Annotated in this window: 48 protein-coding genes and 3 pseudogenes (1 of these 51 running past the window's edge); 23 read left to right on the top strand and 28 right to left on the bottom strand. The window is 70.0% G+C overall.

What is annotated here, in order from left to right:
• Positions 1-74 carry the 5' end (the start) of a phosphatase PAP2 family protein gene (locus ACZ4V1_RS30380; protein ID WP_468342413.1) on the bottom strand. The gene continues 526 nt to the left of window position 1, outside the view, so only the first 74 of its 600 coding nucleotides appear in the window; it begins with the start codon at positions 72-74; the stop codon falls past the left edge of the window.
• 158 nt (positions 75-232) lie between these two features.
• On the opposite strand from ACZ4V1_RS30380, the gene ACZ4V1_RS30375 reads away from it, so the two are divergent.
• From ACZ4V1_RS30375 to ACZ4V1_RS30345, 7 genes are all read left to right on the top strand, one after another.
• Complete coding sequence (locus tag ACZ4V1_RS30375; RefSeq protein WP_468342410.1) at positions 233-841, top strand: ATP-binding cassette domain-containing protein; 609 nt, start codon at positions 233-235, stop codon at positions 839-841.
• The gene (locus tag ACZ4V1_RS30370) at positions 838-1,668 is read left to right on the top strand and encodes a hypothetical protein (RefSeq protein ID WP_468342407.1); all 831 of its coding nucleotides are present in this window, start codon (positions 838-840) and stop codon (positions 1,666-1,668) included. Before ACZ4V1_RS30375 ends, ACZ4V1_RS30370 begins: the two co-directional genes overlap by 4 nt.
• Before the next feature lie 219 nt (positions 1,669-1,887).
• Positions 1,888-2,997, top strand: a complete 1,110-nt coding sequence (locus ACZ4V1_RS30365; protein WP_468342404.1) for an SDR family NAD(P)-dependent oxidoreductase — start codon at positions 1,888-1,890, stop codon at positions 2,995-2,997.
• Positions 2,994-3,512 (top strand): nitroreductase/quinone reductase family protein, encoded by a 519-nt coding sequence (locus tag ACZ4V1_RS30360; RefSeq protein ID WP_468342401.1) that lies wholly within the window; start codon positions 2,994-2,996, stop codon positions 3,510-3,512. The genes ACZ4V1_RS30365 and ACZ4V1_RS30360 overlap by 4 nt, the downstream gene beginning before the upstream one ends.
• Positions 3,513-3,750: 238 nt before the next feature.
• Complete coding sequence (locus ACZ4V1_RS30355) at positions 3,751-4,611, top strand: RICIN domain-containing protein (RefSeq protein ID WP_468342398.1); 861 nt, start codon at positions 3,751-3,753, stop codon at positions 4,609-4,611.
• Positions 4,612-4,789: 178 nt separating this feature from the next.
• Positions 4,790-5,200, top strand: a complete 411-nt coding sequence (locus tag ACZ4V1_RS30350; protein ID WP_468342395.1) for a MerR family transcriptional regulator — start codon at positions 4,790-4,792, stop codon at positions 5,198-5,200.
• Between the two features lie 66 nt (positions 5,201-5,266).
• Positions 5,267-6,475 (top strand): MFS transporter, encoded by a 1,209-nt coding sequence (locus tag ACZ4V1_RS30345; protein ID WP_468342393.1) that lies wholly within the window; start codon positions 5,267-5,269, stop codon positions 6,473-6,475.
• Positions 6,476-6,897: 422 nt separating this feature from the next.
• Here the strand turns inward: ACZ4V1_RS30345 and ACZ4V1_RS30340 are convergent, their stop codons facing one another.
• Positions 6,898-7,263, bottom strand: a complete 366-nt coding sequence (locus tag ACZ4V1_RS30340) for a cupin domain-containing protein (RefSeq protein WP_468342391.1) — start codon at positions 7,261-7,263, stop codon at positions 6,898-6,900.
• A 377-nt stretch (positions 7,264-7,640) separates the two neighbouring features.
• On the opposite strand from ACZ4V1_RS30340, the gene ACZ4V1_RS30335 reads away from it, so the two are divergent.
• The gene (locus ACZ4V1_RS30335; RefSeq protein WP_468342389.1) at positions 7,641-10,085 is read left to right on the top strand and encodes a SpoIIE family protein phosphatase; all 2,445 of its coding nucleotides are present in this window, start codon (positions 7,641-7,643) and stop codon (positions 10,083-10,085) included.
• A 739-nt stretch (positions 10,086-10,824) separates the two neighbouring features.
• Here the strand turns inward: ACZ4V1_RS30335 and ACZ4V1_RS30330 are convergent.
• From ACZ4V1_RS30330 to ACZ4V1_RS30315, 4 genes are all read right to left on the bottom strand, one after another.
• A complete protein-coding gene (locus ACZ4V1_RS30330; protein WP_468342386.1) occupies positions 10,825-12,072 on the bottom strand; it encodes a cation:proton antiporter in 1,248 nt (415 codons plus the stop codon).
• Between the two features lie 425 nt (positions 12,073-12,497).
• Positions 12,498-13,433: a ketopantoate reductase family protein gene (locus ACZ4V1_RS30325; protein ID WP_468342384.1), complete on the bottom strand. Its 936-nt coding sequence runs from the start codon at positions 13,431-13,433 to the stop codon at positions 12,498-12,500.
• 317 nt (positions 13,434-13,750) lie between these two features.
• Positions 13,751-14,314 (bottom strand): dihydrofolate reductase family protein, encoded by a 564-nt coding sequence (locus tag ACZ4V1_RS30320; protein ID WP_468342381.1) that lies wholly within the window; start codon positions 14,312-14,314, stop codon positions 13,751-13,753.
• A gap of 672 nt (positions 14,315-14,986) precedes the next feature.
• On the bottom strand, positions 14,987-15,763 hold the full coding sequence (locus ACZ4V1_RS30315) for a helix-turn-helix domain-containing protein (RefSeq protein ID WP_468342378.1): 777 nt from the start codon (positions 15,761-15,763) through the stop codon (positions 14,987-14,989).
• Between the two features lie 145 nt (positions 15,764-15,908).
• Here ACZ4V1_RS30315 and ACZ4V1_RS30310 point away from each other — a divergent pair, with 145 nt between their 5' ends.
• Together ACZ4V1_RS30310 and ACZ4V1_RS30305 are read left to right on the top strand one after the other, a co-directional pair.
• Complete coding sequence (locus ACZ4V1_RS30310; RefSeq protein WP_468342375.1) at positions 15,909-17,420, top strand: alpha/beta hydrolase; 1,512 nt, start codon at positions 15,909-15,911, stop codon at positions 17,418-17,420.
• Between the two features lie 199 nt (positions 17,421-17,619).
• A pseudogene (locus ACZ4V1_RS30305) lies at positions 17,620-17,771 on the top strand (AraC family transcriptional regulator); the annotation flags it as partial.
• Positions 17,772-17,798: 27 nt separating this feature from the next.
• Here ACZ4V1_RS30305 and ACZ4V1_RS30300 read toward each other — a convergent pair.
• Entirely contained in the window at positions 17,799-19,538 is a 1,740-nt protein-coding gene (locus ACZ4V1_RS30300) for a SpoIIE family protein phosphatase (RefSeq protein ID WP_468342372.1), read from the bottom strand.
• A 471-nt stretch (positions 19,539-20,009) separates the two neighbouring features.
• Between ACZ4V1_RS30300 and ACZ4V1_RS30295 the strand changes: the two genes are divergently transcribed.
• Complete coding sequence (locus ACZ4V1_RS30295) at positions 20,010-20,432, top strand: ATP-binding protein (RefSeq protein WP_468342369.1); 423 nt, start codon at positions 20,010-20,012, stop codon at positions 20,430-20,432.
• A 205-nt stretch (positions 20,433-20,637) separates the two neighbouring features.
• Complete coding sequence (locus tag ACZ4V1_RS30290) at positions 20,638-21,171, top strand: MarR family transcriptional regulator (protein WP_468342366.1); 534 nt, start codon at positions 20,638-20,640, stop codon at positions 21,169-21,171.
• 398 nt (positions 21,172-21,569) lie between these two features.
• Here the strand turns inward: ACZ4V1_RS30290 and ACZ4V1_RS30285 are convergent, their stop codons facing one another.
• Positions 21,570-23,378 (bottom strand): flavin-containing monooxygenase, encoded by a 1,809-nt coding sequence (locus ACZ4V1_RS30285; RefSeq protein WP_468342363.1) that lies wholly within the window; start codon positions 23,376-23,378, stop codon positions 21,570-21,572.
• 174 nt (positions 23,379-23,552) lie between these two features.
• Here ACZ4V1_RS30285 and ACZ4V1_RS30280 point away from each other — a divergent pair, with 174 nt between their 5' ends.
• A complete protein-coding gene (locus ACZ4V1_RS30280; protein WP_468342360.1) occupies positions 23,553-24,578 on the top strand; it encodes an SMP-30/gluconolactonase/LRE family protein in 1,026 nt (341 codons plus the stop codon).
• 9 nt (positions 24,579-24,587) lie between these two features.
• Here the strand turns inward: ACZ4V1_RS30280 and ACZ4V1_RS30275 are convergent, their stop codons facing one another.
• The 3 genes from ACZ4V1_RS30275 to ACZ4V1_RS30265 all read right to left on the bottom strand — a co-directional run bounded on the left by ACZ4V1_RS30275 (position 24,588) and on the right by ACZ4V1_RS30265 (position 27,793).
• Complete coding sequence (locus tag ACZ4V1_RS30275; protein WP_468342357.1) at positions 24,588-25,181, bottom strand: TetR/AcrR family transcriptional regulator; 594 nt, start codon at positions 25,179-25,181, stop codon at positions 24,588-24,590.
• Positions 25,182-25,400: 219 nt separating this feature from the next.
• Entirely contained in the window at positions 25,401-26,624 is a 1,224-nt protein-coding gene (locus ACZ4V1_RS30270) for a serine hydrolase domain-containing protein (protein WP_468342354.1), read from the bottom strand.
• A gap of 707 nt (positions 26,625-27,331) precedes the next feature.
• Positions 27,332-27,793, bottom strand: coding sequence for an SRPBCC family protein (locus ACZ4V1_RS30265; RefSeq protein ID WP_468342351.1), 462 nt, complete (start codon positions 27,791-27,793; stop codon positions 27,332-27,334).
• Positions 27,794-29,111: 1,318 nt separating this feature from the next.
• On the opposite strand from ACZ4V1_RS30265, the gene ACZ4V1_RS30260 reads away from it, so the two are divergent.
• On the top strand, positions 29,112-30,497 hold the full coding sequence (locus ACZ4V1_RS30260) for a cellulase family glycosylhydrolase (RefSeq protein ID WP_468342349.1): 1,386 nt from the start codon (positions 29,112-29,114) through the stop codon (positions 30,495-30,497).
• A 104-nt stretch (positions 30,498-30,601) separates the two neighbouring features.
• Positions 30,602-30,799, top strand: a pseudogene (locus ACZ4V1_RS30255) (hypothetical protein); the annotation flags it as partial.
• A 112-nt stretch (positions 30,800-30,911) separates the two neighbouring features.
• Here ACZ4V1_RS30255 and ACZ4V1_RS30250 read toward each other — a convergent pair.
• Positions 30,912-31,826 (bottom strand): alpha/beta hydrolase, encoded by a 915-nt coding sequence (locus ACZ4V1_RS30250; RefSeq protein ID WP_468342346.1) that lies wholly within the window; start codon positions 31,824-31,826, stop codon positions 30,912-30,914.
• 106 nt (positions 31,827-31,932) lie between these two features.
• Here ACZ4V1_RS30250 and ACZ4V1_RS30245 point away from each other — a divergent pair, with 106 nt between their 5' ends.
• The 3 genes from ACZ4V1_RS30245 (at position 31,933) to ACZ4V1_RS30235 (ending at position 33,183) form a co-directional block, all read left to right on the top strand.
• On the top strand, positions 31,933-32,367 hold the full coding sequence (locus ACZ4V1_RS30245) for a MarR family winged helix-turn-helix transcriptional regulator (protein WP_468342343.1): 435 nt from the start codon (positions 31,933-31,935) through the stop codon (positions 32,365-32,367).
• 186 nt (positions 32,368-32,553) lie between these two features.
• On the top strand, positions 32,554-32,937 hold the full coding sequence (locus ACZ4V1_RS30240) for a hypothetical protein (RefSeq protein WP_468342340.1): 384 nt from the start codon (positions 32,554-32,556) through the stop codon (positions 32,935-32,937).
• 102 nt (positions 32,938-33,039) lie between these two features.
• A complete protein-coding gene (locus ACZ4V1_RS30235) occupies positions 33,040-33,183 on the top strand; it encodes a hypothetical protein (RefSeq protein WP_468342337.1) in 144 nt (47 codons plus the stop codon).
• Between the two features lie 114 nt (positions 33,184-33,297).
• On the opposite strand, the gene ACZ4V1_RS30230 is transcribed toward ACZ4V1_RS30235, so the two are convergent.
• The gene (locus ACZ4V1_RS30230) at positions 33,298-33,747 is read right to left on the bottom strand and encodes an SRPBCC family protein (protein WP_468342334.1); all 450 of its coding nucleotides are present in this window, start codon (positions 33,745-33,747) and stop codon (positions 33,298-33,300) included.
• Positions 33,748-33,860: 113 nt separating this feature from the next.
• Positions 33,861-34,826, bottom strand: coding sequence for an alpha/beta fold hydrolase (locus ACZ4V1_RS30225; RefSeq protein WP_468342331.1), 966 nt, complete (start codon positions 34,824-34,826; stop codon positions 33,861-33,863).
• Between the two features lie 472 nt (positions 34,827-35,298).
• Between ACZ4V1_RS30225 and ACZ4V1_RS30220 the strand changes: the two genes are divergently transcribed.
• A complete protein-coding gene (locus ACZ4V1_RS30220) occupies positions 35,299-35,766 on the top strand; it encodes a hypothetical protein (protein WP_468342328.1) in 468 nt (155 codons plus the stop codon).
• A 364-nt stretch (positions 35,767-36,130) separates the two neighbouring features.
• Here ACZ4V1_RS30220 and ACZ4V1_RS30215 read toward each other — a convergent pair whose 3' ends face one another.
• From ACZ4V1_RS30215 to ACZ4V1_RS30195, 5 genes are all read right to left on the bottom strand, one after another.
• Positions 36,131-37,984 (bottom strand): hypothetical protein, encoded by a 1,854-nt coding sequence (locus tag ACZ4V1_RS30215; protein WP_468342325.1) that lies wholly within the window; start codon positions 37,982-37,984, stop codon positions 36,131-36,133.
• Between the two features lie 4 nt (positions 37,985-37,988).
• Positions 37,989-38,870 carry a carbohydrate ABC transporter permease gene (locus tag ACZ4V1_RS30210; protein WP_468342322.1) on the bottom strand — a complete coding sequence of 294 codons (882 nt, stop codon included), beginning with the start codon at positions 38,868-38,870 and terminating at the stop codon, positions 37,989-37,991.
• 19 nt (positions 38,871-38,889) lie between these two features.
• Positions 38,890-39,867, bottom strand: coding sequence for a carbohydrate ABC transporter permease (locus ACZ4V1_RS30205; protein WP_468342319.1), 978 nt, complete (start codon positions 39,865-39,867; stop codon positions 38,890-38,892).
• Between the two features lie 56 nt (positions 39,868-39,923).
• Positions 39,924-41,255, bottom strand: coding sequence for an ABC transporter substrate-binding protein (locus ACZ4V1_RS30200; protein WP_468342316.1), 1,332 nt, complete (start codon positions 41,253-41,255; stop codon positions 39,924-39,926).
• 275 nt (positions 41,256-41,530) lie between these two features.
• Positions 41,531-42,643, bottom strand: a complete 1,113-nt coding sequence (locus tag ACZ4V1_RS30195) for an ROK family transcriptional regulator (protein ID WP_468342312.1) — start codon at positions 42,641-42,643, stop codon at positions 41,531-41,533.
• A gap of 670 nt (positions 42,644-43,313) precedes the next feature.
• On the opposite strand from ACZ4V1_RS30195, the gene ACZ4V1_RS30190 reads away from it, so the two are divergent.
• Positions 43,314-46,364, top strand: a complete 3,051-nt coding sequence (locus ACZ4V1_RS30190; protein WP_468342309.1) for an alpha-mannosidase — start codon at positions 43,314-43,316, stop codon at positions 46,362-46,364.
• A 245-nt stretch (positions 46,365-46,609) separates the two neighbouring features.
• Positions 46,610-48,145, top strand: a complete 1,536-nt coding sequence (locus ACZ4V1_RS30185) for a fused MFS/spermidine synthase (RefSeq protein WP_468342306.1) — start codon at positions 46,610-46,612, stop codon at positions 48,143-48,145.
• Between the two features lie 106 nt (positions 48,146-48,251).
• Here ACZ4V1_RS30185 and ACZ4V1_RS30180 read toward each other — a convergent pair whose 3' ends face one another.
• A complete protein-coding gene (locus ACZ4V1_RS30180) occupies positions 48,252-48,680 on the bottom strand; it encodes a VOC family protein (protein ID WP_468342303.1) in 429 nt (142 codons plus the stop codon).
• Positions 48,681-48,943: 263 nt separating this feature from the next.
• Between ACZ4V1_RS30180 and ACZ4V1_RS30175 the strand changes: the two genes are divergently transcribed.
• Complete coding sequence (locus ACZ4V1_RS30175; RefSeq protein ID WP_468342300.1) at positions 48,944-49,999, top strand: LacI family DNA-binding transcriptional regulator; 1,056 nt, start codon at positions 48,944-48,946, stop codon at positions 49,997-49,999.
• Here ACZ4V1_RS30175 and ACZ4V1_RS30170 read toward each other — a convergent pair.
• The 5 genes from ACZ4V1_RS30170 to ACZ4V1_RS30150 all read right to left on the bottom strand — a co-directional run bounded on the left by ACZ4V1_RS30170 (position 49,983) and on the right by ACZ4V1_RS30150 (position 55,195).
• Positions 49,983-50,693: a TSUP family transporter gene (locus ACZ4V1_RS30170; RefSeq protein WP_468342297.1), complete on the bottom strand. Its 711-nt coding sequence runs from the start codon at positions 50,691-50,693 to the stop codon at positions 49,983-49,985. The genes ACZ4V1_RS30175 and ACZ4V1_RS30170 overlap by 17 nt on opposite strands.
• Positions 50,690-52,105: an amidohydrolase family protein gene (locus tag ACZ4V1_RS30165; protein WP_468342294.1), complete on the bottom strand. Its 1,416-nt coding sequence runs from the start codon at positions 52,103-52,105 to the stop codon at positions 50,690-50,692. Before ACZ4V1_RS30165 ends, ACZ4V1_RS30170 begins: the two co-directional genes overlap by 4 nt.
• Entirely contained in the window at positions 52,102-53,394 is a 1,293-nt protein-coding gene (locus tag ACZ4V1_RS30160) for a uracil-xanthine permease family protein (protein WP_468342465.1), read from the bottom strand. Before ACZ4V1_RS30160 ends, ACZ4V1_RS30165 begins: the two co-directional genes overlap by 4 nt.
• 537 nt (positions 53,395-53,931) lie before the next feature.
• Positions 53,932-54,555, bottom strand: coding sequence for a DUF998 domain-containing protein (locus ACZ4V1_RS30155; protein ID WP_468342291.1), 624 nt, complete (start codon positions 54,553-54,555; stop codon positions 53,932-53,934).
• A gap of 115 nt (positions 54,556-54,670) precedes the next feature.
• Complete coding sequence (locus ACZ4V1_RS30150; RefSeq protein ID WP_468342288.1) at positions 54,671-55,195, bottom strand: hypothetical protein; 525 nt, start codon at positions 55,193-55,195, stop codon at positions 54,671-54,673.
• 398 nt (positions 55,196-55,593) lie between these two features.
• Between ACZ4V1_RS30150 and ACZ4V1_RS30145 the strand changes: the two genes are divergently transcribed.
• Entirely contained in the window at positions 55,594-56,031 is a 438-nt protein-coding gene (locus tag ACZ4V1_RS30145; protein ID WP_468342285.1) for a thioredoxin domain-containing protein, read from the top strand.
• Between the two features lie 71 nt (positions 56,032-56,102).
• On the opposite strand, the pseudogene ACZ4V1_RS30140 reads toward ACZ4V1_RS30145, so the two are convergent.
• From ACZ4V1_RS30140 to ACZ4V1_RS30130, 3 genes and pseudogenes are all read right to left on the bottom strand, one after another.
• Positions 56,103-56,507: pseudogene (locus ACZ4V1_RS30140) on the bottom strand (ATP-binding cassette domain-containing protein); the annotation flags it as partial.
• A 190-nt stretch (positions 56,508-56,697) separates the two neighbouring features.
• Positions 56,698-57,339, bottom strand: coding sequence for a LutC/YkgG family protein (locus ACZ4V1_RS30135; RefSeq protein ID WP_468342283.1), 642 nt, complete (start codon positions 57,337-57,339; stop codon positions 56,698-56,700).
• Positions 57,336-57,671, bottom strand: a 336-nt coding sequence (locus ACZ4V1_RS30130; RefSeq protein WP_468342280.1) for a lactate utilisation protein LutB domain-containing protein, incomplete at its 5' end; no start/stop codon positions are given. The genes ACZ4V1_RS30135 and ACZ4V1_RS30130, both read right to left, overlap by 4 nt.

The following is a 57,671-nucleotide window of genomic DNA, read 5'->3' as shown; positions in this document are numbered from 1 at the left end:
ACGGGAGGAGCGAAGTACAGGCTCAGCTGCCGCGCCAGGTTCGTCTGGCAGGTACCCGTGGTGATCATCGCCATGACAGGTGAACGAGACGGCCACGCCGAAGTGCACGTCGTGAAGGGGCCGAACGTCTGCCTGGCGAACTGTACGTTTCCGTGTGCCTTCCTCTCTCGTTGACCCGAGGAGACGTTGTTCGTGCACCGGCGGCGAGAGACAGAGCGAGATGGCACCAGACATGCGGCTGCACATGGCGGCCGTACACAAGGCGTACGGCAGACGGGCGGTGCTGCGCGGTGCTGATCTCGCTGTGTCGGCCGGCGTACTCGCCGGCGTGGTGGGAGAGAACGGTTCGGGCAAGAGCACGCTGATGCGTATCGCGGTGGGGCAGCTCGTGCCGGACCGGGGCACCGTGCGGCGTTTCAGCGCGCTGGGGTACTGCCCGCAGCAGGCGGTGGTCAACGACACGCTCACGGTTGCCCAGCATCTGCGGTTGTTCCAGGTTGCCTACCGGCTGCCGCGGTTGGACGCGGCCTGGGAACTGGTGGACCTTCTCGGTTTCACCGCGGAGCGGGGTACTCGGGCGGGCGAGCTCAGTGGCGGTACCCGGCAGAAACTCAATCTGACCTTGGCGCTGATGCACGACCCGCCGCTGCTGGTGCTCGATGAGCCCTACCAGGGGTTCGACTGGGACACGCACCAGCGCTTCTGGCAGCTGGCAGACCGGCTGCGCAGCCGCGGGCGTTCGGTGGTGGTGGTGTCACACCTGCTGCACGACCAGCATCACTTCGACTCCGTCCACCATCTGCGCGACGGCCGCCTGTACCGGGCGGGAGCACCACGATGAGACATCAGTGGACCGCCTTCACGGTGGCTCTCGGATTCACGCTGACCGGTCACCTGCGCAACCGCCTCGCGATGATCATGATTGCCTTCTTCATCCCGACATGGATCTACCTGGTCCGCGCGACGGCCCTGGACGACGACATCACGTTCAGCAGCGCACTGGGCGTCGAGGTCACCGCGTCGATGAACCGCACCATCCAGGTCTCCAGTGCTCTGCACGCCGTGACGGTGATCGCCGGTTTCATGATGTTCATGGCCACGTTCAGCGCCCGGGACATCGACATGCGCCTGGTCCTGGCCGGCTATCCCCGGCTGCAGTTGCTGGCCGCCAGGATCGTCGCCCTGCTCCTCGTCACGGTCCTGCTCGCCTGTTACACCACCGGGCTGCTGTGGCTGTCCTGGCCGCTGACCCAGCCCGGGGCGGTCGCCACCGCCGTAGCGGCCGCGATCCTCGCCTACGGAGGACTGGGCGTCATGGCCGGATACCTGCTACGGGGCGAGCTGGAGGGGTTCTTCGTCGTGGTGATGGCCACGCTGATCGATGTCGGGATGCAAAGCCCGGTCTCCAACCCTGCCGGGGACCAGGCGTGGCTGAGCGCCTTGCCGCTGTACGGGCCCGCACAGGCAGCCCTGGCCGCCTCGTTCACGCACGCAGGCGCCGTCTCCTGCGCGGTCCGGGCCCTTCCCTGGTTCGCGGCGACCAGCCTCTTCGCCCTGCTCATCTTCTGCGTACGCACCCGTCATTACGGCCAGTCCATCACCACGTCGTCCCCGGCCACCCTGCACCTGGGAACCGGCTCAAGGGCCAAGCGGAACGGCACCGGTTGACCGTGCGGGCCGCCACCTCCTGCGCCTGCCCCTGCCTCCGCGTTCCACTGCATCTCCCCTCGCCGGGCGGCGTCACAGGCGTGTCGGCGTCACCGCTCTCCAGCCGCCATCGCCATCGCGCTCTCGGACGGCAGACGCCAGGCAGGTGCGGCCGGCGGCACGGTTGTCCGGTCGCCCGGCCCGCACCCGTACAGAGGCAGGACCTGCGGTACGCGGGCGGTGCCGTGCCCGGTGGGCGGGAGCCGTTCCTTGCCCGGGCAGCCGGTCGTTACACCACGTGTGGAGAACGGCGAAGAGAGGCGCACCCGCCTGACCGGAGGCGATGGTGCCGGTATTCCTGGCCCGTGGCGGCGCTGGCGGAGCCGGCAAGGCTCGTGGACACCCGCGGAGGCCGGCGATCTCTCCGGACAGGCGGCAGTGGTGACGGGCTCCTCCTGCGGCATCGGCGCGGCAGCGGCCGAACACCTGGCCCGGCACAGAGCGCACGTAATCATCCTGTGCCCGTCCTCCTCCCAAGGCCGCGCGTCCGCTGACGCTTTACGCCGGCGCGTCACCGCGGCACGGGTGAACAGCGTCATGTGTGACCTGGCTCGGCTCGATCAGGTACGCGAGGCCGCCGAACAGATCACGCACCTCGTGGGAGGGCGGCTGGACCTGCTGGTCAACAACGCCGGCGTGGCCGCATTGCCGTACACCCGTTCCCCGGCCGGGTTCGAGATGCACTTCGCCGTGAACCACCTCGGTCACTTCGCTCTGACCGGCCACCTGCTGCCCGCTCTGCTGGGCGCGTCGCAGCCCCGCGTGGTGAACGTGTCTTCCGTCCTGCACTGGCTGGGCCGGTGCAGGGTCGACCGTCCGCACCGGCCCCGGCGCTACCACCGCTGGCGGGCCTATTTCGACTCCAAAGCGGCGAACCTGCTGTTCACTCACGGGCTCGCGGCGTGGGCGCAAGCCTGTGAGCTGCCGCTACGGGCGGTTGCCGCCCATCCTGGCCTGGCCGACACCACCTTGGGCTCCCGCGCTCTGCACACCGACGGCCGTCACCTTGAGGCCCGGCTGCTGGAGTGGTGGCAAAGACAATGGCACTCTCCGTCCCAGGCGGCCTGGCCACTCCTGAGAGCCGCAACCGACCCCCATGCCGTCGGCGGAGACTTCTTCGGTCCAGGCGGTCGCTGGGAATGGTCCGGCACTCCGGTACGTGTACGGGCCGCGCAGCGTGCCCATGACGACCGTGCCGCCGAGCAGTTGTGGCGTCTGTCCCAACGACTGACCGGTCACCCGTTCCCGGCTTCACCGAGGTGGCCCGATCAGAGGGGGGCACACTCGTGACGGCACCGTGGCCGATCGCAGAGCGGTTCGCCAGAGGCCGGCAGCGGTTCCTGCGCAAGGTCGGTAACAGCCGGATCCTGCGCCGCTGGGGCCCACATCTGCTGCCCCGCCTGGACCGGCGATTCCACCGGTGGACCACGGGCTGCTGGATGCCCAGCCGACTGCTGGCTCCCGTCCTCGTCCTCCACACCACCCGCCGTGACGGCACTGCCTGCGCCACGCCGCTCCTGGCCGGCCGGACCGCCGCCGACACCTTCATCGTCATGGCGACCAACTTCGGTCGGCCCCGGCACCCCTCCTGGTCCCATCACCTACTGCGTGAACCGCACGCCACGATCGACTGGCGAGGCACTTCTCTGTCGGTACGGGCGCGTCTGCTGACTCCCCAAGAACAGCAAGCGGTCCGAGACCGCATCATCGCCTGGATGCCCTGCTTCGACGACTACGCCCACCACAGCCGACGCGATATCCGGGTCTTCACCCTCACCGTTGTCGGACGGCTTCCGGTGACCTGAGCGGCACCTTTGGCGTATGGCCGGGGTGTTGAGGGCCGAGCGGGCACGGACGGAGACGTTCACCGGGCTGCGGGGCGATCAGGACGCGTCGCGCGTGTCGTGCCTGTTCACCTCGGCGCTGCGCGGCTGATCCGAAGAGATGACGGAACTCTTACGCGGGCGCCGCCACAACTGACACACGGGTGTCCATGGTGTGCACTTCTCGACGGCCGAATATTTGATCTTCGATGGAGTGAACTTGAGAGGGATACGTTCCGCGGTCACCGCGGCTCTGGGCCTGGCCGCCTTCCTTGGCGTTCCGGCAGCCGCGTCGGCGGCCACGACGACCGATGTGCCCGAGACGTTGCGGATCTCCGACGGCCCCTACGCGGGCTTCCAGCTCTGTGGCCGTCAGCCGCAGCCGACGTTCAGCACGGCGAACACGTTCGGACCACTGTTCGCCGCCTCGGTCAAGGGCCTGGACCCCCAGCCCGACCTGGGCGGGACGCTGGAACTCGCGCGCCTGGGCGAACAGCCGTTCCGGACAATCCCGGTCAGTACGGGGCCGCTCGGCCACGGATGGGACGTCCAGCTCCCCACCAGCACCTTCACCCCGGGTGACTACCAGTGGCGGATCCGCGCCGAGGGCCCCGACGGCCCGTCCGCCTGGTCCGCATGGTGCACGTTCACCGTGACCGGCCCGGCGGCCACGCCCACCCGATTCACCTACAGCCCCGATGGCGGCGCACACTGCTTGGACGTGAGCGGCGCCGCCAAGGAGAACGCCACGCCGGTGCAGTTGTGGGACTGCAACGGCTCCCTGGGCCAGATCTGGGAGACCACGCCCGAGGGCACCTTGGTGAACCCGAACTCCGGCAAGTGCTTGGACGTGGCCGACGGGGGGACCGCCAACGGCACCAAGGTGCAGATCTACACGTGCAACGGCACCGGCGCCCAGCAGTGGCGCTACGACCAGCCCACCCCGGTCGCCTTCACCAACCCCCAGTCCGGCAAGTGCCTGGACGTGCCCTACGCGGACTTCGCCAACGGGGTCCGGGTCCAGATCCACGAGTGCAACGGCACCGGCGCCCAGGCCTGGAAGCAGTTCACCCCCGCCTGACCTGACGGTCGCCGCCGTCCCCCGCACCCGCGTCCGGGCCAGGGGACGGCGGCCGGTACTCCGAGACCCGCGACTGACCTGCGGCACAGCCTGGCCATGGCGGCCGAACGCCTGCGAACGGCCACCCTCCGAGTTGCGGGGCCCACGTACCGTGGGCCTGACGTTACGAGGAGGGATCATGCAGATCGGGGAGCTGTCCGAGCGCACTGGCGCAAGCCGCCGCTCGATTCGCTATTACGAGCAGCAAGGCCTGCTGGAAGCGGCACGGACGAGCAAGGGCTGGCGGGAGTACGACACGCGAGCGGTCAATCGGGTCCTGAACGTTCGGGAACTGCTCGGAGCCGGGCTCACGGCGGAGGACATCCGCGTGGTGGCGCCCTGCCTGGACATGAAGACCGAGGAATTCCTGGCCTGCAACAGCGGCCCCGACGAAGTCCTCACCATGTACGAGCAGCGCCTGGCCATCGTGGAGGCCAAGGCAGCAGAACTCCAGCGGCACCGGACCGAACTCGTGGAGCGCATCGCCCGCCTGCGGGCCGAAGCGGCCGACACGGAAGGCTTCGCGCGGCTGCTGCGCTCCAGCGCTTGACCTTGACACCGGTGTCACTACCTAGCGTGCGACGGACGTACCGCGTTCCACGGAGGTAGGAGACCGATGAAAAGAGCTGCTCTGCCGGGCTGGTTGTGCATCCTGTTCCTGACCCTGCTTGCCACGGCCACCGACGAATTCGTCATCGCCGGCGTGCTGCCCGCCGTCGCCGACGACCTGGAGGTGAGCGTTGCCGCCGCCGGGCAACTGGTGACCGTGTTCGCCGTGGTCTATGCCGTCGGCGCACCCACGTTGTCCTTGGTCTGCGAACGCTTCGCGAAGCGGACGGTGCTGGTCGTCGGTCTCTTGCTGTTCGTCCTGGCCAACGCGGCGGCAGCACTCGCCCCCGGCTACTGGTTCCTGATGGGTGCGCGTGTCGCGGCTGCCTTGTGTGCGGCGGCGGTGGCCTCGGCGGCGTTCGCCACGGCAGCGGCCGGCGCCCCAGATGGGGCGCAGGGCCGGTACCTGGGGGTCGTGACGGCCGGGATGACCGCCGCGCTGTTCAGTGGAGTGCCGTTGGGTTCGTGGCTGGGCGGGGCCTTCGGGTGGCGCGCGACGTTCTGGACGATCGCCGCGGTCGGGGCAGTCGCGGCTGGAGGCCTGCTGGCCACCGCGCCGCCCGTGCCCGGTGGCGCGGTGGCTCCGCTGCGGGAACGCCTGGCGCCACTTCGCAATCGTGCTGTACTCCGCCTGGTGGCCGTGACGTTCCTGGCGGCGAGCGGCGGCCTGATGTTCTACACCTACCTCGGGCCGTACACGTCCGAGGTCGCCGGCGGCTCCTACGGCCTGCTGTCGTTCGTGCTGTTCCTCGTCGGTGCCGCCGGCCTCGCCGGAGCCCTGTCGTCGGGGCGAGCAGCAGATGCCTGGGGCTCGCAGCGAAGCCTGCGTCGAGTCCTCGCGGGCCACGCCCTCTCGCTCGCGCTGGCCGCCGGGCTGGTCTTGAGCGGCATCGGCGATCGATACGTGCTGGCTGCGGTGATTGCCTGTTGGGCCTTCTTCGCCTGGGCCCTTACCCCACCGGTGCAGGGCAGCATCTTGACTGCCGCCGGTCCTTCTGCCGGGATGACGGCGCTGTCGCTGAACATCTCCGCGCTCTACCTCGGCACGGGCGTCGCCGCCGCTGCGGGCGGGGCGGTCGTGGGGACACTCGGCGTGGTCTACGTTCCCTTGGCTGCCGCCGCGCTGATGGCACTCGCTTTCCTCTTGTCCCCCTCATCGCCACACACGCACGGTGTGACGGGAAAGCCGGTCGGCTCACGGGCAACGAGCGCCTGAAGCCACGGGCCATGACAGAGTAGGCCGAAGTTCGGTCAGGGTCAGGGGCAGGGACAGGGACAGGGTCAGGGACAGGGGCGAACAGCTCCGCGAGCCGGGCCCGGCTGCGGCCAGGGACCCGGAAATCCAGGTGTACGACTCTCCCGTCGAGGTACAGGCGGAAGCCCGTCACGGATCATTCCGTCTGCTCGGTCGGGGCCGCCGACGACCCGCGCGCAGAGCGGGTGGCGGTGGTCAGCGTGTCCACCACATGAGGCAGCAACATCTTTCGACAGTGAGATCACCAACTGCCGCCGAAACGCACTCGACCGCCGTCGCCAACGTGAACGATGCCAGGCGGCCTTCTTACCTGCTCCACTCGCTCGGGTATCCGGCACCGGCATGGAGCACGCCATCGGCGGGCTCATCCGCCTCGGCCGGGCTCAGCTCATCTGGACCTTGATGTGCTCGACGACGTCGTGAAACTCCTTTGTCGGCGAGAAATCCACATACTCGCAGTCCTCCAGCGCCTCAGGTGCGTGGCCGGGGGGCCAGTAGAAAGCCTGCCCCTCCTGGTAAATCTCATCTCCGTGCCGCGTCCGCATCCTCAGGCTGCCCTTGAGTAGATATCCCCAGTGCGGGCACTGGCACAGGTCGTCGGGGAGCCCTTTGCAGACCGGCCCCATGTCGGCGCCCTTGGGGAGGTGGGCGAAGGCCGCGGTCATGTTTCCGCCGACGTCCCTCATGCGCAGCTCCACACCGCCGCCTTCGATCACTACCGGGGTCTCACCGCGCGTCGTTGCGGTCATCGCGAACCACTCCTCTCTTCCTCCGCCCCCTTCCATCCTGCGCCCCTTCCATCCTGCCGACCAGGTGACCGGCAAGCTCGGTCGAGTCCGGGTTCGGACCGCAAGACGTCACCGCGACAGAGGGCGGCGCCCGTCACTTACGGTAACCGCCGGCAACGGGGCCCATCGGGCGGCGGCGACGAGCCGCCTCAAACCTCGCCCCTGTCCGACCGGCCCGGGCACGGAAGCCGATCCCGCGTCGCCGCGCTGTCGCACGGGCCGCGGTGAGCCGTTTGCGCCGGTTGCGACGCCGGATGCCGTGGGGCGGGGGCACTGCGGTTGTGCCTTCCCAGGGGACGGCGGATTCTGTAGGGGATGAACGGGGCTGGTGTGGCGCCATGACTGCATGGAACACGGACCGAAGTGCGGACTTCCGTGGCCCTCTCGACGTCACCAGGGCAGCCACGGTGGTCGTCGACGCCCGAGGCACGGTCATCGGCTGGAACCCCGCGGCGGAGCGGCTGCTCGGTTACCAGCCTCAGGAGATCGTCGGCCGGCCCCTCACCACGCTCCTGCCATCCGGCCCGACGTCTCCGCCTTCCCCTCACGCCCACCCCGTCCGAGGAAACGAGATCCGTGCCGCGCGGCACCGGGACGGGTTCGAGGTGGTCGTCGCCACGGCGGTGTGCCCCCTACCGGGCGCCGGCACGGCGGGGCACGTCATCGTCGCGACGGAACTGCAGCATCTTCGGCTGTGGGACTCCCGGCTGGCACTGTTGAACGGACTGGCGACCCAGTCACCTGTCGGCCTGGCCATCTACGACACTGAGCTGCGCCTGACCTGGTGCAACACGGCCTATGAACGAGAGATCGGACAGCCGTTCGCCGAGTTCCGCGGCCTTCACCCCGACCAGATGTACAGCGAGGGAAGGTTCGTGACCAAGGGGCATCCGCCCACGCTCGACGGCGTCATGCGTCACGTGCTGGATACCGGGGAACCCTTTCTGGACCTGCATTTCCTGGGTCGGCCGCCCAGCGATCCGGAGACGGATCACCTCTGGTCCTGCGCCTATTACCGGCTCCAGGACGCCGACGGCCACGTTTTCGGAGTGTGCGAGGACGCGTTCGACATCTCCGAACGTTACAGGGCGCAGCAGCGGCTGGCCCTGCTGGTCGAGGCCGGCCGCAGGATCGGTACCACCCTCGATGTGATGGTCACGGCCGAGAAGATCACCGAGATCGGGGTGCCGGCCCTCGCCACCACGGTCACGGTCGACCTCGCGCGGGTGGTATTGGAAGGCGAGGTGCCGGCCACCAGTAGTTCGGCGGCCATGCCTCTGGTCCGGGTCGCCCGCTGCTCGAGCGAGGGGGCCGACGCCGAGAAACCGGGACAGCGGGCTTCGCACTCGTCCGTCGCGGACCACCCGCCCGTGGAATACCCGCCCGGTTCTCCGCAGGACCGCAGCCTCTCCTCGAGCGGACTCGTGCTCGACGACACCACCCTGGTCGTGCCGCTCCGGGTGGGGAGCGGCATGCTGGGACTCGTCACCTTCGTCCGCGGCGCCGCTTCCGCCAACTTCGACAGCGGCGAAGTGGCACTGGCCGACGAACTGGTGGCCCGTGCGGCTGTGTCCATCGACAACGCCCGCCGGTTCACACGTGAGCGCACCGCCGCCCTGGCCCTGCAGCGCCAGTTGCTGCCACAGCAGCTGCCCGAGGGGTCGGCGGTCGACCTTGCCTACCGCTACCTGCCCACGGACGACGTGACGGGGGTCGGTGGCGACTGGTTCGACGTCATCCCCCTGTCCGGAACGCGGGTCGGGCTCGTGGTCGGCGACGTGGTCGGCCACGGTCTGCAGGCAGCCGCCACCATGGGGCGACTGCGTACGACCGTCCGCGCGTTCGCCCAAATGGACATGGACCCCGTCGAACTTCTGTCGCGGCTGGACGATCTGGTGGCGCAGTCGGCGGAGGAACAGTGGGGCGAGATGGGCACGCCGGACGGTGCCCACGCCGATGTGACCACGGGAGCGACCTGTCTCTACGCGGTCTACGACCCGGTGTCGCGGCGCTGCGTCATGGCCAGGGCCGGGCACCTGCCCCCGGCGATCGTCGATCCGGACGGCCGGGTGTCCTTCGCTGATCTGCCGGCCGGCCCGCCCCTGGGACTCGGCGGCCTGCCTTTCGAGTCCATGGAGATCGAGCTGCCGGTGGGCAGCCTGCTGGCCCTCTTCACCGACGGTCTGGTCGAGGCCCGCGACCGTGACATCGATCACGGACTCGACACCCTGGGACGAGTACTCAGCGACCGGCACGCATCGCTCGAAGAACTGTGCGACCGCACCCTGGCGGAACTCCTGCCGGGCGGTTCGACGACGGACGACACCGCGCTGCTGCTCGTCCGTACCCGCGAACTCGACACTTCGCAGGTCGTCGAATGGGACTTGCCCGCCGAACCCGTCACCGCCGGCCGCGTCCGGGACCTGACCACCCGGCAGCTGCGCGACTGGGACCTCGGAGAGCTGTCCTTCACTACCGAGCTCGTCGTCAGCGAGTTGGTGACCAATGCCGTCAGATACGCCGAGGGGCCGATCCAGGTACGCCTCATCCGTGACCGCACGCTCCTGTGCGAGGTCGCCGACACGGGTCACACGTCGCCGCACCTGCGCCACAGCGGCGAGGAGGACGAGGGCGGACGCGGCCTGTTCATCGTCGCGCAGCTCGTACAGAGGTGGGGGACCCGCTACTCCCGCTTCGGCAAGACCATCTGGACCGAGCAGCCCTTTCCCACGACGACGGGGCAAGACGGTCCGCCGGACCCGGAGACTCGTTCTCGGGCATGAGGCGGGATGCGGGAGGCGGCGATGCGGGCGGGGGTGCGGGGGTACGGGATGCGGGGATCACCGACGAGGTGAGGGCGATGAGCGCGCGCCCCGTCGGCCACGGCCCGTGTGGTGCCCCGGCCTGGGTGAGCAACCCGGCGGTGGTGCAGGTGGCCGCCGCCAAGACGCCGTCATCGGCCACGTCAGCGGCTCCCACCCAAGGGCGCAGAGATCACGCAAGCGCCGCACACCCGGCGGGGGCTCGGCGCACCGCACCGTGCCGCCCGCCCGCCACGCGTAACCCGGCTGCCAGGGCAACCGGACCCGTCCCGCCACGACCTCACTCACGTACCGCTCCCGTCGGCTCCACGCACCCTCTCCGCCCATCCACGGACGCGGTTCGTCCAGTCCCCAGCAGAAGTGGTACGTCCAGTCGAAGGGCCGTTGGTCGTCCGCCCCGCGCCCGTAGTAGTAGACCTGCCGGGGGAAGGTGCTCGACAGGCGCGGCACACCGGCCGCTTCGCAGGCGTCCGCGACTGCCGGCAAGACCTCCGTACCGGCCAGTGTCAGGATGATCGCCGCGCTCTCGTCCCGGACGAGTTCCTCCACCGCCTGCCGGGCGCCTTCCGCGCACGAGCGGCTGTCCCTGCTCACCAGCCGGATCCCGTACCCGGCGGGGCCGACGCGGCCAGCTTGGGCTCCAGCAGGGTCATCGCGAAGTTCAGCGCGGCCCACGGTGCGACGCTCGCGGCGGTCCGAGTCACGCACGACGGTCATAGGCCTCCGTCTGATCCGTCTCCCCCGACGGTTCCGCACTCCGCGGCTCGGGGATACCGGCCAGGTCCTCCACGTCGAAGACTCTCGCGATCGGCACGTCAGTGCTGCTGTGAGCGATGATCGAGAAGGCGATACATACGGCGATGAGCGTGTACGCCTGTTCGCCCTGCGGGATACCGGCCTGCAGCACCAGCAATCCGTACACCACCGAGGCAAAGCCCTTCGGGCCGAACCAGGCCGCCACCAGCCTCTCCCGGCGGTCGAACCGCGTGCCGATCAGTGAGATCAGCATCGACGCCGGCCGGATCAGCGCGATCGCCAAGAACACCGCCACGTACCCACCGAAGGACAGGTCACCGAAGAGCTGCGGCGTCAGCAGCGCGCCGAACACCAGCAGCGCCGCGAACTTCGCCAGTTCCGCCAGCGCCTCACCCAGCGGCTCGAATGCCGTCTTGGCCTCGGGTGACACTGCGGTGAGCACGGCGCCCGCGGAGAAGGCGGCGAGGTAGGGGTTGGCATGCGTGAGGTGGCAGGCGGCATACAGGATGATCCCGGTGGCCAGCGGCAGCAGCGGCTGCAGCTTCGGCTCGGCGCCCAGCAGTCGGAACCGTACGAGGCCGTTCACCAGCAGCGGCAGGACCGCACCGAAGGCCAGCCCCAGCCCGAGCTCGAGGGCGATCTTCCCGAACGACGCCTCGGCATCGCCGCTCGTGGGGCCGGCGGCGGCGATCAGGATCAGCACCACCGGGAGGGCCAGCCCGTCGTTGATGCCGCTCTCCACGTTCAGCAGTTGCCGCAGCTTCGCGGGAACTTCCTTGCGGCCCACGATCGCGGAGGCGAACACCGGATCGGTGGGGGCGAGTACGGCGCCGACGAGGAAGGACGTCGTCCAGTCAAGGCCGACAAGGTAATGAGTGATGAGCGCCATTCCGACGAACGCGAGCGGCATGCCCAGTCCCAGCGCGCGGGCGGGGTTCTTCCAGTTCTCCTTCAACTTCGGGAAGGAGACGTGCATGCCGTCGGTGAACAGGACCGCGAACAGCGCCAAGTCGGCGGTGACCGCCACGATGTCGCTGTCCGGGGTGATGTGGATCAACCCGAGGAACCCGTCACTGACGAGCGCACCACCGACGAGGAAGAGGAAGGAGGTGGACAGCACGGTCCGGGCCGCGAGCCCGGAAAGGAGGACCGCCACGAGAAGAGCGGCACCAAAGACCGCGACGAGCACCACGAAAACCAACCCCGATCGCCGAAGGCAACTGTCCCCTGACCGCCGACCAGACTTCCCGGCACACCGGCGCCGACTTTACACGTCACTTACGGATCCCTGACAGGCGCTGAGGGCGTTCGGCCGCACGCAGCGTACCCAGAGCGGACTTGCGGAGCCGGCGCCTCCCTGGAAGCGGCCGAAGCCCCGACACCCGGCGACGAGACGGCGGGCCCGCAGCGGGCACCGCAGACCGTCCGCCGACGAACTGTCGCGGTCCTCGATCGTCAGCGCAAGCGGCAGCGGCAGGCCGCGGACGATGCCCGCCTGCTGCTCGGCGAGGACGGCGTCTGACCCGGCTCGGCCGGATCGCGTTGTGGGACAGCCGGTACGCGGTTGCTGCGTCGACCTGCGGCCAACTCGTGCCCAGCGATGGAACCCTGACAGGGTCAGCTCGACTGGCGCTCCTCGTAGACCGCCAGGTGGGTGCGGGCCAGTGCCAGCAGCGGCATCGGCACACCGTTACGCGCCCCGCGGTCCACCATGTCGCCGATGATGTGTTCGGCTTCCACCGGGAGTCCGGCGGACAGGTCGCGGAACATCGAGGCTGTCAGCGTGGAGCCGACGGCGCGGAGGCGCTTGTGCGCGCGCTCCTTGGCCTCAGTGCCGACCGGGTGCCCGGCCGCCGCTGTGGCGGCCTCGACTTCGGCGAGCACTCCCTCGATGAACCCGGGCCCTCCGGGAGCGGCCATGATCTCGCCGACCGAGCCGCGCATCAGGGTCGTCGCGGCCGCGAGGGAGGCGAGCAGGTACCACTTCTCCCACATCTCCTGCACGATGGCGGGAGAACGCCGGACGTGGAAACCGGCGCCGTCCAGCGCTGCCTGCACGGCGGCGGACCGCTGCTCGGCACGTTCGGTACGCGGCCCGAAGGTGATCCGGTGGAAATCCTCCAGCTGCACGATGCGGCCGTCAGGGTCCAGGGTGGAGGCGATCAGGCAGAGGCCGCCAAGCACGGCGTCCGGGCCGAACGCGGTGTCGAGGACGTCCAGGTGGGCCATGCCGTTGAGGACGGGCAGCACCAGGGTGTCCGGTCCGACTGCCGGTGCGACGTCGGTGACCGCCTGCCGCAACCCGTACGACTTCACGGACAGCAGCACCAACCCGAAGGGCTCGTGCGAGTCCTGCGCCAGTTCCTGTGGTGTGACGAGACCGGGTTCCGGGATGTGGACGTCGCCGTGCGGTCCGGTCAGTCGGAGGCCCCGCGTGCGCAGTTTGGCCGCCCGTGCCGGCCGGACCAGAAAGGTCACGTCCCGTCCGGCGGCCGCCAGCAGGCCTCCGAAGTGGCCCCCGGTCGCTCCGGCTCCCACGACCAGTATGCGCATCGATCCTCCTCGTTCTCCGTGGCCCGCGTCCGGTCCTGCTCGTACCGGCACAGCGCGTGTCAGTAGATCACGGGAGCGGGGCGGGGAGTGATACAGGCCCCGAGCCACCCGGCCGGTGGGGGCGGTGCGGCTCCGGCACGGTGCGGGTCCACCGCACGCCGTTTCGCGGCCGCCGCGATCGGTCGAACGAAGCGTCGCAAGGTTGAAGTCCTGGCAGATCTTCCCCCTGCCGGTCACTTGATTCGCTCGAATCGGTTGAGACAAATTCGGGGAGACCTTTGGTTCGTTTCGGTTTCCTTGTCCGTCGCCTGCGGCTGCTAGCGGGCCACGCGGTGCCGGAGGTAGACGACCCCCGAGCCGAAGGGGCGGGTCTCTACGAGTTCGAGGTCCACCCGGCGCTCGCGTCGGGGAAAGAACGGAATGCCGCCGCCGACCAGCACCGGATAGACCATGGCCCGGTACTCGTCGATCAGGCCCGACGCGGCCGCCTCGGCGGCGAGAGTGGCGCCGCCGATCGCGATGTCGCCCTCCCCCGGCTCGGCTCGCAACCGCTCGATCTCCTCCGCCAGACCGCCGGAGGCCAGGCGTGCGTTGCCCCGCACCGCCGACAGCGTGGTCGAGAACACCACCTTCGGGAGCGGATTCCACAGCGCGGCCCACTCGAGCATCGAGTCGTCGAGCGACGGATCCTGATCGGCGGTCTCCCAGTACAGCATCGTCTCGTACAGCCGTCGTCCCAGCAGGTGGACGCCGACCTCTCGGATCTCGTCGATCCAGAAGCGAAAGACCTCCTCGTCCGGTGCCGACCAGTCGAAGCCGCCGTCCGGCCCGACGATGTAGCCGTCGAGTGAAACGCTCATCGAATAGGTCACGCTGCGCATCAGAGTCCTCCCTGGTGAAAGGTTCGACCGTAGGACCGCGCAACAGCGCGAAACTCATCGCCGTTCGGGATCCCCTGTGCCGAGCCACCTCACGACATCGTGCGATGAGAAGACCTCACTGGCTCGCTGACACGTCCAGGGGGTCTCCGTGGAGGCCAGGTGGCGAAGGCCGCGGTCGCGCCAGAGCCGACCGTGGTGGGGTCCCCGGCGGCGGTGTGCCGTACGTCTCGGGGCCGGTAGGGGCGAAGCCCAGGCCGGCGGTGGCTTCGGCCTGGTCGGGCGTCGTGACCTCCGGCGCGTAGGGACGGTCGAGGTACGGACGGGTCTGCGTGGAGAGCAGGACGCGGCCACCACCGTCCAGGACGGGGGCGAGGTCGTGGTCGGTGACGGGGAAGAACCGCCTTGCGTACGTCGCCGCGCAGCGCCGACTCCGGGCAGCGGTGCCGCGTGACCGGAGTACGCGGTGACGACCCTGGCGCGGCTCGGTACGACGAGCCGTGCGCCGTGTGGTTGGCGAGCCGGAGTCGGCCTCCCACGGGACGCGCAGCAGGCTGGGCGCCGGGTGGGACCGGTGGTCCACGACGGCAGTGCCGTGGGCGTGGGCGTGGGCGCTGCACGGTGCGGCATGCGCGGACGGCGCAGGTCCGGCGTACCCGGTCCGCGGGGCTGCCCTTACCCTCGCGTGTCGTTGCCTTCGCCCTCTGGGGCGGCGTCGTCCCCGAAGAGGATGGCGTGGACGCGTTGCAGCACGTCGAGGTGGGCGCGGTTGTAGAACTCGACCAGCGCGTGCCCGACGACCGACTCCGCGACTGCTGTGTCTCGGTGCGAGGACGACCCTAGGTCGGCTAGACCCGGGTGGTCCCTCTGCTGCTGGCGGACCTCGGGCACCATTCGTTCCGCCAGCCGCTGCCGCACTTCGTCGGGAGCGTCCTCGTCGAGCGCTGCGAATTCCGCGTCGAGGTCCCCGCGAGGTCCCGAGAGCTGTTCCCGGAGGGCGGCCATCGCCATGGGTGTGAGGATGCTGGAGTAGGCCAGCAGCAGGGACCGCTGGGTCTCGGGCAGGTCATCGGCGAGCGTCCTGAAGTCCGGGGGCATGTCGAGCGCAGCCCGGTTCTCCATGATGGCCGCCAGTTCCCGCCGCATCCGCTGCCGGCGTTCGATGTCCGCCGCGAGTTCGGCGTCCAGGTCCCCGAGGATCTGCCGTGCCCTTTCGTCGCCGCTCTCGACCGAGGGGACGTCCGCGAGGGCCACACCGAGGTCGGTCAGTCTGCGGATGCGCAACAGGCGGACCAGATGGCCGGCGCCGTACCGTTTGTAGCCGTTGGGCGCTCGTTCCGGTTCTTCCAGCAGGCCGATCTCGTGGTAGTGCCGGATGGTCTTGGTCGTCGTGCCCGCGAGTTCCGCCAGCTGACGCGTACTCCACGCCACCAGGAGCCCTTTCTCCAGCATCGTTCCCCACGTCCATTCAAAACCCTGCCCCCAGGGCACGGTCAACCACCGGCCGGTTCCGCATCGGCCGTTGTTGACCATGCCCCGAGGGCAGGGAGTGGGGTGGTGGTGACCACGGCCGCCAACCGGTATTCGGAGACTGGACATGAAACGACGAGGCAGTGCCGGCCAGAGCCTGGCCCTCTTGGCGGTCCTCGGCCTGGGCGGCTCGCTGGCTTCGGTGCCCGCCGCCGCCGAGGAGCCGAAGACGCCGCGGATGGAGTGGGGCCGGTGTCCCGACGACGTCGCGACCGAAGCCGCTCCGACCGAACTGCAGTGCGCCACCGTGCCGGTGCCGCTGGACTACGCCGACCCGGAGGGCGAGCAGATCGGCCTCACCGTGTCCCGGCTGGCCGCCGCCGACCCGGACAAGAGGCGCGGTGTCCTCATGCTCAACCCGGGCGGTCCCGGCGGATCCGGGCTGGCGCTGTCCGCGCTGCTGGTTGCCCAGGGCCTGCCCAGCAGCGTCACCGACCGCTACGACCTGATCGGCATGGACACTCGCGGGATCGGTCATTCCACACCGGTCAGCTGCGGCTTCACGCAGGACAGCCCCTACTACGCCAATATCCCGCCCTACGCGGTCGACGACGCCGCGGTCACCGCGCAGGCCAAGGTCGCCGAGCAGGTGGCCGAGCAGTGCGCGGACAACGACAGTGACGGCCTGCTGCGCCACCTCACCACCGTGAACACCGCACGCGACCTCGACCGGATCCGGGCGGCGCTCGGCGAGGAGAAGACCAGCTACCTGGGCTACTCCTACGGCACGGCACTCGGCGCCGCCTACGCGTCGATGTTCCCCGAGCGCACCGACCGGATCGTGCTCGACAGCAACATCGGCGACACCCACCTCGACCGGGACGGGATGCGCCGCTACGCCCTCGGCATGGAACAGGCCCTGCCGGACTTCGCGAAGTGGGCCGCCCGCCGACACGACAGTTACGGCCTGGGCCGCACAGCCCGACAGGTCCGCGCGTCCTACCTCAGCATCGCCGCCACACTCGACAAGGCGCCGGTCGCGGGGATCGACGGCAGCCTCTTCCGGCTCCTGACGTTCAGCCACCTGTTCAAGCAGACGCAGTACTCCAAGCTGGCACAGACCTGGCAGGCGCTGCTGGAAGGCGACGAGGCGGCGGCCCGCGGTCTGGCCGCCGCCCAGGAGCGAACGGCGGACGGGACCCTGTCGCCGGCCGACAACGCCCTGACCGTGTTCCTCTCCGTCACCTGCAACGACGTCGAATGGCCCGAGGACGTCGGCACCTACCGGCGGGGCGTCGCCGAGGACCGCGAACGGTACCCGCTGTACGGCGCAGCCACCGCCAACATCACACCGTGCGCCTTCTGGCCGTACGCCCCCGCCGAACCGCCGGTGGAAGTCGACGCCAATGGCCCGCGCAACGTGCTGCTCCTGCAGAACCGGAGAGACGCGTCGACCCCGCACCGGGGCGGGAAGATGCTGCGCGAGAAGTTCGGTGACCGGGCCCGGCTGGTCAGCGTCGACGACAGCGGGCACGGCGTCTACGTCCTGGGCGACAACTCCTGCGCCTTGAACATCACCACGCGCTACCTCGTCGAGGGAGAGATGCCCGCGAAGGACGCGTTCTGCCGCGCGGACTGACCACCCAGCGGCGCTCACGCCGCCCGCAGCCCGTCCGCCGCCGGCGTCCGCAGGGCGTGCCGGGCGGGCAGCTCGATCGTGAGATGCGACGTCAACACCGGCAGCCAACGGCAGCCAACGGCAGCCAACGGCAAACAGAGTCCGGCCGAGAAGCGTCGACGACAGGTCCCAGCTCTCCTCACCTCGTTGCGCCATGGCCCTGACCTCGGCCGATGTCGCCGCCGGCATCGACCTTTGCCTGCACCTGGTGCGACGCGACCTGGGCTCACGGACGGGGAATCAGGTGGCACGCGCCTGGGCTCCGCTCTCCACCGCGACGGCGGGCGGGCGCAGTACATCAAGCGACCGCTCGTCCTCGACCCGCTCCGCACCGACGTGTCACCCGGAGGCGTTTCGCGGCAGGGGTTCTTTCGGGGTGCGCAGCGTGAGGAGGGCGACGTCGTCCAGTCCGGGCGGCTGGACACGGTGCAGGAGTTGGTCGGTGAAGGACGGCAGAGGCCGATGGGCGAGGGCCGCGGCGTGCTGCTGCAGCCGGTTCAGGCCGTCGTCGAGAGTGCGGCCGGGTGCCTCGATGAGGCCGTCGGTGTACAGCAGGAGCGTGCAGCCGGGCGGCAGTCGAACCGTGGCGTCGGGACGGCGTGTGCTGGCTCCGGTGCCGAGCAGGAGACTGTGTCCGTCGGTGAGGTATTCGGTCAAGCCGTCGCGGGTGACGAGCAGGGGCGGGGGGTGTCCCGCGTTGGTCCAGGTCAGTTGCCAGCTCCCGTTGTCCGTCTGAGTGACTCGGCCGCAGACGAGAGTGGCCATCGTGACGTCGGTGATCGGCATGATCGCCTCGTCGAGGCGCTCCACGATGCGGCTGGGGGGTGACTGCTGGGACCATGCGTACGCTCGAAGCATGTTCCGCAGCTGGGCCATACCGGCCGTGGCCTCCAGGTCGTGGCCGACCACGTCTCCGATGGCCAACGCGGTCGCGCCGTCGGCCAGGCTGAAGGCGTCGTACCAGTCCCCGCCGACCTGTGAGGCGTCGGGAGCGGGCAGATAGCGCACGGCCAGCTCCAGCCCGGGCACGCGGGGCATCTGTGGCAGCAGATGACTCTGCATGGTCTCGGCGACCGCGCGCTGGCGCTGGTAGAGGCGTGCGTTGTCCAGCGCCAGGCTGGCGCGGCGGGCGATGTCCTCGATCAGGGGCAGGTCGGCGACGGTGAAGTTTCCCGGCCTCTCCGACCGGCCGAGGGTGAGAGCTCCCAGTACCTCTCGGGTGCCGCGGAGGGGAACGATCGCGGCGGAACGGATGCCGGTGGCGTCGAACAGGCGACGCTGCTCCACGGCGATGCCGGAATCAGGGGTGCGCCTGTAGGTGTCCGGCTCAGCCAGAGCGGAGGCGACCCCGCGCAGGGCCCGGGACAGAGGCATCGGTGATTGCTCGGGCACGGGCGGCATCGGTCCCTGCAGTTCTTCGTGGGGTACGAGGCGGCCTCCTTCCGCGTGGACCACGGCGGTTCGCCACACTTCGTCGTGTTCGGTGATCAGGTCGATGACGGCCCAGTCCGCGAGTCGGGGCAGGACCAGGGTCACCAGTCGGCGCAGTGCCTCGTCGACGTTGAGGGTGGAGGTCAGCCGGGTCGTGGTCTCGGCCAGCAGGGCGAGGCGTTCGAGTTCACTCAGCGGTTCCGCGGGCTGTTCCGGGTGCGGCTCGGTGGAGTGCGACTGCTCGCGCGGGTAGAAGATCACCAGCGTGCCGGTGTCGCGGTCGTCCAGAGCATAGGGCGCGATGAGCCAGGAGATGGGCAGGACGGAGCCGTCCGCGCGGGCGAAGTAGTCTTCCTCACCCTGTGCCGGGTACCCGGCATGGAACGCCTGGCGCATGGCGCACTGGGTGACGTGCAGCGGCTGGCCCTGAGGGCCGCGGTGCAGCAGCTCATGGGCGTCCTCTCCGACCAGGTCTTCGGCCCGGCGGCCGAGCAGCTGCTCGGCGCGGCTGTTGGCGGACACGATGTGGCCCTGCTCGTCGACGAGGTACGCTCCGGCCCCGATGGCTTCCAGGGCTCGGTTGCTCCCCGCTGGTGCCACAGCCCAGGGCCGCCGGCGCCCGGCCACCTCGTCATGCGCCCCTGCCATCGCCCAGCCTCCTCCTAGTCGTGGGCCGCTCGGCCACTGCTGCCCGCAGGTGAATTCCTCTGTGGTGCCTGAGGGTCCTGATCTTCCCTATGCCCATTACGGGCCGGGAACTCTCACGTCGTCCGGACGCTCGGTCACCGGCCGCCGCTATCCGGGTCCAGCCGTCCGCTGACCGATGAGGGTCCGGCCGGTCACCCGGCCTGCGCTGCCTGCCAACGGACCGACGTGCGCCGTCGTCTCCGCAGGCTGACACGGCATGTCCTGCCCGTCGCGGATGCTGACGGCTGCATCAGATCGGCGTACGCGGTGCGTCCGCAGTCTGGCTTCACCCCCGAAAGCCCGTTCGGCTCCCGCGGTTTCCTTCGGAACCGAAGCCGCAGGCGAAGGTGGCCGGCCACGAACGCCCGGGCGTCCATCCCCACGCCCGGGGTACCCGTTGACGACAGAGTGTCATCGAGCTGGGGAACAGCAATGGATGAATCGTCGCTACGGGCGGTGGGCTGGGCACGTTCACTACCCTTGCAGAGCAGTCCGAAGGCAGCGCGCGATTGGGCCCTCGCGCATCTCCGGACACTCGACTGGACCGACAACGCGTCTCAGACAGTGGACGACGTGCTGCTCACGGTCTCGGAGCTGGTCACGAACGCCCACGTTCACGCGCGTACCTCCGCCCAGTTGGTAATGACCTGGGACGGCCACTGCCTGCACGTCGCGGTGCACGACGCCTCCAGTGAACTGCCCGTAAGGCGCCCGCCGAGCGGCCAACGGCTGGGAGGGCGGGGCATGTTCCTCGTGGACGCGTTGACCGACGACTGGGAGGCACGTGCATGCCCGAACGGTAAGACGGTCATTGCCTGCTTCCGTCCTCCCATCGCGAACGGGAGCGCCGGCTGATCCAGGGGCACCGGCCCGTCCGGCCGGTTCAGAGCAACTTCGTAGTCAGGCCGCCGCGCGAGCGGCCGATGGCATGGTCGTCCGGCGCTGCCGCCAAGCCCTCTAGGTCACCCCCTTGTCCTCGACCGCACTTGAGGTCCTACGGTCACCGCATGACCTGCGCGGAGTGCAGGATCCTCGCAGAAGGGCCATGAGAGGGCATGACATGACGACCCAGCAGATGTCCGACGCCGAACTGGCCGGACAGCCCGCCGCGTATTGGACCGGTGTCGCCTACGAGGCGCTCATCGCGTACACCCGGGCCCAGCAGGTCGAGAAGGGTTACACCCAGCCCCAGTTCTGGCTGTTGCGCAACCTGTCGGCGAACGACATCTCGCCCGACGGCCAGGGAATGACCCTGCCTGAACTGCGGGAGGCCATGGCCTCCTACATCCGGCCTGAGGACGATCTCGCCGCGGAGGCCGACGTGCTCCTGGAGCGCGAGTGGCTGACCCGGGACACCGAGAACCGGCTGTGGCTCACCGAGGAGGGGGAACAAGCCCGCGTCGACCTCGCGCGGAACACTCCGGCGATCCGCGCCACCCTCCACGAGGGCATCGACGATGCGGACTACGTCACCACGGTGAAGGTGCTCCAGCGGCTGATCCGCAATGCGGGCGGGACGGGCGCCCAGCGGGCGGGGCTCCCGTCGCACCGTCAGCGCGTATCCCGGAGTTCGTCGGCGGCCTCCGTGAGGTAACCGGTCAGGGTGCTGCGATCGTCGTGACGGATCTCCAGGCTCATCAGCGGTGAACGGGACCCGAGTCTCTTCCCGAACTCCCGGGTGACTCAACAGGTCGTCGGCGCCCAGGACCTGGCGTACGCCGGGCAGCACCTCGCCCTCGGGCGCCGGCGGCCCGGCAGGCCGATCCGATCCCAAGCCTCGATCACATCGTTGCTCATCCGTTCAAGGTACTGGCAGCCGGAGACGCGGAGTCTCGCACGGCAGCTGCACTGCGCCGGCACGTGAACGGCGAAGAGGCCAAGTCCATCACCGGGCCCCTCCTGTGTCCCCGCCCGAGCCCGGGCTGAGGAACCCGCCAAGGTCGGCTCAGCGCGAAAGCCGTCGATCCTGCGTGACCTCATTGCGAAGAGGGCCTAAGGCTGTGAAGCGGTTCGGGCCTGGAGGACGTCGTCCACGGACTGCCGGCGCCAGTGCTTCAGGAGATCGTGGAAGGCCACGGCACCATGAGGGTAGGCGTTCGGAGCGTTCGGCCGGCCGCGTCCCTCACCGTTGTAGTAGCCGGGGGTGCATTCGGCATGGAACCACGCGTGGTCGGGGGCGCCCTCGGTCATGGCCGCGAGCCAGGCGTCCTCCGCCTCGCGAGTCGGTTCGATGACGGCGTTCTTGGCCTCGGCGGCCGCGACGAGCGCTGCGGCGTGCTCGGCGTGCTCGTCGAGCACGTGTGTGTAGTTGACACTGCTGGCGCTCTGCGTGGCTCCCATCTGGATCAGGTTCGGGAAGCCGTTGCTGGTCAAACCGTGCAGAGATCGCGGTCCTCGCTGCCGCAACGCGTCCATCAACCGGACACCGCCCCGGCCGCGGACGGGCAGTTTGCCGGAGTGGACGCCGGAGACCCCGACCGAGAACCCGGTGGCGAAGACCAGACAGTCGAGCTCGTATTCGGTGCCGCCGACCACGACACCGTGTTCCGTCATCCGCTCGATGCCGTGCGTGTCCGCGGTGTCGACCAGGGTGACGTTGTCGCGGTTGAACGCCGGCAAGTACGTGTCGGAGAACGTGGGGCGCTTGCAGGCGTACCGGTACCAGGGCTTGAGCTTCTCCGCCGTGTCCGCGTCGGCGACGATCTGCTCGACGCGAGCGCGGACCTCGTTCATCTTGACGGCGTCCGCGACCTCGTAGGCCGCTTCGAAGGCCTGTCGGTCCGCCGGACGGCGGAAGCTCGGCAGGAGCTTCTCCAAGAGGCCGGCGGACGAGGTCCACCGGTCTGCCACGAGGTCCTCTTCGACGGACTCGCCGGAGACGATGCGCAGGAAGTTGTCGCGACGCTCGCGTGCCCAGCCTTCGCGGTCGGCGCCGACCTCGCCTGCGGTGGTGCGGCGGTTGGCGCGCACGTCCACGGTGGAGGGGGTGCGCTGGAAGACGTAGAGGTGTGCCGCGTCCTCGGCCAGCTTCGGGACGACCTGGACGCCGGTGGCGCCGGTGCCGACGACCCCCACGCGCTTGTCGACGAGGCCGGTGAGACCGCCGTCCGGGGTGCCGCCGGTGTAGGCGTAGTCCCAGCGCGAGGTGTGGAAGGTGTGGCCCTTGAAGTTCTCGATACCGGGGATGCCGGGGAGCTTGAGTTCGGACAGGGTACCGGTCGCCGTGACGACGTACGTGGCCCGGAACTCGTCCCCCCGGTCGGTCGTGACGATCCACGCCTGCGAGGTCTCGTCCCAGGTCAAGGAGGTGACCGAGGTGGAGAACAGGGCGTCCGCGTAGAGGTCGAACTTCTCCGCGATCCGTACCGCGTGCCGGCGGATCTCCTCCCCCGGAGCGTACTTCCACTCCGGCACGTACCCGGTCTCGTCGAGCATCGGCAGGTACACGTGCGACTCGATGTCGCAGTGGATGCCGGGGTACCGGTTCCAGTACCAGGTCCCTCCGAAGTCACCGCCCTTCTCCAGGACGCGGACCCGTCCGATGCCCTGCCGGCGCAATCGCGCGCCTGCCAGGATGCCGCCGAATCCGCCACCGACGACGGCAACGTCCACCCGGTCCCGCAGGGGCTCCCGATCGCCTGTCTCCCGCGCGTACGGATCGTCGGCGTAGTAGCCGAACTCGGCGTCGGCGGCGAGATACTGCCGAGTGCCGTCGGGGCGCACGCGCCGCTCCCGTTCGAGGCGATAGCGCCGCCTCAGCTCGGCCAGTTCCTCGCAGGACAACGTTGCCGGGTTCGTCATGTGGGGGACCTCGATCTCTCCGGTGCACTGCCGGGAAGCCGCGCCGCCTGCCAAGTGGCGGCGCGGTCAACGGACTTGCCTGGGCTTGTACTACCGTAGCAAGTACCGGACAGTGTTGTCCGGTTGAGGCGGAGCACGAGCTTCCGCACACCTCGGACAGGAAGAGTGACCCCCATGCGACGACTCCCGATCCGATCCCTCACCGGGCTCGCCGCGATCGGCCTGCTGGCCCTGACGGGATGCGGTGCGGACCCGGGCGGGGCCGGCGTGGACACCGCGGCCGCCACCGGCGCGGACAGGACCCTCCACGCCCGGAAGGTCATGCGGCTGACGAAGACGCATCCCGAGACCGGCATGACCCTGCTGGAAGGCCCGACCTTCGACGCGGACGGCAAGCTGCTCGTCGTCGACGTGACCGCCCCGGCCGGCCGGCCCAAGGTGCTGCGTGTCGACGTGAAGGAGAAGACGTCGCGCCAGGTGCACACCGACGACCGCGGCACCTACACCTCAGCCCAGTTCAGCCCCTATGACGGGCGCATCTACCTGACCGACTTCTCCCACGGCGAGATCGTCAGCCTGGCCCCCGACGGCGGTGACCCGCGGACCTTCTTCTCCGGCGAGGTCGGCGGAGCGCCGATGAACCCCGACGACCTGGCCTTCGACCAGGACGGCAACCTGTACGTCAGCGACTCGCGAGGCATGTCCGAAGGCGAGGCGAAGGGGCGCGTGGTGCGGATCGACCGCCATGGGAGGAACGCCACCGTTCTGGCGGACGAGTTGGCGGCGCCGAACGGGATCTCGTTCGACGCGGAGTACCGCGGACTGTGGGTCAGCGAGCTCACGCGGAACCGTGTTTCCTACCTGCTTCTCGACGGCAAGGGCGGGGTCGCGTCCCAGCACACCGCCCTCAGGGTGAACGGCGGGGTCGCGCAGACCGACTCGATCGCCGTGGACGCGGACGGCAACCTCTACCAGGGCCTGCACGGCCGCCCCGCGATGGCGGTGTACGACCGGCACGGTGAGCGCCTGGCGACCGTCGAGGTACCCGCCCGCGCCGCCGAGGGCCTCGAATCGGCGACCAACGTGGCGATCGTGCCCGGAGGGACCAGGGCCTACATGACCGTCAGCGGTCCCGCCGGGGGTTACCTGTACTCCTTCGACGCGCTGGCGGAGGGCGTCCGTCAGTCCAATGGCGGCTGACCGGACGCTTCACCCGCCGAAGGGGCGCACCGGTCCCACCTCGACACCGAGCAGTCGCCATGCCGCCCGTGCCCGGTGTTCCCGCTGCTCGCGAGTGGGGCCGGTGACGGCACCCGAGACCATGGCAACAGCGATCATGAGGTCGTCCTTCGCCGCGGCCAGTCGGTGGTCTTCCGGCAGATGCGCCCGCAGGGCACGCTCGACCCGCCGGGAAAGAGTGGAAGCGTACGCGGGAACGCCGGAGCGGCCGGCCGCTCCCTCGGCGTGCAGGATACTGATGAAGGCGGCCGACTCGGTCTGATGCCAGGTCAGTACACCGAGCACGCCGGCGATGTCCGCGCCCTGCGCTGCCGCCGCCCGTTCGATCTGGCTGACGTTCTCGTCCAGAACCGCGGTGGCGACGGCGGCCCGGTCGGGGAAGTGCCGGTACAGAACGCCCTGCCCCACTCCGGCTCGACGCGCTATCGCCGACAGCGGAGCGTCGAGGCCGTACTCCGCGTAGATCTCGCGTGCGGCAGTGACGAGAGCGGCCCGGTTGCGAGCGGCGACCCTGCGTCCGTCATTCGCGGGCCGCGGCGCGTCGGGTACGGGTTGCTGAGTCACCCCGAGAGCCTATCCTCCGCACGATTCAACCACCGTGCGAGACGCTTCCTGTGGCTACCTTCCTGTACCGACTGGGGCCGTACCGCCTTCCGGCGGCGCGGGCTCGTGACCTTGCTGTGGACGGTGGTCACCGGCGGCAGGGGCCCCGGCGCCGCCAAGGCCCCTGCCGCCGGTGACGACGGCACGTCGTTCATGCTGTGCCGGGGCGCCACAGCGCGGCTATACCCGGCACAGGGCGTGGTCGACGAGGGTGGTGATCCTCTGGATCTGGCGCGCGGCCGTGGCCTCGTCGGCGGGGCGGCTGTGGGCTGTGACGGTGATCGTCGTCTTGCCGTCCGCGGTGGTCGCGGGCCATGTCAGTGCTCCGAAGCTGCTGCCGCTGTGTCCCCAGTACCCACCGCCGCAGGACAGCGGTGTCCAGAAGAGCCCCAGCCCGTCACGTGTGCCTGGTACCTCTCCTGGGCTGTCGGGTACTGCGACCGTCCCTCGCATCTCGGCCAGCTGTTCGGGGGGCAGCAGCTGTCCGCGCAGCAGAGCCGACAGGAACGTGTTCGTGTCCGTGGCCGTGCTGATGATCGATCCGTCGGCGTCCCCGTCGAACGGCAGGTAGGCGGGAGTGGTGTCGGTCATCGGACCGGCCGGCTCGAATTGCTGGTAGTTGCGCGCGTGGGGAGATGGAAGGGACGGGTCGTTGCCCGGCGCGAAGGTGTGCCCGAGCCGCAGCGGCCGCAGGATTCTGGCGTGGACTTCCTGGTCCCAGGACCGGCCGGTGACCGCTTTGATCACCATGCCCGCCAGGATGTAGTTGGTGTTGGAGTACTCCCAGTGTGTGCCGGGTTCGAACGATGGCGGATGCGACATGGCGAGGGCGACGCGCTGCCCGGAGGTGTAGGTGGTCCAGCGGTGCTCGCGGTACCCGGCGGCGCTGAGGTCGGGTACGACGTCCTGGATGTAGTCGGGCAGCCCGCTGGTGTGCTGGAGGAGCTGCCGGATGGTGATCCGGCGGCCGTCGTTGCCCGCTCCCCGGACCACTCCCGGGAGCCGGCTCTCCACGGTGTCCTCGAGTGACAGCCTTCCCTCGCCCGCGAGTTGCAACAGCACGGTCGCGACGTAGGTCTTCGTCGTACTGCCGGTCCTTATCCACCCGTCACGGGGCACGGGCTCTCCCGTGTGCAGGTTCCCGACTCCACTGCGGACGGCATGCGCTGCGTGGGGTGTGCTCACCCGCGCCGACACACCGGTCACTCCCGCGTCGCGCAGTGCGTCGGCGTCCCGCTGCAGCGATCGCACGGGAGAGGGGGAGACCTCCGCGGTATCGGCTGCCCCGGCCTGCGCTGGGACGAGTGTGAGGCTGAGCGCGACAGTGGCAAGCGCGACGACTGTGGTCGTCCGGCCGGTTCCGCGAAGGCGGCGGCCGGTACGCGTGTTGCGTGTGATCGGCATGGGGCAACGCTAGAAAGGTGACCGCCCGGCGGCCATCCCGCTGGCCCGAGGGCCGGTCGGGGGTTGTCCCCAGCCCTGACGCTCGTGAGACGGTGATCGGCGCGTTGCGGTGAGGACCCTGCGGGGAGGTCACTCCGCGTTCCTCGTGGGGCTGTGCGGGAAGCCTTCGGGCCGGGCGCGTCGCGTAGTGCGCCCATGCTGGACGGCCGGGCACCGTGCTGCGATCCGGCGACGACGCCTGCCGTGTCAGGTGACCGGACCCGCTGTTCGCGGGTGTCGGATCACGAGCGGCTCCCCGGGCGACGGCCTGGCGGTGGTCGGCGGCGGTCGGCGGCGGTGAACAGGGCCCGGTGGGGTGGTGCAGAGGGCGTCCACGCCGAAGCGGCAGAGGCCGGGAGGCCGCATGCCGGTGATCACGCCTTGGTCGGCCACCTCGCCGACGGCTTCGTGCCGTAGCACAGACGGTACGCACGCCGGTGGTGCCCGCCTCGCGCGGCGGAGTGAGCGGGACGACCGAAGGCAGCAGCTCACCGACAAAGGCCTCACCACCGAGGAGTTGGCAGGGCGGCGCCGTCGCTGAGGCGCCGTCGCGGCGGGTGGCGGGGTGAGGTCCGTGACCGTGTCGTGCACACGGACACGCGTCGGCGCCGGCGACACCACCCGGTCACCGGCGCCGACAGCGATGCGCTTCGGGGACCGGACAGAGGTCACTCACCCGGCCTGAGGCGCCCGCGCCAGGCTCCGGTCTCGCCTCCGCGGCCCTCGATGTACTCCTTGAAACGCTGCATGTCGCCCTTCACCCTCCGGTCGATCACTCCCAGCATGTCTCCGGTCTTCTCGGCGGCGCCGGTGGGCTCGACGTCCATCACGAGCTCGACCCGGGTGTGCGTGTCGTCCAGGCGCTGGAAACGGACCGTGCCCTTCTGCCTGGTGTCCCCCGTGGTGGTGCGCCACGTGATGCGCTCGTCAGGGAGCTGGTCGACGATCTCGGTGTCGAACTCGCGCTTCACCCCGCTGACCTTGGTGGTCCAATGGTTATGGCGCTCGTCGAGCTGCCTGACTTCCTCAACCCCTTCCATGAACTGGGGGAACTCCTCGAACTGGGTCCACTGGTTGTAGGCGGTGTGCACGGGGACCTCGACTTCCACCGCTTCCTTGACCGTGCTCATCTCAGAACCTCCCTCTCCACCGGATTCGTCGCTGCCGGGGCCGGCGGCCGGCCCGCGGTTCTTGGTACGCCGAGGCGAGTACCCGAGGATCACTCGCCTAACGTCCGGTCAGCAACGATCCCGGGTAACGCTGCCCCTCCGGGCGGCCGGGGGCCTGACCACGCGCGATCGTCCACGCCTTGATGGTCGGCGAGGACACCGTGTCGCCGCGGCTCCCGCGCGCCAAGCCCGAGACCGCGGCGATGCACCACGGCGGACCGTGGCCCGCGACCACGTCTCCTCCGCACACGAGCGTCGGCGGCAGAGCCCCGCTGGACGGGCCCCGTACCCGTACCCCGTGCGGGCTCTGCCGACCACGGCACGCGGTGGCTGCGGACGCGATGGTCCGGGACCGTGGAGTGACGCGGGCAAGGCCGCGCGAAGAGCGCGCCGTGGTGCGCCGGTACCTCGGGGACGACTCCCCGCACCACTGCCCGCCGCGGTCTGCGCTCCGGGTGGCGTGGGGAGCTGTGACGCGGCACGCGCATGCGGCGGAAGGCTCATACCCGGCCGGAACTCTGGAAGACGGTCGGCTGCTGCGGACTGGCCGCCGTCACGCCGACCATGCCGTTGCCACCGACCACGCCCGACGGCTGGGCCACCCGGGCAAGCCGTGCATCCGCCACTCGCGGATCGGCCCCGCATGCCGCGGCCTCGCGGCTGGCAGCGCCAGGCGTCCGGGAGCGACCGCCGTTGCTTCCAGCGCATCCCAGTCGGCCGGCCGGGCGCTGGGGACCGCCCACGGGGCGCGGTCGGCCGCCCAGTAGCCCCGCCGTACGCGGATCCCCCCCCGCAGTTTCTCCCGCACCCCGGGGGGTCCGAGATCATCGACGCCGGACCGGGTCTCCCAGCAGGGACACACCGCTTCCGTCGGCCCGCCGCCGCACCGGAAGACCGTGCCGAACAGCCCACAGACCCGGCATACGGTCTCGGTGCCCAGGGAGCCGGACGACGCCCGCTCGGCGATCCGGGCGGCACGATCGACGGGTGGCGGGCTGCGCTGCCGAAGTTCGCCGCGGGCACCAGTGCGCCCGGCATCCGGCCGGGGCGCTTTCCCGGTGCCGCCGTCGTAAGCCGACCGGGCGGTGAGTTCGAGACGGCATGCGTAGCCGGACCGGGAGAACACGATCCCGCGGTAGTCACCGATCCGCGGTCGATCGGGGACAGTTCGACGGTCCGATACCTACCGGGCGCCGACGCGCGGGTGTACGGTCTCGGGCCGACGGGTTTTGGGAGCGCTCCCATCAAGCAATGTCCGCTTCGTACGAGGAGAAACGCATTGAAACGCATTTTCGCCTTAGTGGCGACCAGCGCAATGGCCGTCGGCCTCACGACGCTCGCCGGGCCCCCGGCGCAGGCGGCTACCGGCTGCAAGGTCGACTACACGATCACCAGCCAGTGGGAGGGCGGCTTCCAGGCCGGCGTTGAGATCACGAACCTGGGTGACCCCGTCAGCGGGTGGACGCTCAAGTTCACGATGCCGGACGCCGGACAGAAGGCCGTCCAGGGCTGGAACGCGACCTGGTCGCAGACCGGCTCCACGGTCACCGCCACCGGCGTCGACTGGAACAGCGCGTTATCCACCGGCGCGTCGGCCGACCTGGGCTTCGTCGGGTCCTTCACCGGATCCAACCCGGAACCCACGTCCTTCACCCTCAATGGCGTGACCTGCACGGGCACCGTCACCGATCCGCCGACGGACCCCCCGACCGACCCACCCGCGACCGGCACCCCGGCGGCCGTCAACGGCCAGTTGCACGTCTGCGGCGTGAACCTGTGCAACCAGTACAACCGCCCCATACAGCTGCGCGGCATGAGCACGCATGGCATCCAGTGGTTCAGCAAGTGCTACAACCGCGCGTCCCTGGACGCTCTGGCCACGGACTGGAAGTCGGACCTGTTCCGCGTCGCCATGTACGTGCAGGAGCAGGGCTATGAGACCGACCCGGCAGGCTTCACAAGCCAGGTCAACAGCCTGGTCGACATGGCCGAGGCCCGCGGCATGTACGCGGTCATCGACTTCCACACGCTGACGCCGGGCGACCCGAACTACAACCTCGACCGCGCCAAGACGTTCTTCTCGTCCGTCGCCGCCCGCAACGCGAACAAGAAGAACGTGATCTACGAGATCGCCAACGAGCCCAACGGCGTGAGCTGGACGGCCATCAAGAACTACGCCGAGCAGGTCATCCCGGTGATCCGGGCCGCCGACCCGGACGCCGTCATCATCGTCGGCACCCGCGGCTGGTCCTCGCTGGGCGTCTCGGACGGGTCCAATGAGAGCGAGGTGGTCGACAACCCCGTGAACGCGACCAACATCATGTACGCGTTCCACTTCTACGCCGCGAGCCACAAGGACGACTACCGCGCCACGGTGAGCCGGGCGGCCTCGCAACTGCCGTTGTTCGTCTCCGAGTTCGGCACGGTGAGCGCCACCGGTGGTGGTGCGATGGACCGGACGAGCAGCATCGCGTGGCTGGACCTGCTAGACCAGCGGAAGATCAGCTACGCGAACTGGACGTACTCCGACGCCAATGAGGGCAGCGCGGCGTTCAAGCCGGGCACCTGCAACGGCACCGACTACAGCAGCAGCGGTGTGCTGACCGAGTCCGGGGCACTGATGAAGAGCCGCATCAGCACCGCCGACAACTTCCCGACCAGCTGATCCCCGACGGGGCTCCGGGCCCGCCCGGAGCCCCGTCCCGACCTGGGAGCGCTCCCGACTCCGCCCGAATCCCTCCGGCAACTCCTTGCTCGTCATCGAGGCCGATGCGATGCCGGGGATCCGGCAGCCCGGGAGGGCCGGTGAGTGTCATCACGGCGTCGGGGCCGTCCTGGACAGGCCCGTTCACCGCCGGCCTGAGCCCGCGTCCGTTCGGCAAGCTCATCACCGCGCTGCGGCGGGAGGGCGCGGACCCGGTGCGCAGGGGCCGGCCGTGGAGCTTGCCGATCGAGGACCGGATCCTGTTCCCCACCGACGGCCCCGGCGCCTGGGCGCGGGCCCTGCACCCCGTGGTGCGCCTGTCGTACGTACTGCCGTCCAGTGCTGTGACCGCATAGGCTCGCCGGTTCGGACGCCTTACAGGTTGTTCACATAGAAGCCGGCGAGTCGTTCGACGGCAGCGTCGACGTATTCGGGCTCGTCGTACATCTCGTAGTGGCCGGCGCCGTCGATCACCATGAGGTCGACGGGGTTGGGGGCCGACTTCCACAGCTGCATGCCAGTGTCGTAGGAGCCGGTGTTGCCGATGCGCCCGGCGAGGACGACCTGTAGTGGCTGGGTCATGAGCTGATCGGCCAAGTGGAACGCGTCATAGCCCAGCAGGAGGGAGTCACCGCGCGAGAGGCGACGATTCGTGGAGTGTTCGTTCCCGCCACGCTCGGTGCGGTAGTAGGTGATGGCCTGAGTGGTGTCCATGTCGGTCAGGCCCGCTGCCGTGGCGTCCTCAAGGGTGTCGGGCAGCCAGTTCACACGGGTCGTCTCGCCGGAGCGGGCCTCTTCGGTACGTGCATCCGCGAGGGCGTCGAGTGCGGCGGCCGGGCCGTCTGGCTGGAAGCTGCGGAACGAGGCGCCCATGTTGACGGGGACGACCGTGCCGACCGCCTTGATGCGGTGGTCCGTACGGGCGGTGTGCACGGCGTAGCCCCCACCGGCGCAGATGCCGAGGACCCCGATGCGCTGCGGATCGATGCCGTGGGTCGTCGCGAGCACGTCGATGGCGTAGGAGATGTCCTCGCCCCGGCGGTAAGGGTCTTCGAGATCGCGGGGCGCGCCTCCGCTGCGGCCCTGATGGGCGGGATCGAAGACGAGCGCTGCGATGCCGCGGGCGGCGAGACGGGAGGCGTAGTTGGCGCCGATCTGCTCCTTCACGCTGCTGCCTGGGGTGGAGAGCACCACGGCGCACAGCGGTGCGCTGCCGTCGGCGTCGTCGGGGAGGTGGAGGTCGGCGGCGAGTTCGATGGGACCGCGCGGGATCGTGAGGTGCCGAAGCATGCGTGGCTTCCTTCGTGAGGTTGTTGTTCCATGGGAGTCCAGTACAAACAGCAGCTGGTACAATCTGAAACTAATACGAAACAGTACCACCTGGACGGAGAGTCGCATGCCGGTCGACGGGGCGCAGCTGTGGACGCTGAACCAGCGGCTGCTGAGCGTCGTGATGGATGCCTGCACGCGCGAGCTGGCCGAACTCGAGTTGGAGACGAAGGAGTTCTTCGTCCTGGCCGAGGTGGAGGCATCGCCGTACCCGGCCGAGATCGCGACCGCGCTGCTGCTGCCCAAGGCGAGCGTGACGGTCTACGTCCGCAGCCTCGTCGCCAAGGGCTTCATCCGCCGCGAGATCGACGAGGCGGACTTGCGGCGTCATCGGCTCGTACTGACCGCCGAGGGCACGCAAGCACGCGATCGAGCGCTTGCAGCCCTCGCGGCGGAGTACGACCGCAGGTTGGCGAGGGTCACCCCCCAAGACCGCGTTGAGCTGCGACGCATCCTCACGGCGATGCTCGTCCCGCCCGCGTCAGGCCCGATGCGCGAGTGATTCGTCTGTCCGGTGCTCTACTGCGCGTCCGGGCTGCGACCGCATGGCTTCGTCAGACACCCGGTTCTGCGTCCCGGACCGGCGAGGTGCCTGCGTGGTGGGGCCCCGCGCTGGGGCCGATAGCCAGCCGATAACGCCTGGGGCTAGGTTCCCGGCGACCCTGTCGCGTCCGGTGAAAGGCATCTCGTGAAGAAGCTGGCCTCCGCCCTCCTCGCCGCCGTGCTCTGCGGCGGCATGTTCCTCGCCGCCGCACCCGCCGCTTCGGCGGCACCGGGCTGTGTCACCGAGACCAAGGAGGTCTCCAAGGGCTATGGAACGATCACTGTGTGCGTCAACGAGGACGGTTCCGCCCGTGCCTATGGTGACCTTCACTGCACGGCCTTCGGCGCCGTCCTGGTGATGTGGGACGTCGGGTGGGAGACGACCTCCGGTGTCCGGATCTCGAATGTGGCGACCGCCGGCTGGGGCGGCGACCACATCACGTTTGACGTCGACCCCGCAGCCGGCGCCGACGGGATCAAGGGGATCACCGGGGTGGACGAGATCTATTTGTCCGTGATCTACATGTGACTCACGAGCCCTCGTGCCTTCGGGCCTTCATGCCTTCGAACCTTCGGGCCTTCGAACCTTCGGGCCTTCGGGCACGGCTTGCGGACGGAGCGTCCGGGGTGCGTGGCGGCCGCGTCTGAGCTGCTCCGCGCCCTGTCCGGCCAGCCCGTGCCGGACGCGGTTCCGGTGCGCGGTGCTCGTTCCCCGATGCCGCGACGGACGGCGGCCGAGATCCTCCTCGCCCACGCCCTGCCGAACACGACCTGACCCGGGCAACTCCTCTGCCACAGACAGGAGCTGCCCCCGGCGTCAGGACCGTAGTGCACCGTAGTGCGCGGGGTCGCGGACGACCCTGATGGAACGTGTGATGCGGAGCAGGCATCACTGAGTCGCCCCGCACTCCTCAGCGTGGCGGGCCAGCCCCTCCGCCATGCCCCGCATGAACTTCTGGAGGTAGCGCGGCATGACCCAGCCCAACAGCCGGCTCGTCTCGTACTCGCCGTACCAGTGGATGACCGTGCCGGAGCCCGCTGTCGGAGTCAGCTCGATGCGCGCGTGATAGTCGCGCATCGACGAATTGAACGCGTCTTCGTAGGCCAGGAGTCGCCCCTCCACCTTCTCGGTCAGCCGTTCCCCGGTCACGGTGCGACCGGTCCGGAAGGCCCGGACGGCGCCGACGCCGTCGTCGCCGCCGGGGTCGAGGCCGACCGACCGTGTCGTGTCCAGACTGTCCACCTTGGACCACAGCGGCCAGCTCGCGGCATCGACCAGCAGCTTCCACACGATTTCCGGCGAGGCGCCGGTAGTCACTGTGACGTCGTATCTGTGCACGGTGAGAGGCTCCTGTGAGTCGATGCGGGCGGCGCTTCCGGTCAGGACGGCGTGCGTGGGCGACGCGGCGGTGGCCGGCCGGGCAAGTGTCCCGCACGGTCTTGGTGGCGCGGTCATCCGTCGAGGAAACGCAGTAGTTCAGCGGTGACGAACCGGGGGTTCTCCTCGACGAGCCAGTGTCCGGCGTTCGGCACGTCCACCGCTCGCACGATGTTGGTGACCCGCGGGGCCAGTGTGCGCCGGATCGCGTCGAGTTGGCCTTGGGCGGTCATGAGCAGGGCCGGGACACGCATCGGTGCTGTCGCGACGGTGTCGCGGACGTCTTCGTCGAGGGCGCGGTAGAGCTCGAAGCCGCCCGACAGGACTTCGGGCCGGCTGTAGGTGCGCGCGTACTCGTCGACCTCGGCGCCGGAGAACGGGGACCGGACCGAGGTGCCGCCGAAAGCGGTGCCGCCGAAAGCGACTTGGGGATAGAACAGTGCCAGGTAGTCGCGGACATCGTCGCCCACGACCGTCTCGGGGACCCGTCGCTGGGAGTGAAAGGCGATGTGCCAGCTCAGTGAGCGGTAGGTGGCCGCATCGATCGCGGGCCCAGGCAGCGGCAGGTCGAGATAGCCGAGGCGTGCGGTGTCGTCGGGGAACTGGCCGGCGTACTGGAATGCCACCGCGGCGCCGAAATCGTGACCGACGACGCGGGCGTCAGCCACCCCGAGCCGATCGGCGATCAGGGTGTGCACGTACCGCGCCAGCGTGGCTTTGTCGTAGCCGGCCGGTGCGCCGGTGCTGTCCCCCAGCCCGGGAAGGTCAACGGCGTAGACGGTGTGGTGCCGGGCGAGTTCCGGCATGATCGGCCACCAGCCGTACCAGGTCTGCGGCCAACCGTGTATCAGCACGACGGGCGTGCCACTCCCACCGGTCACGTAGTGCATACGGACGCCGTCGACGTCGGCGAACTCATGCCGGAAGGTGTTCTGGAACCGTGGATCGTCCCGGGTGGCGGCGGCGTAGGCGGGAACCTCGTCGCCTGCCGTCGGCGCGGAGCAGGCCGCGGTGGCGATCGTGAGCAGGAGGGTGAGCATGACGGTTGCCACCGTGTGCGCGGGTCGGAGGAGGCGGTGTGGCAACGGCCGTGGTGCTGCGGTCATGTGTTCCTGTCTGGAGAAGGTGGATCAGCGGCCGGTCGTGGCGTCGCTGAGTTCACGGAGGGGGTCCAGGTGGTGCTGCCGTATGGCACTCAGTCTTGCCGGGCACTTCACGACCTGGCACGGCTTCTTGCGGTATCGGCAAGAAGACCGACGGATCGCGGCACGGACGACGACGTACTTGACGCGGTGGGTTCTCGCGCCTTCGGGCCCCGGGATGGCGTTCGTGCCCCTGTTCCGGCTACCGGGCGGTGCGTGCGTTCAAGCTCGCAAGGCTCCACTTACGCAGCGGACGCCTGGGCGGAGTCCCGGCCTTGGCTTAGTCGTGTCACGGTCGTGTGACCACGCTGGCCCGCGCCGTCTCACCGGCACATGCTGTCCCGGGACGTCCCATATCCAGAGGAGAATCATGCGTATCCGTATCACCACCGCAGCCGTCACCGCCGTACTCGCTGTCAGCCTTGCCGGCTGCAGCAGCGACGACGGCACCGACAGCAAGGCCGACACCGCCCCGAGCAGCACACCTGCGGCTGCGAGCACCGAGGGAACCGCGGACACCAAGGACACCAAGGACACCGCGGACACCGGGGACAGTGGTGGCACTTCCGAGGCCGACGCGGTCGTCCTGCCCGAGCCCACCGGCGACAAGAGAACCGCCGTCCTCGCGGCCATAAAGGACGTCAACCCCAAGCTCATCCAAGACGAGGCCAAGGCCATCGAAAAGGCGCGCTACCAGTGTGTGAACCTCGACGGCGGCGTCTCGGACACGAACGACAGCGCCATGGAACTGTTCTCCTACGACGGCGTCATGCTCACCGAGGACGACGCGCGTCACCTCAACATCGGGCTGCGCAACACGCTTTGTCCCGAGGCCTGATCAGCCACCGCCCACGGCCCGGCCTCGCCCCTGTGCGGCCGGGCCGCGCCGTGTCCGACGTGGGACACCGGCTGCGGCCCCGGCCCCGGCACCGCGCCGGGGTGGCCGCGTATGAAGTCGTCGCGATTGACGCGGCGACGAACTTCCGTGGCACCCCGCCCGAACGGGACGCCGGGCCCGCCCCGTCGCAGCCGGCCCGTCGCAGCCGGCCCGGCCAGCCGTGCCCTGCGGACCCTGGCCACCGGTACGCCCGCCCTGTCTGCCGTCCGGCCGCTTCCGTCAACGCCCGGCACGCCCGACGAAGAGCCCCCTCAGCGCACGCGGTCACGCCCTCGCGCGTCGTCTACGACAGACCCACTCGCCCTCAAAGCCCAGCGCGTCGTGGGAGCAGCGTCAGCTGGGGTTCGCCGTGCGGGTCCGGGCCCCCGAGCACCGCGGTGAAGGACTCCGTGCTCAGCACCAGCCCCTCCTCCGCCCGCTCGCAGACCACGGTCAGTCGCTCGGTGGCCGCCGCCCCGTAGCGCACCGCGAAAACGTCGAGCCCCTCCGGCATGCCCGGCGCGGGTCCGGCTTCCAGGGCGGTCGTGGTCCGTATGTGCCGCCAGCCCGCGTCGGGGTCGCCGTACCCGCGAGGATCGGCGGCCAGGTCGAAAGCGGCCTGCTGCTGGGTGTGTTGGGTGCGGGCGTCGAAGGAGTCCGGGCTGCCTTCCCGGGGGTGCGTCAGACGCAGGTCACCGGCCGACGCCACGAGCGGGAAGTCGCCCACGCGGCGGAACCGGCCGCCGTCGCCGTCCGCGGTCACGTACGGCATTCCCGCGAGCAGGTAGCCGGCCCCGCCGATCAGTTCGACGACCACGGTCGTCCACAGCCGCGTGCCGTCCGTGACGTAGAGCGACCGTACCTGGCGCAGTATCCGGTCCCGGCCGACGACCGGCTTGCTCACCAGTTTGGCCGCGAGCGCGCCGGCCCGCCGGTCCGCCACCCGCACCGTGCCCATCGGACGGCACAGCAGGGTTCCGTCCGTCACGGGCCCGAATCCGTGCTGGCGGTTGACGGCGGCCGCGATGAGCACCGTGCCGCCGGCCTCCAGCACGGACGGTGTCATCCGGTCGTCGAAGGACACCGTGACCGAGCCGGAGCGCAGTTGGTGGCGGGCCGGCGCCGTGCTCGGGGTGCGGTGCCAGCTCGTGGTGTCCTGGATCTGCCACACGAGCATGAAGGCGAAGTGCCCGTCCACGCCTCCGTCGGCCCCGACCGCGTGCCTGGCCCAGCGCGAGTCCCCGGCGTAGCGGCCGATGTCGGCGCCGATGCGGTGGCCGAAGTACCGCAGGCCCAGGACGGACTCGAAGGCGGAGTGCTGTTCGCTGTAGCGCGGTCCGCCGATGTCGAAGCCGCTGCCGCAGAGCCGCGCGTCGATGTAGCGGGCGAGTGTGTCGCCGTCCTCCGCGAAGACCTCCTCGCCGGTGACCCGGTGGGCCTGGGCGAGGAACGACAGGGAGATCGGCCCGTAGTTGTTGTCGTACGCGCCGCCGTGCTCCGGGGGCAGGAGCGCGCCGCGGTCCTGTACACGGCGGGCCCGGACCTCGTCGGCGTACAGCCGCAGGGATCGCTCGCGGACCGGATCGCCTTCCCCGGGCGGGAGATGACGGGCGAGCATCAGTCCGCCGACCACGCATCCGATGGCCTGGTTCGCCGCGTCCTGCGGGTTGAAGACCGTGGCCCGGGTGAGCCAGTGCCAGTAGCCGTGGGCCAGGCCGAGGAGGTCTCGGTACTGCTCCTCGTCGACGAGTCCTTCGGCCGCGTCCAGCACGTTCACCGCCTGGAGCAGCGCCCACACCGTACTGGGCCAGTCGCCCACGGGGTGCGCGCCGGCCTTCGGCACGTAACGCGCGTACGGCAGACCGGAGTCGCGGACCGTCAGGTTCGGGTAGCCGGGGTTGTCCTCGGTGAAGACGCGCGAGCGCAGGTGGAAGGCGAGGCTGCGGCGCACGGCTTCCGGCAGGCGCGGGTCCTTGGTGCGGTGCCAGGACAGGGCGAGCAGTGACGTGATGCCGAGTGAGGTGTCACCGATGTCCTCTCTCGCGGCCGGATTCTCGAGGCTGCCCTCGGGGGTGATCCGGGACAGTGCCGTCTCGGTGACGTCGGCCAGCACGGCGTCGTACGCGGCCGGGTCGTCCGGGAGGTGGTGCAACTGGCCGCGCTGGTGGGGAAGGTACACGTGCTCAGCCCTTCATGCCCGAGGTCGACAGGCCTTCCACCAGTCTCTTCTGGAAGATGAGGAAGCAGATGAGTGTGGGCAGGAGGGCGAGCGTCGACATGGCGAACATCGCGCCGTAGGAGGAGCCGCTCGTCTGGTCCAGGAACAGGGTCAGGCCGAGGGGGACGGTGAACTTGTCGTTCTGCTGCAGGTAGACGAGCTGGTGGAGGAAGTCGTCGTACGTCCAGATGAAAGTGAAGATCGTGGTGGTGATCAGGGCCGGCTTCATCAGCGGCAGGATGATCTTCCAGTAGATCTGGAAGGGGTTGGCGCCGTCCATCATGGCGGCCTGGTCCAGCTCGCGTGGGATGGAGCGGATGAACTGGACCATCAGGAAGATGAAGAAGGCGTCCACCGCGAGGAACTTCGGCACGATCAGCGGCAGGAACGTGTTGATCCAGGTCAGGTTGTAGAAGATCGTGTACTGCGGGATCAGGACGGCCTGCGTGGGCAGCATCAGCGTGCCGAGCATCAGACCGAACCAGATCTTCTTGCCGCGGAACTCGAAGCGGGCGAAGGCGTAGGCCGCGAGCGAGCAGGAGATCACGTTCCCGATCACCGCGCCGATCGTGACGATCAGCGAGTTGGTGATGTAGAGCGAGAAGGAGTTGCCGGAGCCGGTCCAGCCCTCGGAGTAGTTCTCCGGGTGCAGCGAGCTCGGAAGGAGCCCTGGCTGGGTGAAGATGTCGGTGTCGGGCTTGAGGGAGCTGCTGAGCATCCACAGCAGCGGATAGAGCATGACGACCGCCACGCCGACGAGCACGGTGTGGATGAAGATGCGGCGTGCGCCGGTGGCGGAGCGCAGCTTGTGCAGCGGCGACTTCGGGGCCGTGGTGATGGCGGACATGGTGGGAGGGGCTCCTCGCTCAGTCGTCGTAATGGACCCAGTAGCGGCCGGCGATGAAGTTGACCGCCGTAAAGCCGGCGATGACCAGGAACAGCACCCAGGCGAGCGCCGAGGCGTATCCCATCTCGAGGTCGGTGAAGCCCTTCTTGTACAGGTAGAGGGAGTACAGCATGGTCGAGTTGAGCGGTCCGCCGGAGCCGTTGCTGATGACGAAGGCAGGGGTGAACGTCTTGAAGGCGTCGATGATCTGCAGGACCACGTTGAAGAACACGATGGGTGTGAGCAGTGGCAGGGTGATTCTGAAGAACCGGGTGACGGGGCCGGCACCGTCGATCGCCGCCGCCTCGTACACGTCCTTCGGCAGTTGCTTCAGGCCGGCGAGGAAGATGACCATCGGAGTGCCGAACTGCCAGACGGCCAGGAGGATCAGCGTGTAGAGGGCGGTGTCCGGGCTGGAGATCCAGTCCTGGCCCTCGATGCCGAACCAGGCGAGGAAGTCGTTGAACAGGCCGTCACCGCCGAAGACCTGCCGCCACACGATGGCGATGGCCACCGCGCCGCCGAGCAGGGACGGCAGGTAGAAGGCCGCCCGGTACAGCCCGATGCCCCGCAGATCGCGGTTGAGCAGCATCGCCACGCCGAGGGCGAGCGCCAGTTTCAGCGGCACCGAGACGACGACGTACAGCAGGGTGGCGTGCGCCGAGTCCCAGAAGACCGGGTCGTCGGTGAACATCTTGTCGTAGTTGTCCATGCCGACCCACTGCGCCGGTGTCAGCAGGTCGAAGTCGGTGAAGGACAGATACAGCGAGTCGAGCATCGGGTAGATCGTCAGGCCGAACAGTCCGATGAACCAGGGGGCCAGGAACAGGTACGGCCACCAGCCCCCACCCCGCCTCCGGGCGAGGCGGCGGCGCATACGGTCGCGCTCCCCCTGGTCGGACGGGGTCACTGAAGCGGACTGCTCCGTCACGACCTCGTCTGTCTTCGCGGTGGTCATACTCATCTCTCCCTGGCCCTCTCCCGGTCTTGCGGCACGGCGGCCGAGCGCGGCGTTCAGCCGCCCAGAATCCCGGCCGCCTGGTCGAAGAACTCGCCGAGCTGCGCCTTGATCGACTTCTTGCCGAAGGCGACGGCGAGGTTCGACTGGAAGAGCAGGTCCCAGATCCGGTCGGCACCCTGCGGCGGGGGCACGGGGGCGGGCAGGGCGCCGGTGGCCTTCGAGACGCGCTGGGAGATGTAGTCCGCGCACTCCATGTTCAGCTTGTCCGTCTCGGTCAGGCTCGGAGCGATCAGGTCGCGGGCCTTCTCCGTCGGCGGGATGCCGCGCAGCAGCTGCATGTCCTTGATCGCCGTGTCGTCCTGCGCGAAGAACGACATGATCCTCACCGATTCGGCGACTCTCTTGCTGGCCTTCGTGGCGCTCAGCAGCACCCCGCCGTTGACGAAGTTGCCCTCCCGGGCACCGGACCAGTCGCCCTGCGGGGTGGGCAGGAAGTCCAGCTGCGCCTCGGTGATGGAGCCGCCCGCGCCGTACACACCGATGTCGAAGGTGAGCAGGGCCTTGCCGATGACGACCGCGTTCTTGGTGAGGTCGTTGTGCGCGGCGGAAGTGACCGCCGGCGGCGGGCAGGCCTCCAGCCTGCGCATCTCGGCCCAGTACTGCCACCACTCCTGAAGGGTGTCGGAGGTGAATCCGAGCTTCTTGCCGTCGTTGGAGAAGAAGGACTGGCCGTGCTCGCGGGCGAAGACCTCGAAGGCCTGGAGAGCGCCGCCACCCACGTCGTCGACGCCGTAGGTCCGGCCGCCGCTCTTCTTGTGGATGTCCTGGGAGATCTTCCTCATCTCGGCCCAGGTCCACTCCCGGTCCGGCAGTTTCAGACCGAGCTCTTCCAAGCCGGTCCGGTTGACGGTGAGCTGATTGACGCCGATGCCGGACGGGACGCCGTACAGCTTGCCGTCGACGGTGCCGGCCGCGAGCAGGGTCTCGGAGAAGCCCGTGAGATCCAGGGCCTTGCCGACGTACTCGTCGATCGGGGCCAGTACGCCCTTGCGCGCGTACTGGGCGACCAGGGCGGTGTCCATCTGCAGCAGGTCGGGTGCGCTGCCACCGGCGATGTTGGTGTTGAACTTGTCGAAGTACCCCTCGTATCCGGAGTAGGTCTCCCGGATACTGATCTTCGGGTTCTCCTTCTGGAAGGAGGCGAGGGCCTTCTTGTAGGCGTTGTGCCGGTCGTCGCTGCCCCACCAGGTCATGGTCAGGTCGCTGCTGGTGCTGCCGGCGCCGGTGCCACCGCTGCAGGCGCCGAGCGCGCTGCCGAGCGTACCGGCGACGGCCAGTCCGCTCGCGGTGCGGAAAACGGTTCTGCGCGAGATCTGGTGACCCACCGGGTCCTCCTGGAGTGCGTGACGGTTCCCCAGGCCGGTCGAGCGGCTCGGGTCTTGTCCAAGGGGGTAGGCGTCCCTGCGCACGGCCTCGCCCGGCCGCGGCGCACTGACGGGTGGGAATCCCCGGCCGCTCGGGCCCGCAGCCGTGCGAGCGCGCCCTCGCACGGCTGCCGTACTTCGCGTACGGCGGGACGCCTCACCCTGAGCCGGGTCCCACCGGCTGTGGAAAGCGCTTGTCCGGACATTGGCAGACCCACGCGCAAGCCGTCAATGCTTCATCCGCACACACCGGTCACGGTTTGACGTCCGTGGGCCACGGCGAGCCGGCTCGCGCCCGCCACGGTGCCGCTGTCGCCGACCATGCTGCTGACCACCTCGGTGGGCCAGCTCAGCCGCGCCAGCTCGGCCCGCACACCGGGCAGGAGCTGCGGGTACGCGCCCGTGCCGCCACCCAGCACGATCAGTCCCGGGTCCAGCACGGCGGCCACCGCGGCGGCCAGCCGGCCCACGTCGGCCGCATGGCGGTCCACCACGGCACGGGCTGTGGGGTGACCCTCGTCGGCGAGGACGAAGAGCCGTCTCACGGTGCGGGGGCACGGGCCGTCGGCGCCCTGCCAGGCCGCCGCGGTTCTGCGCAGGAGGGAGCGGGAACCCATGTACTCTTCCAGGGCCTCGCGGCGTGGTTCACTGCCGTCGCCCCACGGGTACGGCAGTCGGGCCACCTCTCCGGCCGCGCCGTTCGCCCCGCTGAGCACGTGGCCTGCGACGACGATCCCGAGACCGACCCCCACGCCGATGCGCAGGTAACCGAAGGTGTGTCTGCCGCGCGCGGCGCCCTCGTGCAGTTCGGCGAGCGCGGCACAGTTGACGTTGTTCTCGAGGTGGATGGGAACACCCGGCGGCAGCGCGACGGCCATGGCGTCGTAGGCGGGGCCGGCCTTGGCGGTCGCGGGACGCGCCCCGGCGCCTTCCCTGTCCCGGGTGACGACATCCCCCACTGCCACGACGACTGCGCGCAGCGGGGCGCCGACCGGCAGCGCGTCCAGGGCTCCCCGCACGGTGTCGGCGGACTCCTCCCGGGAGCCGGTGCCCTGGGCGAGCGGCGTGCCGTCCAGGGCGCAGCCCCGCACCCTGGTGTGACTGGGGCCGAGGTCGACGGCCAGTACGACGCCGGCGGCGGGACCGAGCCCGTACACGGCCGCGGAACGGCCGGTGCCACCGGAGACGGTGCCGGAATGGGTGGCGAGGTCGGCGCTCTCCAGCTCGGCGACGGCCGAGGAAACGGTCGGCTTGGAAAGCCCCGCACCGGCCGCCAGCTGGGGCCGGGTGGCGGTGCCCGCCTCCGCCAGGACGGCGAACACCGCGCGGGCACTCTCACTCAGTTTCATGGGCTCTCCCAGGTCGTGCCGCGGTGGCCGCCGCAAGGCCGGCCGAGCAGCGGTCCGGTCGGAAATGGTGGTAAGGCACCGGCGTTCCGCACCTCTTGACGCACCCTACTTCGTTAGTTAGTTTCTTAACGAACTCGTGCGGTACCCGCCTGCCGCGCTCGTCAGAGGCCCGTCCCGGGGCTTCCCCAGTGCTCGCCCGGAAGAAACGACCGCCCATCCGCCGACACGGTTCGCCCGCCGTTCCCTTTCCGTGCGCACGGCTCCGTGTCCGCCTCCGCGTGGTCGGTCACGGCGATCGACGACGCGTTCCCGCCCCGTGGCGGGCGAGAGCGGACTCCTCGCGCCCGCCGCGGGCCCGGACGAGGCGCCGTCCCGTCGCCGACCCGACACCGACGCCGACCCGACCCGACACCGACAGGTGATCGCCGGGCGCGGCGTTGGGGCCCGCGCCGCCGCCCCTGCGGAGCACTCCCGTCGACCCGGTCGCGGGCGCTCTCGGTCCGGGCTCCGGTCGTTCCGGCCCGGGCTCCGGTCGTTCCGGTCCGGGACCGTGCTCGGGCCGTGTACATCCCGGCCTTCGCCGCGGACGTACACGTCGCGCTCGATACCGAGCAAGCGTTGTCGGGCAAGCGTTGCCGAGCAAGCGCTTTCTCACTGTTTGGAGACTCTCATGCACGACGAACGCCGACGCATCGAGGAGCGCGTCCAGCGCCTTCACGACCAGCGCGTCAAGGCCGCGATCTACGCGGCCACCGTGCCCCTCGAGGTCGACGTCTGGCAGTCACCGGGAGAGCCCGTCCCCTTCGAGGAGGCCGCGGCCGCCCCCTACGAGCCGTTCGCGATGGGCACCCCGTGGGGTCCGCCCTGGGGCACGACCTGGTTCCGGATGCGTGGGGAGGTGCCCGCGGCGTGGGCCGGCAAGCGCGTCGAGGCCGTCATCGACCTCGGCTTCGTCGGCGACTGGCCCGGCAACCAGGCCGAGGCCCTCGTCCATCTTCCGGACGGCACCCCGCTGAAGGCCGTCAACCCCCTCAACCAATACGTGCCGATCGGCAACCCCGCGTCCGGCGGCGAGCGGATCGACTACCTGGTGGAGGCGGCTTCCAACCCGGACATCCTCGCCGACGGCTTCTCCAGGACCACTCGGCTCGGAGACATCCTCACGGCCGGCGACGAGCCGCTCTACACCTTCCGCAGCGCCGGCATCGCCGTCCTCGACGAGGAGGTCTGGCACCTCGACCTGGACATCCAGGTGCTGCGCGAGCTGATGCTGGAACTGGGCGAGCACGACCCGCGCCGCCACGACATCACGCACACACTGGACCGGGCACTGGACCTGCTGGACCCGGACGACGTCTCGGGCACGGCGGCGGACGTGCGGGCCGCGCTGCGGCCGGCGCTGTCGAAACCCGCGAACGCCAGCGCCCACGTCATCTCCGGCGTCGGCCACGCCCACATCGACTCCGCGTGGCTCTGGCCGATCCGCGAGACCAAGCGCAAGACGGCCCGCACCTTCTCCAACGTCACCGCACTCGCCGACGAGTACGACGACTTCGTCTTCGCCTGCTCGCAGGCCCAGCAGTACGAGTGGGTGCGCGACAACCATCCGATGGTGTGGGCCCGCATCAAGGAGTCGGTCAGGAGGGGGCAATGGGTGCCGGTAGGCGGCATGTGGGTCGAGGCCGACGGCAACCTGCCCGGTGGCGAGGCCCTCGCCCGCCAGTTCGTCCACGGCAAGCGGTTCTTCATCGAACACTTCGGCATCGAGACCAAGGGCGTCTGGCTGCCCGATTCCTTCGGCTACACCGCGGCCTACCCGCAGCTCGCCAGGCTCGCGGGCAACGAGTGGTTCCTGACCCAGAAGATCTCCTGGAACCAGACCAACAGATTCCCGCACCACACCTTCTGGTGGGAGGGCATCGACGGCACACGTATCTTCACCCACTTCCCGCCGATCGACACCTACAACGCCCGTTTCAGCGGTAGGGAGATGGCCCGCGCCACGCGCAACTACCAGGAGAAGGGCGTCGCCACACGCTCGCTGGCCCCCTTCGGCTGGGGCGACGGCGGCGGCGGCCCCACCCGCGAGATCATGGAACGGGCCCGCCGGCTCGCCGACCTCGAGGGCTCGCCGAAGGTCGTCGTCGAGCACCCCGACGCCTTCTACGCCAAGGCCCGCGAGGAGTATCCCGACGCCCCGGTCTGGGTCGGCGAGCTCTACTTGGAGCTGCACCGAGCCACCTACACCTCGCAGGCACGCACCAAGCAGGGCAACCGCAGAAGCGAACACAGGCTCCGTGAGGCGGAGTTGTGGGCGACGACGGCCGCGCTTCACGTGCCGGGCTACGCCTATCCGCACGAGGCGTTCGAGCGGCTGTGGAGGACGGTCCTGCTGCACCAGTTCCACGACATCCTGCCGGGATCGTCGATCGCCTGGGTGCACCGGGAGGCCGAGGCCGAGTACGCGCGCGTGACCGGAGAGCTCGAGGAGCTGACGACCGAGGCGGTCACGGCACTCGGCGCGGGCGGCACCCGCGTCTTCAACACGAGCCCGGTCGAGCGCCGGGAAGTCGTGCGCGCCACCGATGGCTCCCTCGCCCACACCGTCGTCCCGGCGAACGGCAGCGCGCCCCTCGGTGCCGGTGAGGTGCCCGCGCCGGTGAAGGTCGCCGGCCGTGTCCTGGACAACGGCCTGGTACGAGTGGAGGTCGCCGAGGACGGCACCCTGGCCTCCGTCCGCGATCTGCGCGTCGGCGGCCGCGAGATCCTCGCCGGCAAGGGCAACCTGCTCCGCCTGCACACCGACCTCCCGAACCACTGGGACGCCTGGGACGTCGACAAGCACTACAGGAACCGCTATACGGACCTGCTGACCGCGGAGTCCGTCACGGTGGTGGAAGAGGCTCCCCTGCTCGGGGCGATCCGCGTGGAGCGGTCCTTCGGCAAGGGCTCCACGATCGTCCAGACGATCAGCCTCCGGGCCGGCAGCGCCCGAGTCGACTTCGAGACCGACATCGACTGGCACGAGGCCGAGAAGTTCCTCAAGGCGGGCTTCCCGGTGGACATCCGTGCGGCGCACTCGTCCGCCGAGATCGCGTTCGGCCACATCCAGCGCCCCACGCACACCAACACCAGCTGGGAGTCGGCCCGCTTCGAGGTCTCCGCCCACCGCTGGGTCCACATCGGCGAAACGGGCTACGGCGTCGCACTCGTCAACGACTCCACGTACGGGCACGACGTCTCCCGCACGGTCCGCGAGGACGGCGGTACGACCACCACGGTCCGCCTCAGCCTGGTCCGCGCCCCGCGCATCCCGGACCCCGAGGCCGACCAGGGCAGGCACCGCTTCACGTACGCACTGCTGCCGGGCGCGACGATCGAGGACGCGGTCGCCGAGGGCTACGCGCTCAACCTGCCGCTACGGGTGGCGGACTCGGCGGGCGCCCCGGAACCGGTCGTGTCCGTGGAAGGCGACGGCGTGACCATCGAGGCGGTCAAGCTCGCCGACGACCTGTCGGGCGACGTGGTGGTCCGCCTCTACGAGTCCCGCGGCGGACGGGCCCAGGGCACCCTGCACACGGCCTTCCCCCTCGTCGGCGCGCACCTCACAGACCTGCTGGAACGCCCGCTGACGAGGGCGATCGCGGACGGCGACCGCGTCTCCGTCAGCCTCCGCCCCTTCGAGATCCAGACGCTGCGGCTGACCCTGCGCAAGCGGTGACGCGGATCTCGCGTCCGGGCATGCCTGTTCTCCTCCGGCCGGATGGAAGGAAGCGAGGGAGAGAGGGAGGAAGCGAGGGGAAGGGAGGAAAGGAAGGGAAGCAGGCAGGCAGGCAGGGCGACGCTTGAGTCGACCGCGTCGCCGGGCTCCGGCTTCGCCGTGTCCTGCCCGCACTGCCGTCGTGGTCAGGTCCGGCCGGGCGGTATCGCCTCGGGAGAACGTGAACGCGTGCAAGTATGTCGTCCGTGACCAGATTGTCTTCCTCGCCTGTCGCCGAGGGCGGGCCGCCTCGCCACGGCCTGGGTCCGCGTGTCGCCGCCGTGCTCGTGTTCGGGTCCTCGGCCGCAGTCCTGGTCGTCGAGATCGTCGCTCTGCGGCTGTTGGCTCCCTACCTCGGCCTCACCCTCGAGACCAGCACCATGGTGATCGGCATCGCCCTCACCGCCATCGCGCTCGGTTCCTGGCTGGGTGGACGCGTCGCCGATCAGGTCGATCCACGCCGTCTCCTGGGCCCGTCACTCGGAATCTCGGGAGCGGTCGTGGCACTCACCCCTGTCGTGCTGCGCACCACAGCGGAGTGGGCACCGGCGATGCTCTTGCTGATCGCGTCGCTGACCATCCTCGTACCGGGCGCGCTCCTCTCCGCGGTGACGCCGGTCGTGACCAAGCTGCGTCTCTCCAGCCTCGCCGAGACCGGAACGGTCGTCGGCCGGCTGTCCGGCGTCGGCACCGTCGGCGCCATCTCGGGCACCGTCCTCACCGGCTTCGTGCTCGTGTCACGGTTGCCGGTCAGCGGCATCCTGATCGGCCTGGGGACGCTGCTGGTCATCGGCTCGGCGCTGGTCGAGTGGCGAACGCGCGGGTGGAGCGGCGTCCCTGCCCTCACACTCGTGGTCGTCGCGGGCGGCCTCGCCACGATGGTGGCGCCCGGAGGCTGCGACGCGGAGACCAGGTATCACTGCGCACAGGTCGTCACAGACCCCGAGCGGGACAGCGGCCGCACACTCGTTCTGGACGGCGTGCGGCACTCCTATGTCGACGTCGACGACCCGACCTTCCTGAAGTTCGCGTATGTGCGCGCCGTCGCGTCGGCGGTCGACGCCGCCTTTCCCGAAGGTGAGCCACTCGTCGCCCACCACCTGGGCGGCGGCGGGCTCACCCTCCCCCGATACCTCGCGGCCACACGGCCCGGGACACGCAGTGTCGTGTCCGAGATCGACAACGGGGTCGTGCGCATCGACCGCGACCAACTGGGTCTGAGGCCGGGTTCCGGAATCGACGTGCGCGCCGAGGACGGCAGGATCGGCCTGCGGCGACTGGACACCGGCAGTCGGGACCTCGTCATCGGCGACGCCTTCGGGGGCGTCAGCGTGCCGTGGCACCTCACTACCGTGGAGGCGATGAGTGACGTACGGCGGGTGCTCGACGAGGACGGCCTGTACGTTGCCAACCTCATCGATCACGGTGCTCTTGCCTTCGCCCGTGCCGAAGTAGCCACCCTCAGCGCGACCTTCGAGCACGTCGCGCTCGTCGGTGAACCCGCCGACATCGGCCTCGGCCCGTCCGCCGCCGCCGAGGGTGGCAACCTGGTGGTGCTCGCCTCCGACCGGCCGGTCGACCTGCGTGCGGCCCAGGAGGCGCTGGACGCCCGGCGAACCGGCTGGAAGATCGCCACCGGCGACGGGCTCACCGCCTGGATCGGCGGTGCCCGAGTGCTCACCGACGACTACGCACCGGTCGACCAGCTCCTCCAGCCCTCCAGGACACGCGGCAAGCGGTGACAGGACACACGTCCGGGCCCTGCCGACCCGCCCGCCCACCCCGCACAAGGCCGCCGCAAGAGGGCCGAAGGGAGCGTGCTCACCACCGCGCCGGCTCGGAGGATGCTCAGTCGAGACAGAACTCGTTGCCCTCGATGTCCCGCATCACGATGCACGAATCCTTGCCGTCGTACAGTAGTCGCTCGCGTACGGCGCCGAGCGCGACCAGTCGTGCGCACTCGGCCTCGAGCGTGGCGAGACGCTCCTCACCCACGAGCCCGGTGCCCACCCTCACGTCGAGATGCAGCCGGTTCTTGGCGACCTTCCCTTCGGGAACACGCTGGAAGAACAGCCGCGGGCCGACACCTGAGGGATCACCGCAGGCGAACCACGCTCCCCGGTCCTCAGGAGACCGGGAGCGGTCGAACTCGTCCCAGGTGGCGAACCCGCCCGGTGGCGGCGATACGACGTACCCCAGCACCTCGCACCAGAAGCGAGCGACGCGCTCAGGCTCCGCGCAGTCGAAGGTGACCTGGAACTGCTTGATCGATGACATCGGCGCACCATAGCAAGGGGCTGTCCGAGTCATCTCCCGACCGATACACACCTGTTGGCACGCGATCCTCGTCGCGATCGCGGCCCTGCCGAAGTCGTCCCGGTGCCGCGGCCGGCTGCCGCTGCGAACGCCGCCGCGTCGCGTCGCCGGTAGCCTGCACACTGTTCACGGCGGTCGATGTCCGAGCCGCCGGGTGCCGCCCCGGACGGCGGGTCGACGAGGATGGGGATGCCCGGTCCTCAGCGTGCAAGGAGCGTCTCTCAATGCGAACATCCGGTTCCGGCTCCGGTCCCGGCTCCAGGCCACCGACGATCGCCGATGTCGCGCGTGTCGCCGGGGTGTCCCGTACGACGGTCTCCCACGCGCTCAACGGGATCGGCAAGGTGGATCCGCAGACCAGGGAACGCGTCAAGCGGACCGCCGCCGAGCTCGGTTACCGGCCCAACCTGCGCGCCCAGCGGCTGCGCCAGGGGCGGGCGAAGGCCATCGCGCTCGCCTCCTCGATGCCGTTCGCGGTGGCCGGCGGGCCGTCGCGGCTCGGGTTCTACATGGAGATCGCCGCCGCCGCCGCGGAGAGCGCGCTGCTGCACGACTACGCGCTCGTGCTCGTACCGCCCGTACAGTCGGGTTCCGCGCTGTACTCCGTCGACATCGACGGGGCCGTCGTCGTCGAGCCGGACATGAACGACGCGGCCGCGGCGCAGTTGCGGGAACGGGGCCTGCCCTACGTGTCGCTCGGCCGGCCGGTGTCACCGGACGACACGTCGCCGTATGTCGATCTGCGAGGCGGGCTCGTCGCCGAGTTGCTGCTGACGCATCTGCACGAGCAGGGTGCCAGGCGGCCCGGGCTGATCATCGGCTCCGGTTCACGGCACTCGTCGATCGACGCACTCGCCGCGTACGAACGGGTGGCCGAGCGGTTCGGCTGGGCGCCGGTCGTGGCGAGCGCACCGGAGGCAGGCGGTGAACAGGCCGGGTACGAGCGCTGCGCGGCCCTGCTGACCGAACACCCCGAGACCGACGCGGTCTGTGCGCTGGTGGACGCGTTCGCGGTGGGCGCGGTGCGGGCGATCCGGGACAGCGGGCGGTCGGTACCGGGCGACGTCATGGTCGCCACCCGGTACGACGGACTGCGTGCCCGTACCTGCGAGCCGCCGCTGACCGCCGTCGACCTTCATCTGGACCGAGCGGCGTCCGACGCCGTGGACCTGCTACTGGGCCGGCTGCGTGGCGAGGGCGCCGTCGCCATGGTGGCGACGGCGCCCGAACCGCAGGTGATCGCACGTGCGTCGTCGTTGCGGGTCACAGCCCGAGCATGAGCACCAGCCCGGAGACCAGGGCGAAGACGAGCACCAACAGCCGCATTCTGCGCGCGTCCAGCCGGTGGTGCACCAGTCGGCTCAGCCAGGCGCCCGCGGCGATCACCGGCAGCAGCGCCGCCGCCAGTCCGAGATCTCCGGGTTGGCCCTTCCCCGTCGCGAACAGCAGGAGCAGCGACGCCACCTCCCCTACGAGGAAGCAGGCTGCGACGGTGGAGCGCAGTTCCGCGGGCGGACGGTGCTGGTAGACGAGGGCGAGCGGAGGGCCGCCGACGCCGGTCGCGGTCTCGGTCAGGCCGGTCACCGCGCCCGCGCCGACGTAGGCCATCCGCCCGGGTGTGAAGGCGGGTGCGGCGAGACTCACGACCGCGGCCAGTACGGTGGCGATCCCCACGAACAGGCCGATACTGCGGTCCGGTATCAGCCAGAGCAGCGCCAGCCCGGCGGGTGTGGCGGCGAGCCGTGCCACGGTGATCCAGCCCGCGCCTCGCAGGTCGATCGAGGCACGCTCGCGCCAGGCGACGTACAGGTTGAGCGGGATCATGGCCGCCAGGACGAACACCGGGAGCAGGCCGGGGTCGAGGATGCCCGCCACGGGCGCGACGATCAGGGCGAATCCGAGGCCGCTGCTGCCCTGGACGAACGCGGCGACCGCCACTGCGGCGGCGAGGACCGCCAGTGTCTGTGTACTCACGGTGTGGTGCTCCGCTGCCGTGCCGCCGTCGACGTGGGGTGTACGCGTGTGATGGGCGCTCTCTGCACGGTGGTGCGGGCCAGTTCGGCCGCCCGCTGTACAAGTGCGGGGCCGTCCCAGGCGGTGGGCCGACCACGCCACAGCCGCATGCGTCCGGCGACGAACACGGCGGTGATCTGGTCGCGGTTGCCGCGGCGGACCAGCTCCCAGGGCACGTCCCAGGAGAGCGCGAGTTCGGGGGTCGTGACGTCGACGAGGAGGAAGTCGGCGGCCAACCCCTCGGCGACGGTGCCGGTCCGCGCGCCGAGGCCGACCGCGTCGGCGCCGCCGGCGGTGGCGTGTTCGAGCCAGGTCCAGCCCGCGCCGCAGGACGAGTCCCCGGTGACCAGCCCGTAGGCGAGCCGCTGGGCGAACTCGGCCGCGTCGACGAGCCGGAATCCGTCGCCGCGGGTGCCGTCGGTGCCGAGCCCGAAGCGGATGCCGCGCTCGGCCATCGACGTGGCCGGGGCGACTGCGTTGCCCTTCCAGGCGCTGGCCACGGGGTTGTAACTGACGGCCGTCCCGGTGTCGGCGAGCAGGGTCAGTTCGTGAGGGCTGAGCAGGGTGGCGTGCGCGCCGAGCAACTGCGGGCCGAGCGCGCCGATTCGGTGCAGATACTCGAGCGGACGCAGTCCGTGCCGTACGAGGGAGCGTTCCACGCCGGCCAGATGCTCGTTGACGTGGATCTGCACGATCATCCCGGCTTCCGCGGCGAGACGGGCGGTGCCGTGCAGGGTCGTGGGGGTGGCTGCCTCGGGGATCGAGACGGCGAGGGAGGGATGGATCAGCGGATCACCGTCGTACCGGGCCAGGTGCTTCTCCGCCCCTTCGAGGACGGCGGCGGTGCGCGCGGGGTCGTCCTCGGCAGCGGCGTGGTCATCGCAGTCGTTGCAGACGAGTCCGAGTACGCAGCGGATTCCGGCGTCGCGAGCGGCCGATGCGACGACTTCGACGTCCACATCGGCGCGCGTACCGGCATCGGTGACGGTGGTGAAGCCGCCGCGCAGAGCCTCCAGTGCCGCCAGCTTGGCCGCCACGTATGCCGATTCCTCGTCCAGTGCGCCTTCCAGCGGAACCCAGACCCGGCGGAATATCTCCGACGGCTCCCCGAAGGCGAGCGCGGAGCCGAAGCTCTGGGTCAGATGATGGTGGGCGTCGACGAAGCCGGGCATCAGCAGGTGGCCGGGCAGTCGTACGGGATCGAGCTGCGGATGGGTGCGCGCCAGTTCCTCGCCGGGTCCGACGGCTCGGAAGGAGCCGTCGGCGACGACGACCGCATGTCCGTCGACGGGTCCCTCGGGCAGCAGCACCGCATCGGGGACGAGGAGGAGCGGGCCGGGAGTGTCGAGGGGGCCGCGGGTGAGCTGGTTCATCGGTCGCTTTCCGTGTGTGCGGTGGTCAGCCGGGCGGCGATGCGCGGCCTGACATGGTGGAAGAGGATGTTGAGTACGGCGGCGACGAACGCGCCGACGGCGACGCCGCTTTCGAGGAGGATGCGGATGTTCGGCGGGAAGCCGGCGTACACACCGGGGATGAGGATCGGCAGCAGGCCGAGCGCGAGGGCGACGGCGCAGATGAACGTGCTGGTGTGTTTGTCGAGGTCGGAACGCCCGAGCATCTGCACGCCGAGTACGGTGATCACCGCGAAGACGACCATGGCCGTGCCTCCGACCACGGCGGACGGGACGACGCTGATCGCGCGGGTCACCGGCGCGAGGAAACCGATGACGATGAGCACCACACCGGCGGCGGCCGTGACGAAACGGCTGCGGACGCCGGTGACGCGAACGATCCCTATGTTCTCGCCGCTGGTCACCATGAGCGGCAGACCGAAGAAGCCACCGAAGAGTGAGGTCAGCGCATCACCGCGGACGGTCTTGGGGACGTCGGTACGCGTGTCGATCTCCTTACCGACGGCCTCGGCGTTGATGACGGTCTGACCGGTCGCCTCCGCCATGGAGGCGAGGCTGTAGAGCATCAGCGGCAGCGCGGCGATCAGGTTGAACTGAGGTGAGCCGAACGGCATCAGCTGCGGCAGGTTGACCAGGCCGCCTTCGGTGGCGCCGCCGAAGTCGATGCCGCCGACGAACCCGGCCAGCACGGTACCGGCGACCAGTCCGAGCATGACGGCCAGTTGGCGCAGGATTCCGGTGAACAGCAGGTAGAAGACGACGGTGAACCCGATCGTCGCCATGCCGAGCGCCAGGTTCGTCGGGTCCGCGAATCCCGGCTCGCCAGGTCGGCCGGTGACGAGAACGGCGCCGACCTTCACCAGGTTGACTCCGACGATGACGATCATGGTGCCGATGACCAGGGCCGGAAAGAACCTGAGCAGCCTGGAGAAGACCGGCAGCACGACGAAGTAGAAGGCCGCGGTGAGCACGACCGCGCCGGTGGCGGTCGGCAGACCGTGCTGCTCGGCGATGGCGATGAACAGGATGAGCGGCGCGCCACCGGGCAGCATCACGAACGGCAGCCGGGGCCCGAACTTCCACGGCCCGAGCGACTGGATCAGCGACCCGACGCCGGAAAGCACGAACGCCGCGGAGAGCAGATCGACGGTCAGCCCGGGGTCGAGCCGGAGGGTGGCGCTCATCAGGAAGATCGCCGAGATGGGCGTGGCGGCCATCACAAGGACGTGCTGGATCCCGAAGAGGATGATCCGCCCGAGGGGGCGTGACTCGTCGACAGGATGGACGGCAGGTCCCTGGGCGTGGGTGTGGGCGTGGTCGCGCGTCGCACCGGACGGGGTGGATTCCGAAACCGGTGGTTGTCCCGGACCGGGCGGGGACTGGCGATGACTGGGCACGCTGGCGCTCCATTCGGGCGTACGGCAGGCTCGGACGTCAGCCACGATCCGGCCCCGAACGGTGGGCCAAATCGATTTGGCCAAATCGATTTGGCCGTCAGTATGTGAGGCCTCCGGGCGACCGTCAAGAGTCGCGGCGCCGGGCGGCTTCGACGGCGGGAACGCCGAGATGGCGCCCCGCGCGGTCTACGAGGTGTGCGGCAGATCGGCCCCGCCCGCACCGCGTCTTCGACCCGCACCAGGTCGGCGCGGCCGGCGTCACCGCCGGAAGCGATTGCGTACCGACGGCCGAGCGCTGCGGACCAACCACCCACCCGTGTTCGTGAGTTGATCGATGTCAGGCAGAAGAGCCGTCGGCCGTCGGCGATTGCCCGGCCAGGTCAGGTCAGGTCAGGTCTCGGAGGCGGCAGTCCGCTCGGCCCGTTCCTCGGCGCGGCGAGGGCAGGAGAGGCAGGAGACCGCGACCGCGAACGGCCACAGGGACTGGACAGACGTCACGACGCGTTCCGCGACGCCGGCATTGCCGTGTCGATGCATCTCGATCAGGAACCATGCTCCACCGGCGGCCATCACAGCGGTGGCCACGATCGAGGGACCAAGCCGCAGAGCCCAGGGAGCGGCCGCACCGCCGTTGGCGGCCAGTACCGGCCACACCGCCAGGAGCGTGAATCCGACCGCCACCACCGCTCCGTGACGCAGAGAACCCCCGCTGCTCGGTGCGGGAAGCAGTACCACTGCCAGTGCCGCGAGACCGCCGCCGCCCAGCGCCACGCGTCCGGCGGTGGCAGCTGTCCGCAGTCCCCAAGCGGTCAGCACGTGGCAGGCGCCCAAACCCAGGAACGCCGCCGTCATCACCCAGAACCCGGAGGCCCCATAGGCCCCCAGGGAACTGATCGTCTGAGTGGCGGGGTCATAGGAAGGCCCCTCGAACAGTGCCGCGCCCGTCCAGCCTCCGATCAGCAGGACGGGCGCGCACCCTGATGAGAGCAGTACCCATTTGGGGACGAATCGCATTGGACAACCATAAAGCGAGACCAGGCTGGACGCGGGAGCGCGAGCAGGAGCCGGACATCGCGCCAGCCGCACTCGCCGAGCCGGAGCGAGGACGGCGCGCCGCCCGGCGGAGCGGTCAGGCGGCGCGGCAGAGCGCCGCGGGGCTGGCCGGGGCGGAGTCCCGGGCCCCGGTCGCGTGCGCGGGACGGACGGCGGAGACGGCAGCCGCGGCCTGCGAGCGGTGACGGGTGAAGACGACGAGGCGGAGCACCGCGAACCGCCCGACACCGGCGAGTCCGGAGGCGGTCAGGTAGACGACCTGCTCGAGCATCACACCGGGTGCCGCCACCACCTGATGCAGGGCAAGTATCGCTGCGCAGGTCACCGCGTAGGCGGCCGCCGCGGAGCCGGCCGACTGCGCATGCTGGCGCCAGGTCGCGGGCCGGCCGGCACCGAAGGTGAAGCGGGCGTGCAGCTCGGTGGCGAGGAGGGTGGACCCCGCGGTGATCAGGGCATTGGCCAGCACCCAGGGGATCCAGGCGGCGACGGCCGCCACGGCGAAGCTGGAGGCGACCCCGACTCCGCCGCCGCACAGGACGAAGCGGGCGAAGGAACCCAAGGCGCCGGGTGCCGCCCGCCGGCGACTCCGTACTGCGTGCATGATGCGCCCCCCTGCCAGCTCACGTGGCGGACGTCGCACTCGCGTCCTGCGCGACCGCCGATCCCCCGTTTCCTATGCCAGAAACGCTACGTTGCGTTCACATTGTACGCAACCTAATAATCGCGCTGGATCAGCGTTCTCCCAGATGAGAGCCATGTAATCGTTGCAATGCCTCGAACTTAACGCAACGGTTCCCCTGCGCACTTCGTTGCAATGGACGTGGCTTCCGCCGCGCCTTGACGCCCCGGTGCAGCCGGAGCCTCAGCCCTTGGACAGGGTGCGGTCGAACAGGGGACCGACCTCGAGGCCTGGACGCCTTCGACGACTGGCGGCGACCACTCACATCGGGGCCCGTCCGAGGCGTCCCCGAACGTCGCCACCGACTAGTCTTCACCGGCATGACGCGCGCGTGGAAGCTGCCGGTGTCGCTCGTGGTGTGCGGCGCTCTCGTCTCGGCCACCTCGTTCGTCGACGGCTCCCCCGGTGTCGCCGTCGCGCTTGTGCCGCTGTTCGTCCTGCTCGCGGGGCTGTACTCGCCGTTGGCGTTCCCCCGGTCGATCGGAGCGGCGGAGGCGCAACGCCGGAGCGAGGTCGACGGCCGACCGGTCGTCTACTGGCGGGCGGGCTGCAAGTACTGCCTGCGCCTGCGCTTCCGGTTGGGTCGCGGCGCCCGCCGGCTGCACTGGGTCGACATCTGGCGTGACCCGGCCGGCGCGACGGTGGTACGGACCGCCAACAAGGGTGACGAGACCGTGCCGACCGTCATGGTGGCCGGCCGGCCGCACGTCAACCCCGACCCGGAATGGCTGCGCGGGCGACTCCCTCCCGCCGCGTGACGAGCAGGCCGTCAGTTTCCACCGGTCTTCTCGGCGGCCGCGGGCAGCTCGAGACGCGCCCCGTGGAATCGTTCGCGCAGCAGTCGGTCGTGCGTCACCACGACCAGCGTGCCGTTGCCGTAACACCGTACCGTGCGCTGATCGTGGTCCACTTCCAACACCGTGGAGGTGACGCGGTCCAGGAAAGCCCGGTCGTACGTGGCCACGATCACCGTGCCCCGATGGCGGCGCAGCCGTCCTTCGAGCCAGGTCACGGCCTCGTCGTCCAGGTCGTTGGTCGGCTCGTCGAGCAGCAGCAGTTCGGGGGACGAGGCCAAGGTCGCGGCGAGCGCGAGCCGGGACCGCTGCCCTCCGGAGAGGGTGCCCAGCGGACGCGTGCGGTCCAGGGGTGCGAGCTCGCCGAGTCGGCGCAGGCCCACATCGACCCGGCGATCCGCTCCGTGTCCGCCGCGTGCCTCGACCTCGGCCGTCAGGGCCGGGTCCGGACGACGCGCCGCGAACGGCGCTTCGGTCAGGGCTTCGGTCGGCGCTTCGGACGGCGTTCCGGACGCGACAGGGGCGCACGCCCCACACGCCACCGATTCGGCCGGCTGCCGGGAGACCGGACCGACGCGGGCCGGCGCGGTGGTGCGGCGGGCCGCCCAGCCATCGGCCCGGTCTCCCGCGTCAGTCCACCACCAGCACGACCTCCAGAGTGCGTGGCCCGTGGACGCCTTCCACCCGGTCGAGTTCGATGTCGCTGGTGGCGGAGGGCCCGGAGATCCACGTGGTCGGGCGGGTGGGGTCGAGGCGGGGCAGTGCCTGCGGAAGGGAGGCGACCACCTGCCCGGGGACGTCGACTACGCAGATGTGCAGGTCGGGGACGAGAGTGAGGGCACGCCGGCCCTGCCCCGGTCCGGCGTCGAGTACGACGGTGCCGGTCTCGGCCACGGCGAGGGCGCAGCCGGTGACCACGGCGTCGGCGGAGTCGAGCTCGGCCGGGGTCAGGGGGACGTCGTCGAATCGCCGCCGGGCGTCCGAGCCGGCGAGCCAGGCTCCGGGGAGGCCGGGCGGCACGACGACGGTGGCCGCGCCGTGGTCGGCGAGGAGCCGTCCGATGAGTGACGGAAGGCCCTGCCGGGTGCTGCGGTGCACGCCCGCCCGGTAGTCGGCGAGGTTCTCGTGGAGGAGGTCGAGCACCGTGGCGAGGTCGTCGGGTGTGTGGCTCACGAGATAGTCGCGCGTGACCTCGGGGGGCTCGGGCGCCTCGGCGAGTGCCCTGCGCACTCTGCCCAGCACGCGGTCGCGGGAGGAGGACTCAGACGTCATGCGTGGTTCTTCTTCCACCAGTCACGGAAGGGTTCGGCCGGCAGGGCCGGCAGATCCCGGCTGTTGGTCCATTCGCGAGCGCCGGGTCCGGGGAGCCGCTTGGGATGCAGCCTGCGCGTCGTGGAGGCGAGTCTTTCACCGGCGTTGAGGGCTGCCGGGTGGTCCAGGAGCCAGGTCGCCGCCCGCATCGCGGCCCGTTCCAGGCGGTGCCCTGTGCCGCCCTGGTCGGCGACCTTCTCCCGCAGGTGGACGAGTACCTCGGGGATGTCGATGGCGACCGGGCAGACCTCGTAGCAGGCGCCGCACAGTGTGGACGCGTACGGGAGGGAGGC

This window comes from Streptomyces sp. NPDC028991, assembly GCF_055564775.1.
Note: the sequence above shows the minus strand (reverse complement) of the source record. Positions and strands in the feature narration are given on the sequence as shown.

Bases quoted from the DNA above. Each gene is read 5' to 3' on its own strand.
- ACZ4V1_RS30375 (WP_468342410.1), top strand. From the start codon at position 233: ATGCGGCTGCACATGGCGGCCGTACACAAGGCGTACGGCAGACGGGCG.
- ACZ4V1_RS30370 (WP_468342407.1), top strand. From the start codon at position 838: ATGAGACATCAGTGGACCGCCTTCACGGTGGCTCTCGGATTCACGCTG.
- ACZ4V1_RS30350 (WP_468342395.1), top strand. From the start codon at position 4,790: ATGCAGATCGGGGAGCTGTCCGAGCGCACTGGCGCAAGCCGCCGCTCG.
- ACZ4V1_RS30345 (WP_468342393.1), top strand. From the start codon at position 5,267: ATGAAAAGAGCTGCTCTGCCGGGCTGGTTGTGCATCCTGTTCCTGACC.
- ACZ4V1_RS30340 (WP_468342391.1), bottom strand. From the start codon at position 7,263: ATGACCGCAACGACGCGCGGTGAGACCCCGGTAGTGATCGAAGGCGGC.
- ACZ4V1_RS30335 (WP_468342389.1), top strand. From the start codon at position 7,641: ATGACTGCATGGAACACGGACCGAAGTGCGGACTTCCGTGGCCCTCTC.
- ACZ4V1_RS30325 (WP_468342384.1), bottom strand. From the start codon at position 13,433: ATGCGCATACTGGTCGTGGGAGCCGGAGCGACCGGGGGCCACTTCGGA.
- ACZ4V1_RS30320 (WP_468342381.1), bottom strand. From the start codon at position 14,314: ATGCGCAGCGTGACCTATTCGATGAGCGTTTCACTCGACGGCTACATC.
- ACZ4V1_RS30315 (WP_468342378.1), bottom strand. From the start codon at position 15,763: ATGCTGGAGAAAGGGCTCCTGGTGGCGTGGAGTACGCGTCAGCTGGCG.
- ACZ4V1_RS30310 (WP_468342375.1), top strand. From the start codon at position 15,909: ATGAAACGACGAGGCAGTGCCGGCCAGAGCCTGGCCCTCTTGGCGGTC.
- ACZ4V1_RS30300 (WP_468342372.1), bottom strand. From the start codon at position 19,538: ATGGCAGGGGCGCATGACGAGGTGGCCGGGCGCCGGCGGCCCTGGGCT.
- ACZ4V1_RS30295 (WP_468342369.1), top strand. From the start codon at position 20,010: ATGGATGAATCGTCGCTACGGGCGGTGGGCTGGGCACGTTCACTACCC.
- ACZ4V1_RS30290 (WP_468342366.1), top strand. From the start codon at position 20,638: ATGACGACCCAGCAGATGTCCGACGCCGAACTGGCCGGACAGCCCGCC.
- ACZ4V1_RS30285 (WP_468342363.1), bottom strand. From the start codon at position 23,378: ATGACGAACCCGGCAACGTTGTCCTGCGAGGAACTGGCCGAGCTGAGG.
- ACZ4V1_RS30280 (WP_468342360.1), top strand. From the start codon at position 23,553: ATGCGACGACTCCCGATCCGATCCCTCACCGGGCTCGCCGCGATCGGC.
- ACZ4V1_RS30270 (WP_468342354.1), bottom strand. From the start codon at position 26,624: ATGCCGATCACACGCAACACGCGTACCGGCCGCCGCCTTCGCGGAACC.
- ACZ4V1_RS30265 (WP_468342351.1), bottom strand. From the start codon at position 27,793: ATGAGCACGGTCAAGGAAGCGGTGGAAGTCGAGGTCCCCGTGCACACC.
- ACZ4V1_RS30250 (WP_468342346.1), bottom strand. From the start codon at position 31,826: ATGCTTCGGCACCTCACGATCCCGCGCGGTCCCATCGAACTCGCCGCC.
- ACZ4V1_RS30245 (WP_468342343.1), top strand. From the start codon at position 31,933: ATGCCGGTCGACGGGGCGCAGCTGTGGACGCTGAACCAGCGGCTGCTG.
- ACZ4V1_RS30225 (WP_468342331.1), bottom strand. From the start codon at position 34,826: ATGCTCACCCTCCTGCTCACGATCGCCACCGCGGCCTGCTCCGCGCCG.
- ACZ4V1_RS30220 (WP_468342328.1), top strand. From the start codon at position 35,299: ATGCGTATCCGTATCACCACCGCAGCCGTCACCGCCGTACTCGCTGTC.
- ACZ4V1_RS30210 (WP_468342322.1), bottom strand. From the start codon at position 38,870: ATGTCCGCCATCACCACGGCCCCGAAGTCGCCGCTGCACAAGCTGCGC.
- ACZ4V1_RS30205 (WP_468342319.1), bottom strand. From the start codon at position 39,867: ATGACCACCGCGAAGACAGACGAGGTCGTGACGGAGCAGTCCGCTTCA.
- ACZ4V1_RS30195 (WP_468342312.1), bottom strand. From the start codon at position 42,643: ATGAAACTGAGTGAGAGTGCCCGCGCGGTGTTCGCCGTCCTGGCGGAG.
- ACZ4V1_RS30190 (WP_468342309.1), top strand. From the start codon at position 43,314: ATGCACGACGAACGCCGACGCATCGAGGAGCGCGTCCAGCGCCTTCAC.
- ACZ4V1_RS30180 (WP_468342303.1), bottom strand. From the start codon at position 48,680: ATGTCATCGATCAAGCAGTTCCAGGTCACCTTCGACTGCGCGGAGCCT.
- ACZ4V1_RS30175 (WP_468342300.1), top strand. From the start codon at position 48,944: ATGCGAACATCCGGTTCCGGCTCCGGTCCCGGCTCCAGGCCACCGACG.
- ACZ4V1_RS30165 (WP_468342294.1), bottom strand. From the start codon at position 52,105: ATGAACCAGCTCACCCGCGGCCCCCTCGACACTCCCGGCCCGCTCCTC.
- ACZ4V1_RS30155 (WP_468342291.1), bottom strand. From the start codon at position 54,555: ATGCGATTCGTCCCCAAATGGGTACTGCTCTCATCAGGGTGCGCGCCC.
- ACZ4V1_RS30150 (WP_468342288.1), bottom strand. From the start codon at position 55,195: ATGCACGCAGTACGGAGTCGCCGGCGGGCGGCACCCGGCGCCTTGGGT.
- ACZ4V1_RS30145 (WP_468342285.1), top strand. From the start codon at position 55,594: ATGACGCGCGCGTGGAAGCTGCCGGTGTCGCTCGTGGTGTGCGGCGCT.
- ACZ4V1_RS30135 (WP_468342283.1), bottom strand. From the start codon at position 57,339: ATGACGTCTGAGTCCTCCTCCCGCGACCGCGTGCTGGGCAGAGTGCGC.